Below are 57671 nucleotides of genomic sequence, written 5' to 3'. Positions count from 1 at the left end.
GAGTGGGTCGATGTCCGCATCGAAGGGATCGACAACAAAGTCCTCGACTCGCATGCCCCACAATGCCAAGCACGCAAAGGGCGCGTCAGGCACGGCTGCATCAAGTGCGCAGTGAGTGCCAAACTCCCCTGAAGCAGGTGATGGAGTGACGCTGCTTCAGCGCGATCCATAAGGGACCTTATATGGCGCCCTGCGCGATAGCAGGGCCGCCCAGGCGCAATGCAGTATTCACCACCGCCAGATGAGTCAACGCCTGCGGAAAATTGCCCGATAGATGGCGGCCGGGAACGTTGTATTCCTCCGCCAGCAGGCCCAGGTCATTCGCCGTAGACAACACGCGTTCGAACTGGGCGCGAGCCTCCGCGTGGCGCCCCTGCAGGTGCAGACAATCGGCAAGCCAGCAGGCACATGCAAGGAAAGCGCCCTCGTGAGGCCCGCCATGCGTCGATTGAGTTCGACGAACCAAGCCGCCCTCGGACAACTCCCGTTCGATGCGCCCGGTCGTGCTCGCCATTTTCGGATCGCTGGCGGAAATGAATCCGACGGCCGGCAGCAACAGAAGGCTGGCATCGATGGTCTGGCCGCCATAGTACTGAACAAAGGAATTCAGCCCGTCGTTCCAGGCCTCGCGGAACACTTCTTCGCGAATACGGTCGCGAAGCGCCGACAATCGGGCACAGGTCGCGTGCCCGACGCTGCGGGATCGCTCATGGTTTGCCACGAAGCGATCGAGTGCGACCCACGCCATGACCTTCGAATACGTGTAATGACGCGGGCGCTGACCGGCGCGGAGCAAACATCCAGGTTGGCGATGCGATCTTTCATTTGCGGCCGCCTTATTTGTCGTGATGCCCAGGCAGCACGGCACCGAGCACCTGCTTCGCCGTTTCGACGACTACGTTGCCCTCGTCGGGATCGCCTTTCATCAGTGTCTGCGCGAAAGCCTTCGCCTGCGCGAGCGTGATGTGCGGCGGCAGCGGCGGCACGTTCGGATCGGCCTTCACCTCGATCACGACAGGACGATTCGACGCGAGCGCGTCGTCCCAGGCGGTGGCCATCTGCTCGGGATTGTCGACGTAGATGCCCTTTAAACCGATCAGCTCCGCGAAGCGGTGATACGGAATGGACGGAATGTTCTGCGAGACCTCGAACTTCGGATCGCCTTCCATCACACGCTGTTCCCACGTGACCTGATTCAGGTCGCCATTGTTGAGGACCATGCAGATCCAGCGCGGATCGCTCCAGCCTTGCCAGTACTTCGCGACGGTGATCAGCTCGGCCATGTTGTTCATCTGCATGGCGCCGTCGCCGACCAGCGCGATCACGGGCCGCTCGGGGTAGGCGAACTTCGCGGCGATCGCATACGGCACGGCCGCGCCCATCGACGCGAGGCCGCCCGACAGCGAGCACATCATGCCGCGCTGCACCTGCAGATCGCGCGCGTACCAGTTCGCGACCGAGCCCGAGTCGCTGGTGACGATCGCGTTCGATGGAATGCGCTTCGACAGTTCCCATACGGTGCGCTGCGGATTGAGGCCGTCCTTGGCGGGTTCATGCGCGCGCTTCTCGAGCGTCTTCCACCAGTCGGAGACCCAGCCTTCGATGCGCTCGCGCCACGAGCGGTCCTTCTTCTCCTCGAGCAGCGGCAGCAGTGCGCGCAAGGTCTCGGCGCTATCGCCAACGAGGTTGACTTCCATCGGATAGCGCAGGCTCAGCATGTCGGCCTTGATGTCGATCTGCACGCCGCGCGCGTCGCCTTCCTTCGGCAGGAACTCCGAGTAGGGAAAGCCCGAGCCGATCATCAGCAACGTGTCGCAGTGGGTCATCATGTCGTAGCTCGGCTTCGTGCCGAGCAGGCCGATCGGGCCCGTCACCCATGGCAAATCGTCGGGCAGCGCGGCCTTGCCGAGCAGCGCCTTCGCGACGCCGGCGCCGAGCTTCTCCGCGATGGCGAGCACTTCGTCGGTTGCGTTGAGCGCGCCCGCGCCGACCAGGATCGCGACCTTGCGTCCCGCGTTCAGCACGTCGGCGGCCTCGCGCAACTGTTCGTCGTTCGGTACGATGCGCGGGCGCGCGTAACCGATGCCCGAATGCAGGGTGCCATGCTTGCGACCCGGTGCTTCGTAGGGGAGGTCTTGCAGATCGTTCGGCAAGATCAGCGCCGTGACCGCACGCTCGGCGAGCGCGATGCGCACCGCGCGATCGACCAGGTGACGCACCTGCGCGGGCATCGTCGCAAAGCCGACGAACGAGCCGGCGACGTCCTTGAACATCGCCGGCAGATCGAGTTCCTGCTGATAATGTCCGCCGATCGCGGCGCGTGCCTGCTGCCCGGTAATCGCGAGCACCGGCATGTGGTCCATGCGCGCGTCGTACAGTCCCGTCAGCAGGTGCGATGCGCCAGGCCCGGATGTGGCGATGCACACCCCCAGCTCGCCGGTGAACTTCGCATGCGCGGCGGCCATGAAGGCTGCCATTTCTTCATGGCGGACCTGGATGAATTCGATCGGGCCGGGCTGATCCGTGCCCTTGTTGCGTTTCTTCGTTTCGCTTTGCGCTCGGCTCAATGCGCCGAACACGCCGTTGATGCCGTCGCCGGGATAGCCGTAGATACGCCGCACGCCCCATGCATGAAGACGCTCGATGATGAAATCGCCAACTGTTTGTGTCATTGAAGTCTCCAGTTGCTGAGGATGCCTACCGTGCAACCGCGCAAGTATCATTCCGTGACATTTCAATCCGTAATGTCGGTTCGAGCCTGCGGTCTTTCGCACCAGTGAATCCCGATTTGCACGAGAGCTGCGTCGCGGGCCTGACGATTGCTCGGAAGCAGGCTCATGGGTGGGTTGGCTCGGATGACGAACCGATTCGCATGCGCACCGGGGCCGTCCCGCGTCACACAGGATGATTCGAATTCAGGAGATGTCATGAGCGACAAGCAGAGTGAAGCTCGACGGCCAACGCCGCCGTTTCCCGCACAGCAGCAGCACCACACACCCGGCATCACGGCGGAGATGAACCCGCAGCCGGACCATGGCGAGAAGACCTACAAAGGTTCGGGACGACTTGCGGGTAAAGGGGCGATCATCACCGGCGCTGACAGCGGGATAGGCCGCGCCGTGGCGATTGCGTTCGCGCGCGAAGGCGCCGACGTGTTGATCGCTTACCTCGACGAACACGACGATGCACGCGAGACGGCGCGCTGGGTCGAGCAGGCGGGCCGCAAGGCAGTGCTGATGCCGGGGGATATCAGGCAGCACGCGCATTGCGACGCGATCGTCGCGCGTGCCGTCGAGGCCTTCGGGCGGCTCGATGTGCTGGTCAACAATGCGGCGTATCAGATGAGCTATCCATCGCTGGAAGCGATCAGCGACGAAGAGTGGGACAAGACATTCGATACCAACATCGGTGCGATGTTCAGGATCACACGGGCGGCCGTCCGGCACATGAAGCGAGGCGCGGCGATCGTCAATTCGTCGTCGATCAATGCCGATCATCCGAACCCGGGGCTGATTGCATACGCGACCACCAAGGGCGCGATCCAGAATTTCACAGGTGGCCTTGCGCAACTGCTCGCGGAAAGAGGCATTCGCGCGAACTGCGTGGCACCGGGACCGATCTGGACGCCCTTGATTCCTTCAACCATGCCAGCAGAGAAAGTCGAGAAATTCGGCCAGCAGGTTCCGATGAAGCGTCCCGGACAGCCCGCCGAACTGGCGGCCGCCTACGTGATGCTCGCATCGGATGAAGCCAGTTATATCTCCGGGGCAACCATCGCGGTGACCGGCGGCGCGCCGATTATTTGAGGCGGTGCGGCCGACGGTGGCCACGCAGCTTACGCGACAGCGTGGGACGCCTCTTCCAGTCGCGGTCATGACTGTGCGGCTCAGAACCACTCAAGCGCAGTGTGGGCGATCGGCGCGGTGTCGGTCGCGAGCCAGTACAGGGTACGCGTCAGCCGACGCACTTTCATGTCGCCTACCGCCTTGCGATGTCCGGAGAGCAGCACGAGAAGGATCAGCACACGGGCGAAGAAGGGTCGACTCGCGTTGGACTTCGGGCAGTTGTGGATGAGAGGCCAGCACATCGCGACAGGCCAGGCTAACGTGAAGGCGTACAACCGAAATTGCGCGACCTGATTGCGGCGGCCAAGGCCAGACCGTCGCAGATCATTTCGCACGAGTTACCGCTCAATCATGCGCCGGAAGGTTACAGGCATTTCGACGTGCGAGACGAGGGATGGACCAGGGTCGTGCTCAAGCCTGCCGCGTGAGTGTGGGACGCCGCCGCATCTGATGTGCGGCGGGGTCGAACGCACGGACCGGTCGCACGTTTTGACGGAGTGGAGGCAAAAATGAAGATGCTGAAAATCGACCGGTTGCGCCCGACCCAGATAACGCATGGCATGCGCGAAATTCGCGAGAAGACGCGGGCATACCGATCATTGACCGGTCATGACCTTGAGATGGCGATTGCGGAAAAGCCGATCCCTGTGGTCTATGGTCCAGCTGATGAGTTCTACGTGATTGATCACCATCACGTGGCAACCGCTCTCTGGCGAGCGGATGTCAAGCGCGTCCCCATCGTTTTCATCAGAGATTTATCGTCGCTGTCGAAAGCGGAATTCTGGCTGACGATGGAAAACAATCGCTGGACTTATCCATACGACGCTCACGGGCAGCGTGTGGCTTTCTCGGAGATGTGCGAACACGTCTGGGAACTGACAGACGATGAGTTCAGGAGTCTGTCGGCATCGGTGCGCGACGCAGGCGGTTACGAAAAGACGGCGGTCCCGCTCGAGGAATTCCGATGGGCTGATTTCTTCCGGCGCAATCTACCTTTGCCCACAAGCAACGCGGAATATGAGTCTCTGGTCAAGCGCGCGGTGAAACTCGCAAAAAGCATGACAGCGCTCGGACTTCCTGGGTACTTGGGGCCCACGGACTGACAGCATTGACACGCTCGCGGAAGCTGGACCTGAGCGAGGGGGGCGGGCCGACGCCGAATCCTTTACGATGCGGGCGCGAAGTGCTTCCCCAGCCTTGAGATAGTAGTAACGCATGCTGTCGGACGTGCGGCGTCGCTCACCGGTTTGATACCAGTCGACGAAAAACCCGATCTCGACGTGCTTGATGTCGTTGGCTTCACGGATTCGGCGCATTGCTGAAGATTTGTTCCGGCCGAAGGACGAGTCTGGATGCAAAAAGCAGGGCGGATATCGTTGTGCCTGTATTGTGGCCGGCGGTCTCGGGTGGTCACTTTCGTCCCCCGTGCGCGCGGGCACACGTGTTGCGACAGTCGTCCGTACGGCGGTGAGTACGCCGCACTGCAATTGCGTCGGGAGGCAATCATGAGACAAACCGTGTTAGGCGTGTACGACAGCTACGCCGATGGATGTTCCGCGCAGCGGGCGCTTGGGGATGCGGGCATTGCCCAAGCCGATATCACCATCTATTCGATGTCGGCAGGCGCTCCGCTGGAAAAGGGGCCACGTGTCTATGCACCCGGAAGCGGTAGTGTGCGCCATACAAAGCCGGTGTTTGATCAGCTTGAGCAATTATTTGCGCGCCTTTTCCCGCCTGGCGAGTACCCGCCGGATGCCGAGGACTATCGGGAGTTCATCCGCCGCGGAGGAACGATTGTCAGCGCCGACGTTTCAGAAATGCAAGTCGAGATGGCACGCGACGTCATGCGGCGCGCGGGCGCAGCCGATATCGAAGAGCAGACTAATGCGTGGCGGAATCGGTTGGGAGAAGCAGATATCTCTGAACATCGGACACATCAAGGCAGCTCTTCAGTTCGTGAGACATCCTCCCTGTATGGTGCGTCAACCGGATTGCAATACGACACAGTAGGCGTGGAACGAAAACCCGTGCCAGGTAACGACGGCGTTCCAATGGGAGCAGGTCAGGCGCCTTCGTTGCCGAAGACCGATGAGCCTGCTATTTCGCGAGATACGATGCAGGTTTCTCGTATGTCACCAGCAACCGGCGATGTTCAATTCAAACAGGGGACTGAAGCGCAAGACGCTGCGTTTTCATCAGATCAGCAAAAATTGACCGGTGGAATGCAACAGGTCAGGACACGCACGGAGGAGCCTGTTTCCAATCCGTCCGCAGAGTACAGGCAGCATCAGACATTGGGGGTGGCTGACGTTGGAGTCGCACATACATCAGCGGATGCGGCTGCAGGTGTCAAATACCATGCAACCTATCCGTCTGATGACGGTACAGGTCCGGCACAAGCACAACCGAACTCCTGGTCAGGAAGCGTTAGCAATCCTGTCATCGGTAGCCCGCTGGATGACGACCCTTATGACGATGAATTTCGCAGGGACTACGACGACCACTATGCGCACACAGGCGGGTCGTATGACGAATATCGCCGCGCATACACGCACGGAGCGACGCTAGGACAAGACGAGCGATATCGAGCGCAAGACTGGACATCAATCGAGTCGAGTGCGCGTGATGATTGGGAGTCGCGTTATCCGGAAAGTGGGTGGGAGCGATTCAAGGCTGCAGTGCGACATGGGTGGGAACGAGTTACGGGACACTGACGTTACTTGCAGTCGTGTTCGATGATCGAGCGTTGCCGGGCAGTGTGCTAATGCGCGGGCTCCTGCGTAAATTTTCCACCTTCCCGGCTCCCCGGGACCGGTGGCGCACCCATTGAGCATCCAGCCAGCACATGGGGGCGGTCCGGCGCTGTAGCGGAGCCGGACGGCTCGTGGCATTGCACGCGCGGGCGCACGACACTTGTACACGCTCACGATCGTTTCGGTAGAGAGTTCGGTCGCACGATCAGCGAATCAATCGGGGCGAGCCCGCGCTCACCCCGAGCGTGATTTACGCTTACCCGACGCAAAACCTGACGGACGAGCTACGCACACAATTCAGCCTTATGTGAAGCTTCACATAAGGCCGAACTCTGCTCCTTCAGACGTGAGGTTGGATGTCCGCACTGCTTTGTCAGCTGCCTCGGAAGGCCGGACGGGGCACCTGGCGGCAGTGGGGCGCAATTGGTCCCCCGGCGGGCGCCAGGATAAAGCCTTCGGGGGTGACGATGTCTATACGAAACTGCACCATACAATGTGCGCGCGCACATGGTCGAGTGGCGTCGAGGGACTGGCGTCGTCGCCGTCGGCTGTCTTACCGACCCACAGCGCACGACCCGCGACCGTTTGATCCGACCACAGCCGGCAGTGAAAGCACGCCCGCGCGTCCTTCCGATAACCGTCCTCTTCGAGATACATGATATCCGAGCCCGCGTCATGCAGACCCACAGCCTGGATGAAGTCGCAGTGCATCAGGGAATGGATTTCCTGCAGGACACTGGGGGCATCGACTGCGGTACGCTCTACCGCTTCCACGGTGCGCGTCCAGGGATCGATGAGATAGGCGAACCTGGTCATGGCTGGACGCGACTAACCCCATCTATCTCGTCGGTGGCAGCAAGGTCGGCGTGGGCAAGAGCTTTGTTGCGCTCGCGCTGGCCGATTATCTGCTCCGGCGGGATATTCATTCGGCGCTGGTGGAAACGGATATCGCCAACCCGGACGTGATGAAAGCAGTCCAGTACGGGACGCCGATAGCGACGTAGCACTTGCAGCGGATGAAGGAGACGCTCAGAGCGGGACATTGTGCATCCTGTTGTCAGCACTGGTGTAAGTCGACCACGACGCTATCGGTCACTCAAAGTCGAATGCGATAGGTCGCGTCCAGACAGACATTGCATTGTTGACGATCTGCGCGGCGGTCGAACGTCTCATTCTGGCCGACAGTAGCCGTTCGACACCGTGGCTCGTAAGCAGGCGGCCAGAAGCATTCGCGCGGATCAGTGGCCGCTTGGCGGCGTGATGGTTTAGTGAGTGCAATCGGCCGACACTGTTGAAAGAAGTCGTTGCGTGGTTTTATCAGTCCCGCCGCGAGAAATTCGACCTCTCAGATCAGCCCGCAAACCGTTCGCGCACACCGGTCAAGGGTAAGAAGACCCCTAAAAACCTTGCGCGAAGTACGGACAGTGAGTTCTTCAACAGTATCGGCCGACAGCGGTCAATCGTGAATTGCTTCAGAATGCTCCCGATGAAGCAACGCCACGTTCTGTCCAACCACAATTCACTGAGGCTATAAATGGTTGATTCGTCTGCTATCGTGACAGTCTTTTCTGTCTATGCGGCCGGTGTCGTCATACCCGGGCCGAACTTCGTCGCAATCACTCACAAGGCGGTAGCCGGCAGACGCTCCGATGCGCTCGCGCTTGTCGCCGGAATCGTGACGGTGAATCTGTTCTGGGCGACTTGCGCCATCCTTGGTATCGGAATGGTGTTCGCTATTTTCCCGTGGCTCGCTGTCGGCGTTAGGCTTGCCGGCGCGGCCTATCTGATCTGGTTCGGGCTGCGACTCGTTGTGTCGGCACGGGCAACCCCCTCCGTAGCAAGTCACCCAACGAAGGCGCCTCTGTTTCGTGCCGCGTTCCTGCAAGGCATCGCGACAAATATCGCGAACCCGAAGTCCATCGCCTTCTATGCGGCGGTGTTTTCCTCAGCGGTGCCCACCCACGTTTCCACGCCGACGTTCTTCGCGATGCTTGCTACTGTCGGTGCATCAGCGACGTGCTGGTACGGAGCAGTCGCGCTCGTTCTATCGCACGCGGCGATTGCGACGGCGTATCGTCGCGCGAAGGCATGGATCGACCTCACATGTGGAGGGCTCATGATTGCGCTGGGGGTCCGGCAGGCATTTCGTTAGCAAAGCGCCCGACGGAGCCTGTCTGACCGGCCGCTTTGCGTGTAGGCGACCGTCCCTTGCGGGTCGCGAGTACGCGTTCGCTGCAGTGGCGCATGACATTCCCCGTTGCCGTAGGGCGAATGTCGGGAACTCGATGGGTAGCTGCCGCACAATCGCCGAGACCGGGCCATCAGCTCTTTGCGTCAGGCGCGCGTCGCACCGAGGCCTGCGTCCGTCACGCCCGCCGTATTCTGGTCGCGCAAGCTGGCGTGCGCACTCTGCGAGTGCCGATGCTCGCGCTCAAGGCTCAGACGGAACTGGCGGCAGCCAAATCCCAACAGCACAGTCGCGAGCAGCGCCGCGACGAGACTGACCACCGACATCGATTGGCCGACCGCGAGCGGCGAGCCGAACACCTTGTCTGTCAGTAGCGCGACGAGCGTCGTGCCGATGCCGAGACCGATCAGGTTCGAGATCAGCAGAAACACCGCCGAAATCTGCGCGCGCATCTGGTTGGGCGCGAGCGTCTGCATCGCAGCGGTTGAAGTCGGCATCGGAAACGACGCGAAGAACATCGCAATCACCAGCAGCGTCAGCGACAAGCCAAGGCTATCCACCAGCGTGAACGCGGCGGCCGGCAGCGCCATCGCCGCCGCGCCGATGCAGCCCGCGAGCATCGGGCCGTCGCTGCGTCCGCGGCGTAGCAGCCAGTCGTTGAGCCAGCCGCCGCAGAACACGCCTGCCGTGTTGGCGACCAGCAGAATCGTACCGAGCGTATAGCCCGCTTGCACTGGCGACATGCCGAAGCGGCGCATATAGAACGCGGGCGTCCAGCTCATCAGGCAGAACAGCGTCATCGCATAGAACGAGAAGCCGATGTAGTGGCAGAAGAACGTCTTGCCATGCGAACGGATAAAGCGCGCCGAATCGGCGAGCGACACGCGCCGTGCTTTGCCGTTGGCGTCTTGCACGAGCCCTTTGCGTTGCGGGTCGCGCACCGTCAGGATAAACACGAGCGCGACGATCAGACCGGGCAAACCGACGATGAAGAACGTAACCTGCCACGCGTGCACGGCGCCCACGATCGGCAGCGTCACCATCGACGCCTGCTTCAGCAGCGCGATCACATAGCCGCCAATCAGAAACGCGATGCCGCCGCCGATGAACGAGCCGAGCGAGTAGACGCCTGCCGCGCGGCCGAGCTTCTCCTTCGGGAAGGAATCAGCGAGCATCGAATAGGTACCCGGCGACAGCGACGCTTCACCGACGCCGACGCTCATGCGCGCAATGAACATGTGCAGGAAGTTCTGACTGATGCCGCAGGCGGCGGTGGCGACGCTCCACAACGCGATGCCCGTCGCGATGATACGGGGCCGCGCGAAGCGGTCGGCGAGGTACGCGAGCGGGATGCCCATCACCGCGTAGAACAGCGAAAACGCAAAGCCGTGCACGAGACTGAACTGCGTATCGGTCAGATGCAGGTCGCGCTTGATTGGCTCGATCATCAGCGCGAGCACCTGCCGGTCGACGAACGAGAAGACATAAGCAAGCATGCAGATCAGCACGACGTACCACTCGTACGTGTAGCGTTTGGCACCTGATTCACTGGCTGGTGGGCTGACAGTGGTGCGGGTCATTGAATTCTCCGATGTGTCGATCGTGTTGTGGGCGCGAAACCGGTGGTTCTCCGATGCATTGGCTCGGAGGAGACGGACCAGCGTACGCAACCAAATCTCGGCGACCAAGGTGCATGTGCCATAGGACATACAGGGGCAATTACTGATCCGACTAAAAGTCTTACCAGGCGCATCCGCTGCAAGCCACGCCAGACGGGCGCTTGCGGCGTTATCCGCGGTGCGCTGCTGCGCGCATGAACCGGATCTATAAGTGATATGCGCCCGGTTTGATCGACGGCCGATATTGGCCTTCCTAGACTCCCCCCGATTCTGCTTGGCAAACCCCGCGCACAGCGGAGCTTTGCCAGTTCTTCAACTAGAACACGCGCTTCGCGGATTGGCGTGCGACGCGACGATCGACATTTCTCGCCGGGACGACAGGATGACCAACTGGAAGTGGTTTGTTTCACTCGTGGGGATGACGGCAATGCCAGCCCTCGCGCAATCGAGCATCACCCTGTACGGTCGTATCGATACAGCGCTCGAGTACGCGAACTTCGGGCCGAATCATGTCGCGCGGATGGGAGGAGGCAATCTGTTCGCGAACCAATGGGGCTTGAAAGGCGTCGAGGATCTGGGCGGCGGCTACGCGACGATCTTCAAGCTCGAAAACGGCTTCAATTCCGCCAACGGCGCGATAAGCGGCAACGGCGCGCTGTTCGGCCGCGAGGCGTGGGTCGGACTGACCGGTCCTTTTGGTGGCCTCCAGGCCGGCGAAACCTATACGGTCCTGCATACGTCGTTCGTTACCTACAGCCTGCCCGGCTACGGCGCTGGCCTCGCATGGGGCAACGCATCGAACAACTTCGTGCTGCCCATGTTTCTGCGCACGAGCAACACGCTGCGCTATACGTCACCGCGCATCGGCGGCTTCCTGCTGCGCGCGACGGCCTCGCGCGGCGCCAATGGCGCGACCAACGTGCCGTCGACGCTCGGCGATACGTACGGCGCCTCCCTCAACTATGGGAACGGGCCGCTGTCGATCGACGTCGACTACATGCAGCAGAAGTTCAGCACGTCGACTGCCGCAGCGCTGTCGCCGACCAGTCCCACCGGCACCGGCAATTACGCGCTCGGTGCGATTTCGTACGACTTCGGATTCGTGAAGCCCGCGTTCATTTATATGCGGCATCGTGGCGGCCCCGACGTGACGACTGCCGTGGCGAGCGCGTTCTCGAACCCGCACAACGACTTCTTCGAACTCAACGCGACGGTGCCGATCGGCAACGCGTCGCTGCTGGTGAGCTACGGTCACTACCGCAAGATCGCTGACAGCGAAGGCAACGCCGATTCATACGGGCTGCGTCTGGACTACCCGTTGTCGAAGCGCACGGTTCTCTATACGGGCGCGGCGATGGTCCGCAACGGCGAGCACGCGGCGTTCACGATCAACGGCGCGGGCGGTGCCGGCGTGGCAGTCTCCAAGCCGGGTGCAACCGCAAGCTCGGTGGTGGCCGGTATTCTGGCGTCGTTCTAATCGAGGTGAGCCCGCGCTCACGTTCTGAACGCGGGCGAGCGCAAATTAGGCGGGATCGCGAGCCAGCTGTCGTGGGGTTCGCGCGCACCGATCCGGAACAGTTCCATCAGCAACGCGCGTAGCCAGCGGTGGCCCGGCTCCGCGTCGAAGCGTCGATGCCAGTACGCGCTGACCGGCCAGGTCGACGCATTGGCAATTTCGAACGCGGCCATTTCGCCGAGCGGCGCAAATGCGCGTGCTACGGTTCGCGGCAAGATCAGTGCGTAGTCGCAGCGATAAAGTATGGCGGGCACCACCATGAAGTTTGGTACGGCCACCCGCACCCGCGACGTGAGTCCGTGCTGCTCGAGCAGCGCCGTCGCTTGCGGGTGCGAGCTGACCGAGATGAACTGCAATCCGGGCGGCGCCGTCGCGTCGAGCACGAATTGATCGGTCAGTGCGTAATGCTCTGCGACGCGGCGCGGCATCATCAGCACGTAGCGCTCCTGCAGCAGTTCGCAGCGATGAAAGTGGCTGAACGCCTGCGAAAAATTACCGAGTGCGAAGTCGATACGCCCCGATTCGATCGCACCGTTGAACTGACTTTCGTCGATCTGCAGCGTTTCGATCACGACGCTGGGCGCGCGCTCGTCGAGCTCGCGCAACAGCGTCGGCAAAAACGCGCTCTCCGCGAAATCGCTCATGTATAGGCGGAAGGTGCGGCGCGAAGTGGCCGGAAGAAACTGCGCGCCTTCGTCGAGCACCGCTTGCAGGATAGACAGCGAGCGGTCGATCGACGCCGCGAGACGCTGCGCACGCGGTGTCGGTTCGACGCCGCCGCCGGTGCGCACGAACAGCGCGTCGCGAAACAGCAGACGCAGACGGCCCAGCGCATGACTGACCGACGGCTGGGTAATGCCGAGCCGCAGCGCGGCACGCCCCACATGCTTCTCGACGTACACCGCGTTGAAGGTCTTCAGCAGATTGAGGTCGAGGTCCTGTACGCGCAACGCGCCGTCGGGTTCGTCACCCGGCCGCGCCAGGAAGTCGTTGGTGCCGTTCATGAAAACGCCCGTAACGTGCCGTGCTTCGCGGTCGCCGAGGGCGGATGGCCATAGCGACGCGCGTACGCTTTTGCAAAGTGGCCGAAGCTATGCACGCCATGCTCGAGCAACACGTCGGTGACGCTACGCTGCGGGTCTTGCTTCAGCGCGCGATGCACGGCTTCAATGCGCCGCTCGCGGATGTATTCCGCGGGCGATACATCGAGAAACTGGCTGAAGCCGTTTTGCAACGTGCGCGGCGATACGCCCGCCGCCTGCGCGAGCGTCGCGACGGACAGCGTTTCGCCGAGATGCGCATCGATATATTCGCGCGCCCGTTTGACGTGCGCCGGCAGAGGCGGCTTCGCGCCGCGCGCGAGCGTGTTGCTATAGGAGTGCGGCAATTGCAGCAGCAGCAGCGTGACGAGCCACTGCGTGAGTTCGGGACCAAGCAGGCTGTCACGCGCACTCACGTCGATCTGCTCGCACAGGTTGCACAGATAGCGCAACGTCGAATGAAACGCGGCGGCGCCGCTGTGCGCGCGGCCGACTTCGAGATCGAATACGAGCGGGCGACGCAGCGAGCTATCCAGCATTTCGGCGAGCCTGATTTCGAGCGCGGCCCGGTCGATGCGCAGCAGCAGGCTGCGGCAGGCCGTGTCGGTGCTGATGCGGCTCGCGCGCGACGGCGACGACACGCTGAGGCTGCCCGCCGACAACGACACGCGCTGATGGCCCGATTGCAGCTCGCAGTGACCGGCGAGGGTCGAGCGAAACAGAAAGTGATCGTCGAGTTCGCCGGCGTCGATGTGGGTCGCGCGCCCGTAGCATAGTTCGAGCAGGCTCGCGCGATGCATCGCGACGCCATACAGCTCGGCATTCAACGGTTCCTGGCCCGACACCTCCATGCGGTGCTCGCAGAGCAGCTTCGCCACTTCGCGTTGTACGTCCTCACGCGCGCGCGATGCGACGAGCCGATTGCTGTGTTTGCGCGGAATCGAAATTTCCATTGTTCTATCGCCTCGGGAAAAGCGGCAGCGAAGCCTCGCGTATATGATCCGACGGCCAAAATATCCGCGCAAGGAAGGATTGACCCTCATACACGGCGCAACGGACACATGTCGCAAACATGCCTGTTGCGATTGCTTTGCCGGAGTTGAACAGCGCTTGCGCGTGTTGAAGTGCGGTGCCCGGCTATCCCCCTTAATCTCGAAGCTATTGCACAAGGAGGCGGACAATGAAGGTAAGCGTACTGGGCGGCGGGCACGGCTGTTTCGCAGCGGCCATCGACATGCTGGAAAAAGGCCATGACGTCACATGGTGGCGGCGCGATGCGGTCGCATCTGCGCGTCTGCGCGAACTCGGCGAGCTTAACGTGAAGGACTGGCGCGGCACGCGGCGCGTGCCGGTGGGCGACGCGCGTGGTGCGATCCGCCTCGTCGACGAGCTTGGCATCGCAGTGCGCGACGCCCGACTGATCGTGATTCCGTTACCGTCGACGACACACGAATCGCTCGCGCAGCAGCTCGCACCGCTGCTCATGGATGGACAGGTGGTCTATCTGCCACCCGGCACATTCGGCAGCTACGTGTTCGCGAAGGCGATGGCCGACGCGGGCAACCGTGCGCGAGTGGCGTTCGCGGAAACCGGCACGTTGCCGTATCTGGTGCGTCGCCATGGCGAAAACGACGTGGTGATCAGCGCTTATGCGACGCGCCTGCCCACCGGTGTGCTGCCCGCCGCTGCGGCAGACTGGGCGTTTCCGGTACTGAGGGAAGGCTATCCGAGCGTCGAGCCGATCGAAGATGCGCTAAGCGGCGCGTTGATGAATGCGGGTCCGGTGATCCATCCGCCGCTCATCATGATGAACGCGGGACCGCTCGAACATTTCGAAGCTTGGGACATTCACAACGAAGGTACGCAAGCGTCGATTCGTCGAGTGACGAATGCACTCGACGCGGAGCGCATCGCCGTGCGTGAAGCGCTTGGATACGGCGCGCCGCATTTTCCGCTGGCCGACCACTACGCGAGCGATGGCGATGAATGGATGTATGGGCGCGGCGCGCACGGCAAGCTGACGGACAGCGGCGACTGGCGCGAGAAGATCGACCTGAAGTCACATCGCTACATGCTCGAGGACACCCGGCTCGGTCTGTCGTTGATCGTGTCGGTTGGACGCTGGGCCGGCGTGCCGACGCCGGTCGCTCAAGGCCTGCTGAGCATTGCGAGCGCGGTGTCGGATCGCGATCTGTATCGCGAGGGCCGCACGCTCGAAAACCTCGGGCTCGCTTCTCTTTCGCGCGAGGCCATGCGTGAATTGCTGACCCGGGGACTCGCATGATGAGTGCCCCTCAGGTAAGGCACGTACATGTGCTCGGCGCCGGACGCATGGGGCAGGGCATCGCGCTCGCCTTCGCGTTCGCCGGCTTGCGGGTGACGCTGATCGACTTCAAGGAACGCGACGCTGCCGCGCGCGCCGCATTCGCGACGGCCGCGCTCGGCGAGATCGACCGGCAGTTGCAGGCCCTCGTCGATTTCGGGCGTATCGATGCCGGACAGGCCGCCGACACGCTGGCGCGTATCGAAGTGCTCGATCGCAGAGGCGCCGAAGCAGTGCTGACCAGCTGCGAGGTCGTCTTCGAGGCAGTGCCCGAGGTGATGGAAGCGAAGCAGGAGGCGTTCGCCTGGCTTTGCGCGCGAATCGGCAGCGCGGCGACGATCGCGTCGACGACCTCTACGTTTCTCGTCACCGATTTGCAGCGGGCCGTTACGCATCCGCGGCGTTTCATCAACGCGCACTGGCTGAATCCCGCGCATCTGATGCCGCTCGTCGAGATCAGCCGCAGCGAAATGACGGACGACGAGGTCGTCGCGCGGCTCAAGGATCTGTTGCGTCGCGCCGGCAAGGCACCCGTCGAGTGCTCGCCGTCGGCCGGATACATCGTGCCGCGCATTCAGGCGCTCGTGATGAACGAGGCAGCGCGCATGGTGGAGGAAGGCGTGGCGAGCGCGCAAGACATCGACACGGCAGTGCGCACGGGGTTCGGGCTGCGCTTCTCGGTCCTCGGGTTGCTCGAGTTCATCGACTGGGGAGGCTGCGACATTCTTTACTACGCGTCGCGCTATCTCGCCAATGCGATCGGGCCGCGCTTCGAGCCGGCCGGGATCGTCACCCGGAATATGGAACAGGGACTCGACGGCATTCGCAACGGCAACGGCTTCTACGATTACGCGGATATCGAGGTGCCTGCCTACGTGAAGCGCCGGCTCGGCGAGTTCGGGCGCTTGCTCGATCATCTCGGGCTTGCGCCGCGTTACAACTCGGCAATCGACGCGAAGGAGGGACCCCGCTCTGATGACGCCGCCACGCTCCACGGGCGTGCGCTCGGCTGATACTGAACGACAAGTAGACGGCGGGCTTTTCGGCGAGGAGGCAGAACCGCGCCTTGTGATAGTGAAGCTCGCGCAAGAGTATCAGCCGGCGCTCAAGGTGCCGCTGCGCCCGTAGTTGGCGGCCAGCGCGAAACTATTCCTGCCCCGCGACAATTTCTGTGAGCTCGTGGGGCAGCCTATTCTGGAAGAAGCGAAGCTCAAGCGGAAGATCGAGCCCAAGCTGCAGACAACCTGGAAACTCTATAACGACCAACCCGGGATCGGATTCAGGGCTACGCTCGGGGAACGCCGTGCCTGCTCCCTAAGTGGAATGGGGTTTGATCGGGCAACTACCGCGAATCCTGCTGCGCTGGCTGCTTCCATGAGCTGGCAGTTTGTCGGGATTGGCTTCGATGAGGGGATGAACGTGCTTCCGAACCAGGCTAACCCGGATGAGCCCCGATCCCGTCACTCCGCCTATCACGTCGTCGTCTCGTGGCTCGACCTGACCGTCTCCGTCAGCATCCTGGTGATTGTTGGCGCCGTGCTGATCTGGGTGGCCATCCGCGTGATCCAGCCCGCACCACCCAGTACCCTGACAATTTCCTCGGGGCCTCCTTGTGTTGGTCGTGCCGATCGTCGTCGTGCTGATACCGGCCGTGCGCTTTGTGCCGCCGCTGTACGCGTGGCGCGTCAAGTCGCACTTCTACCGGCGCTACGGCGAACTGACCGCACTCGAGCGCAGCGTGCTCGACGATCCGTCTGAACAGAACTATGCCAGCTGCGCCGAGAAGCTCGATGCGATCGAAAAAGATCTCAACAAGCTTCAGATGCCGCTCGCCTACGCCGAGCACTTCTACGCGCTGCGCGAACACCTCAGTTATGTGCGTTCGCAGATCGCGGCGCTGCGCCGCGATTGCGAATCCCGAGCATGACCCGGCACCGGCGGGGGCATCGCTTGGAGTTGCGAGCGTGGTTAGTCGATATGGTTCCTCGGGCACCTGGAACCTCTGAACCCGTTGACCATTGATGGCGCGCGCCTACGAAAGCTGATACTTCTCGCGCACCAGGTGGCCGATCCCGATCCGGTCGAGAATCGCCAGCGGGCACAGGATGGTGACACGCACCGTGCCCGGCAGGCGGCTGATTTCAATCGACCCGGTGATGGTTGCGCGGTTGAGCACTTCTTCGTACGACAACCCTGTTACGGACGCCGCGCGGCGCAAGCCGTTTTCGGTGGCTTCGTTGAGATTGACGCCACTGCCGATGAAGGTGACCGGCCCGCTTTGCTCGACCTCGTGCTGCCCCCAACGCGCGCCTAGTTCCGCGACGTGACGGCGTTGCGCGGCGCTCATGGGGCGCGCCATGGGCGGGAGGTCTTCGACGTTTTGCAGCAGGATCGGCCCGTCGAGCGTCAGTCGCTTGATCACCTCGACGCTCAACTGCGTCTCGCCCGAGACATCAGTGGCATGCCCCGCGATTTCGCCGTTGCCCTGCTGCGCATGCATGTCGCCGAGATAGACGCCGGCGCCCGGAATCTTGACCGGGCAGATCACGATACATCCCTCGCGCACCGAATTGGTGTCCATGTGGCCGTCGGTTTTCGCGGCGTGGAGCACCTCTTCGCTCATCGCGTAACGGTGCGGTGCGCCAACCAGATACTGACCGAAATCGGCGCAGTTGTGCGAATCGGGTAGGTCGTGGGATGGCGTCGTGCCGATGTTGCCAAGGAAGGGGCGCATGTGGGCCGCCACGCCCGGCATGTCGGCGCGCGCGAGCGAGAGGATGGAGTGCTGGGCCGCAAGCTCGGGGAGTGCCGACATTTGCGAGGCATTGGCTGCCAGGCGATCCGCCACGCTCTGGTTGACGGTGAGGCTGACCTGGTTTTCGTGATCGAACACGATCACATAGCCGTGCCTGAAGCGAAACGCGTTGGCCTCCGCACCGCAGTGATCGCAGCGAACCGCGTCCGCACCAATGCCTTCGAGGTGACTCGCGGGATGTTCCGTGCCGCACGTCGGGCAGAACTTGGCGACGAACGGATCGCCGTGGTAGCGGCCCTCCACGAACTGCATGACGCCGGAAGACGTCGCCAGCGATGTGACGCGCATGCGCTCGATTTTCAGCGCGACGGCGTCGCCCACTTCCGCGCCGGCAATGGCGACCGGCTGGGTCACTTCATGACCGCCCTGAAATGCCGGCGTGATCATCGGTCCCCAGCAGCCCGGCGGCGTGCCGGCGATCAGCGTGCCACCGTCGGCGAGCGGGCCCAGCATGGGTTGGCTGGGGCCGAGCAGGCCGTCGGTGTACGACGCGACGTGCAGACGCTGCACAGGGGTACGGTTTGAAACGGGATTGGGCAGAGTGGTGGTCATGATCATCTCCATGCGCCGCAATGATTCCAGCGCGTAAAAGTTAGATAGCCTGAACAAAATCAAACATCGAGTTGGTTCTGTTCGACGCCGGTAATGAGTTCGCTCGCGAACCAGGTGGCGAGCAGCGCACCGGCCCGTTCGATGCCGTCTACCTCGCCGAGGCGTGCAGCGAGCTTGTCGCAAAGCGACGCGAAGCTGCGATTGCGCAGCGCGTGCAGCAAGGCCTCGTATTCGACGCCATCCACGCGCTTGAGGCTGCACGTCAAGCCGCGGCGCCAGACGAGCAAGCCGCCGGGATCGGCAAGCATCTCACCCTCGGGCGGCGATGCTCCCTCGCACAGCGCGGTCCAGATATCGTCCGCGTTGGTCGTGGCGGCGTGGACCCTGAGCGATGGCGTGAAATGCAGGCTGGCGGATTCCCAGTCGATTGCCGCGAGCGTCGAGGCGGGAACGCAGGCGGCGTCCTGCTCGACGAACGCTTCGTCGAGCGCGCGCTCGAGCCACGCGAGTTCATGCAGATCGGGGTTGTCCGGGTAGAGCAAAGCGAGCGTTTCGCCAAACGCGTGCGGGTAAGCATCGAGCGTCCACGCATGCGGAGGATGACGATTGATGTGCGTGAGCGCTGCGTGCAGGAAGGCTTCGTCGCCCATCCATTTGCGCACCTGTGCGAACGACTGCTGCAGGCAGTCGACAAGCTGACTGCGGTAATTGTTTTGATACACCGCGAGCCCCCGCGCAGCCGGGTCGCCAAGGCGGCGCGCCGCGTCGTCCGAGCCGTCCGCGAGCCAGGCCTGAAAATTCTGCTGCCACTCGGCGAGTCTCATGCGGCCTCCGCGACGTGCAATGGCGCGTGCGTCGAGCCGAGCGCCCGCGCACGCGACAGTTCGGCGAGCAGGTCGGCGAGCGGCGGAATCTCGGCATCGCGTTCGATCATCGTCGCGACCGGTCCCAGCCGCGAGATCGCATTCGCATAGAGCGACCACACATCGGCACACACGGCACTGTCGTGCGTATCGATGAGCAGTCCGTCACCCTGCGAATGTCCCGCTAGATGAATCTGGCGCACGCGCCCGGCCGGCATGCCTTCCAGAAATTCGATGGGATCGAAGCCGTGATTCGTGGCGCTCACGAAAACGTTGTTCACGTCGAGCAGCAACTCGCAGCCGGTGCGCTTCGTCATGCGCGCGATGAACTCCCATTCGGTCATGGGTGCATCGTCGAAGGCGAGATAGCTCGATGGATTCTCGATCAGCATGGTGCGACCCAATGCGTCCTGTGCTGTCGAGATGTGCGCGCAGACCACGTCGAGCGCTTCCTCGGTGTAGGGAACAGGCAGCAGATCGTGTGAGTTGAAGCGCCCGATGCGCGACCAGCTCAAATGGTCGGAGACGAACAGCGGATCGATCTCGTCGACGAGTGCCTTCAGGCGCCGCAGATAGTCGCGGTCGAGGCCGTCCGCCGAGCCAATCGACATCGACACGCCGTGCAAGGCGACGGGATGCCGCTCGCGCACCCGGCGCAGGATGTCACGTGGCTGACCGCCTGCGACCATGAAGTTCTCGGAAATGACCTCGACGAAATCGACCGGCACAGCCGTTTCCAGGAAGTCGCCATAGTGTTCCCTGCGCAGGCCGAGGCCGTAGCCGAAGAAGGGTGAGTTGGATGCAGGCATCGTGTGGACTCCGCCAATGAGTTCGGGTTGCGGCTGGACCCGCCCGTTGAGGGCGGGCCCTCCCGCAGGATTACTTCGGTTCCGTCAACGTGCCGCCCAGCGCACGGCACTCGGTAGCCGCCTTGACGATCACGCCCTTGCCCTTGCACGTGTTGAGGCCCTTGCAATCGTTCTTCGCGGTCGCGCAGAGGCCTTGGCCCTTGCACGAATTGACGCCATAACAGCGTCCGGGCTGCTCGGCGCCCGCCGCGTTGGCGACACTCGCGGCCGATGCGGTGGCCACGGCGATGAGGGCTGCTGCTGCGGCGAGGCTGGCGCGGGATTTGAGGTTGAGGTTCATGAGTTCTCCAGGGTGACAGGAAAGAAAAAAAACAAACAAACGGGACAAACAAAGGGACACGGCTCAATGCAAGCCGCGGGTACAGCGTTTCAGTGACGCGCAGCTCAGTTGGCGTGGAGCGCGGCGTCTTCGATCACCTGTGCGACCGCCTCGGGTTGAGAGATGACGATGGCGTGGCTTGCGCCGACCTCGGTGATCCTGGATCCAGCGCGTTGGTACATCCAGCGCTGCAGGTCCGGGCTCAGCACGCGGTCCTGGGTCGCGACGATGCCGTAGCTTGGTTTGTCGTGCCACGCCGCATCGGGCGTCTGTGCGCCGAAAGCGGCCGCGGTCGCGGGCATTTGCGAGGCCGCCATGAAGTTGGTGCGATTGGCGATCAGGTCGCCCGCATAGTCGGCGGAAAACTTCGCGGAATCGAAGAACAGATGCCCGTCGCGGCTGGCATGAATGTCGTTGGTCGGCTCAGGGACGGACGCAGCGAGTTGCGTGGCGCTCTCCCCAACGTCGGGCTGGTACGCGGCGACATACACGAGCGCCTTCACTTTGGGTCGCGTACCCGCTACGGTAATGACCGAGCCGCCGTAGCCGTCGCCAACCAGGACCACCGGGCCGTTGGCCGACACGATCGCGCTGCGGGTGGCGGCCACGTCCTCGTCGAGCGTGGTGAGTGGTTCCTGAACCACGGTGACGTTGTAGCCCTTGTGGCTCAGGATGTCGAAAACGACGCGCCAGCCGGAGCCGTCGGTAAAGGCGTCATGGACGATGACGATATTTTTGACGCCCTCCGGCGCTTGCGGCGTGGCGGCGGACGCGAGCATAGGGGCGGCCAGTGCCGCTGCGGCGAGTGTCAAGGTCGGCAGGATTCGCATTGCGTATCTCCAGAGGCCGGAGCGGCCTCGATGTAATGAGTGGTGAGTCAATAAAGGCAGGATCGCTGATCAAATGCCGAGTGAGGCGTCACACGCGATGAGGCTCAAATCACCGCGTAAGCGTTGCGCCCCGGCGCAGCAGTGCGTCGAGCGACCATGCGCCGCCGCCCTGGACGATCAGCGGAAGAAGCAGGCCGGCCCAGCTCAGGTGGGTTGGCCATGCATCCGGATAGACGAATATTTCGATCACCGCGGTCATGCCGAGCAACGTTGCCGCGGCAGACCGCGTGAAGAGTCCGAGCACGAGCAGAATCGGACAGATGTGCTCCGTATATGTCGCAAGATGCGCGGCGATCTCGGGCGGAATCAGCGGCAATGCGTACTCGCTGCGAAACAGCTCGTAGGTCGACGCCTTGATCGTCAATAGCCCCTGGACCTTCGTTCGCCCAGAAAGAAAGAAGATCGCGGCAATGCCGAGGCGCGCAACCAGCAGCTGCAGTGCGGGTGGCAGGAACCGACGCAACGTGTCGGCGGGTGTGCCGTGCCAGACCTCGGCGCGAGCCGCATGTTGTCGGGACGTGGACATCATGATGTCGCCTTCAGGGAGCCGAAACCCTTGGGGGTCTTGATATGTGTGCAGGTCCCCTTGTCGACGAGGACGAACGCGTTGCCCTGATAGTCGACTTTCGACGTGGCCGCGCAAGATGTACCGGCGCCCGCTGCGCAATCGTTTTTGCCGGCGAGTGCGACGCCGAAGCATTTTTCCTGTGGCGTGTGCGCGGGGTTGGTGTCGGCATGTGCACCAGTGGCAAGCGCAGTCAGCGAAAGTGCGAAAGTGGCCGCAAGAGCCGCGCGGGTGTTCTTCATAACGATCTCCTTGAAATATGAAGATGAAGAGGAATGCGAGGGTGAAGCCGGTTCGGCGCAACGGGTATTTCCGTTGGGTCGAGTAAATATCGATACCGATGAAATCGTATGCGATATTAAAAGGAGAGTGATGGCGCATCGGACCGCTTATCTGCTGCTCGTATGCATCACTCGTTGGGTTGTATTTCAACAGCGCCATGTATCGCGTTTGTGTTGGCGACCGCGTGTTTCTGCAACGGTTTGTATCGCTGCAGCGCTTCGATACATTGCAATACAAACCAAGTCCCGTTGGGCGGGCCGCAGTGGCTTCGATCTCAAACGGCAGACATACGACCCTTGAGCAGCGGCGCGACTTTCGACCGAACCACATGTTCGACCGTTGAACTGCGCGGCAGCCTCCCGCCCGCCGTATTGCCTGGGCGGTCACCTCGCCGCGCCAAATCGCTTCAGGCGAGTTTTCGATTCTTTCGAATCGCCTGAAGGTCTATCAAGTTTTAGGGCAGTTATCCCGCAGGGAAAGACGGTTATCTTGCAGTCAATGCAAGCGGGACGCCACCGACACAACACCATCGAATTCGGGTCTGAAAGAAGGAAGGCGAGGTCGCGTGGACCCAGGTGACACATTTGGCGCTCTATTTGAGCGTGGAGAAAAAGCCGATATGCCTTTTGAAACAGCGTTGACGAAAGCACTTGATTTGCGCGTTCCAGTCGTGGCCGCCCCGCTCGGGCGAGGCACGAGCGCGGAATTTCTCGGAGCAATGGCCAGTAGCGGCAGCTTTGGCTTTTCTGCACTGGCGCACATGCCGGAAGACACGGTAAGCGATGAACTTGCAAAAATGCATCGGGCCACGAACGGCCGGTTCGGCGCGAACCTGACGCTGGTGGTTGACCAGCGCAAGCGGCTGGCTTCTGCATTGGATGCGGGGGTGCGGGTATTTTCCGTGTGGCAGGGTGACATCGAACCCTATGTTCGCATCATCAAGGACGCGGGCGGCTTGGTGTTCTGGACCGTGGGTAGCCCGGAAGACGCGGCGCGAGCCAAGGATATCGGCGTCGACTTCATTGTTTCCCAAGGGCGGGAGGCAGGCGGTCATTTCGTCGGAAGCGCGCCGACGATGTCGCTCTTGCCGTCTATCGTCGACGCCGCTAGAGGGGTGCCCGTGGTGGCGGCGGGCGGTATTGCAGACGGCCGTGGCCTCGTCGCCGCGCTGGCTCTAGGTGCGTGCGGGGTCTGGATGGGAACGCGGTTTGTCGCGAGCAAGGAATCGGCGAACCATCGCGGTTACAAGGAGCGGGTTGCTACCGCTCGCGCGACCGACCTTGTGGAGACCGAAATCTTCGATCCGGTTGGGCAGGAGTGCCCTCATTGGGTCATCCGCAATTCGACGTTCAACAAATGGGAGGAGGCCGGTCGTCCGCCGAACGGTCAACGACCCGGGGAAGGCGACCGCATATCGAGCTTTCCAAATGGAAAGCCGCTCTATCGCTATAACGCGGCGGCGGCCTGGGACACCATGGAGGGTGATTGGGAAGCCAGTCCACTCTACGCGAGTGCGGCCGTCGAACTCATACACGATGTGAAGTCGGTGGCCGAAATCGTTGCAGAGATCGAGGCGACGGCGGAAGCGGCGCTCGTCAAGACCTCCCATTTGCGGACCAGTCGCTAGCGTGATCCAAAGACGAAGAGTCGTCAGCGGATCCGCCTTATCTATCTCCTACACACCAAGGAGTTTCAATGTTCTTCGCCATCGTCGCAATCGATCGACCTGGAGTCACTGAAGTTAGAGCCAGCACGCGTCCGGCTCACCGCGAATACTTGAAAGCGCCTCCTCAAGGCGTGACTTACAGGCTGGGCGGACCGCTCCTGGCGCCCGACGGCGCGACCCCGATTGGCTCGTTGCTCGTGATCGATGCGCCAGACCTCGCGACCGCCGAGCGGTTTTCTGCCAACGACCCCTATAGCAAGGCCGACATTTTTGCGGAGGTCTCGGTCACGCACTGGGACTGGGGGACCGGCAATCCGGACAAGCGATGAGGGCGACAGTACCGCAACGTTGACTCCTGATCGCCACGTACGGTCGCACGGCCTTCGTTGCAGCACAGCCCAATAGCGCGTGACTCCCCAGCGAACGGCTCACGCCGGTCGTCGCGGTGCTCGCGCGCCTGAACTCGCGGCCGCACAAGAAGTTCGACGGAGCCTGGCGGGGCTGAATACCACCTTCACTCAAGCCCCTGTCAGCGGCTCCTTGCGGCGGTATCCGCGAAGACCGTAGAGCCTTCCTTTTTTACTGCGTCCTGGAACCCTCCATGAATGCATACGATTTTGACCTCTTCGTGATAGGCGGCGGATCCGGCGGCGTCCGGGCAAGTCGAATAGCGGCAGGATATGGCGCGAAGGTCGCTGTCGCGGAGGAGTACAGGCTCGGTGGCACATGCGTGATTCGTGGGTGCGTGCCAAAAAAGCTGTTGATGTACGCGTCGCAATTTGGCATGGCGCTCGAGGACAGCAAGGGGTTCGGCTGGCAAGTGCCGGAAGCCTCACACGAGTGGCAAAGCCTGGCCCGTGCGAAAGACTCGGAGGTAGGCCGCCTGGAGCAGGTATACGAGGGCTTGCTCGGCAGCGCCGGCGTCAAGGTGATAAAGGGGAAAGCAACGATTGCCGGCACACACGAGGTGTGCGTGAACGGCGTGACTTTCACCGCGGATCACATCTTGATCGCGACTGGAGCGACGCCAGAAGTGCCACAGATTCCCGGCGCCGAGTTGATGGTGACGTCCAACGAGGTGTTGGCTCTGGAACGGCCGCCTGAGCGGATCGCAATCGTTGGCGGTGGATATATCGCGTGCGAATTCGCCGGCATTTTCAAGGGACTGGGATCAAGCGTGTGGATGGTCCATCGTGGATCGCGGCTGCTACGCGGATTCGACGAACAGGTCCGGGAGCATATTGGCAACGAGCTGGCCGCGAACGAAATACAGATGCGGCTCGGCACCACAGTTGCCGCAGTCGAACGAAAGCGCAATGCATATCAGCTCTACCTCGGATCCGGAGAGATTCTGGACGTGGACCTGGTGATGGCCGCCACGGGGCGACGACCGAACACCGACGGTCTTGGCCTGGAACGGGTTGGCGTTCATGTCGACGCGCGCGGCGCGATTCCCGTCGATAGCTATTCGCGCACGTCGTGCAATCACGTCTACGCAGTAGGAGACGTCACGGACCGTCTTAACCTGACGCCTGTCGCGATCCACGAAGGCCATGCTTTTGCCGACACCGTCTTCGGTAACAGGCCCCGTCGAACAGACCACGAAGGTGTTCCGTTCGCCGTATTCAGTCAGCCGCAGGTCGCCGCGGTGGGTCTCACCGAAGAGGAAGCTTGTGCGAGACACGGCGCCGTTCGAGTGTACAGCAGTGCTTTTCGGCCAATGCGCGCCGCACTTTCCGGCCGAAAGGAGCGAGTGCTGGTGAAGCTGATCGCGGACGCGGCGACTGATCGCATTTTGGGTGCACACATCGTGGCCGCAGATGCCGCCGAGATCATTCAAGGCATTGCTATCGCACTCAAGGCGGGGGCAACGAAGACTGACTTCGACGCCACCATCGGTGTACACCCGAGCGTGGCGGAAGAGTTCGTCACGCTAAAAAACGCGAGATATTCGACCCGCCTGCAGTCTTGAGTGAAGGCAGAAAATACATCGCAGGAGAGCAAAGAGATGATCGATTTATATACGTGGGGGACACCCAATGGAAGGAAAGTCTCCATTGCGTTGGAAGAGCTATGGATTCCCTTCAAAGTGCACATGGTGGATATCACCAAAGGCGAGCAATTCGAGAATAGCTTTCTCGCCATGAATCCGAACAACAAGATCCCGGTCATTGTTGATCCGAAAGGGCCGCAGGGCAACAAGATCACGCTGTTCGAATCCGGGGCGATCCTGATTTACCTGGCCGACAAGACGGGGAAATTATTGCCGTCGTCCGGCATCGAGCGCCACGAGACGATCCAGTGGTTAATGTTTCAGATGGGTGGTATCGGCCCGATGTTCGGGCAGACTCATCATTTCCGCCGCTACGCGCCCCACGAAACATATGGCCTCGAGCGCTATACGGCGGAGACTCACCGACTATACAAGGTATTGGATGGGCGTCTCAGCAAGTCGGAATACGTCGCGGGTAATGAATACTCCATTGCGGACATAGCAATCTACCCGTGGATCGCGCGTTTTGAATTGCATCAGATCGCATGGGAAGAGATTCCGAACGTCAAGCGTTGGTACGATTTGATCGGATCGAGACCCGCTGTGCAGCGAGGCATGGAGATTTTGTCATGACGAATAGTCTTGCACTGACGGTTCTTGGGAGGAGCAACTCCTCCAACGTACAGAAGGTCATGTGGTTGCTCGATGAAATCGAGCAACCGTGCGTGCGCGTAGACATGGGCGGCGAGTTCGGCGGCAACAAAGCCGCCGACTATCTGGCAAAGAATCCCAATGGCGTCGTTCCCACGTTGATTCATGGAGACGTCGTGGTATGGGAATCCAATTCGATACTACGTTATCTCGCCAATCGCTTTCACGCGGCCGGGCTGTATCCAACGGACCCGGTTGGCCGTTCCTGGGTCGATCGCTGGATGGACTGGCAGTTGTCCTCCCTGGGGCCGGCGAACAGAACGCTCTTTCAGAGAATAGTCCGAACACCGCCTGAACAGCGTCGTCAGGATGGCATTGACGAAGCTCGCGACCAGAATGCCGAACTGTTCCGCTTGCTCGACAGCTATCTCGAGCGATCGGAATATCTCGGCGGCGCATCCTTTTCGATTGCGGATATTGCGGTGGGGCCGTTGGCGTACCGCTGGGCAACGCTTCCCGTGGAACGTCCACGCCTGGGCAATCTGGAGCGCTGGTACGCGTCGCTTTGCAAGCGTGAGGCATTCCGGAAGCACGTAATCGAGATCGGGTTGAGCTAGTCCCCGGTGCAACACCGGATTGCCGGGACGCGCCCATGGAATCGGCGCGTCCCGCACTCCATACGAAACAAGTGTGATTATCCCGCAGCGCCTTAGAGTCTTTCCAGCCGCGACATATTTATTCAGGCGCGCAGCGAGCGTATCTTCATGTCCACTTCTACGAAGCCTGATAGTCCTAACTACCTGAAGGAGACACAGATGCCCTATGCCATCCGAGTTCGTGAGACCGGCGGACCCGAAACGCTAGTCTGGGAGGAGATTGCCGTCGGCGATCCCGGCCCGGGGCAAGTACGCCTTCGCCAGACGGCCATCGGCGTCAATTTCATCGACATCTATTTTCGCGCCGGCCTTTACGAGCAGCCGCTGCCGTTCATCCCGGGGCGCGAGGCGGTTGGCGTGGTCGATGCGGTCGGACCTGACGTCACTTCGCTCAAGCCAGGTGACCGCGTCGTCTATAGCGGCGTGCAAGGCGCCTATGCCCAGGTCCGGCTCGTGCCGGCAGCTCGGCTGGTCAAAGTACCGGACGGCATCAGCGACGACGTGGGCGCCGCGGTGATGCAGAAGGGCATGACGGCCCAGTTCCTGTGCCGCCAGACCTACCGGGTCAGCAAGGGCGACACGATCCTCGTGCACGCCGCCGCGGGCGGCGTCGGCCTCGTGCTCAGCCAGTGGGCAAAGCATCTTGGCGCGACCGTCATCGGCACCGTGTCGACCGAGGAGAAGGCGGAGCTCGTGAAAGCCCACGGCTGCGACCACGCGCTGGTGCACGGCAAGGACGACTTCGTGAAGGTAGTGAGGGAGGTCACCGGCGGCGTCGGCGTCCCGGTTGTCTACGACTCGATTGGTAAGGATACCTTTATGAAGTCGCTCGACTGCCTCAGACCGCGCGGTCTGATGGTGCTGTTCGGGCAATCGTCCGGCCCGGTGCCGCCGTTCGACATCAGCATCCTTGACAAGAAGGGCTCGTTGTACCTGACCCGTCCCACGCAGAATGCGTATTTGCCGACGCGCGCCAAGGTCGAAGAGGGCGCGCAGGAGGTGTTCGATGTCGTGCAGTCGGGTGCAGTGAAGGTCCACATCAACCAGCGCTTTGCGCTCAAGGACGCGGCTGACGCGCATCGCAGCCTGGAGTCCCGGAAGACGACTGGCTCGCTGGTTTTGATGGCCTGAGGCGAGGCGCCGCCGGCGTCCGGAAGTTGTATTCGAATGCCGGCGGACACGGTCATTGAAAAACGACGGATAACGAAGTCATAAACGAAAGGAATATGCCGATGTCACACATCAGCCTGGACATGGATGCGGTTAGAAGCGAAATCGGCGAGTACGCGGACACACAAACGGCTCTCTCTGAACGCGAACAGGCTTACAAGGACCTGGTCGGCTTCGTGCCGCCACGTATCGCGGCCCGGCTGGCCGTGACGGGCGCGATCGATCCCAAACTCCTGCGCTTGCAGGAGGAAGTGCGCAATCACGCTTTGTACCCGGCGTGCTTCGATACGAAGACCGCGCAGCTCATAGTGTTTGGCATGCTCCTCGCCAGGCTGCTCGACGCGGCCACGTTGCATGCGCGCGCTGCTCGACGAGCCGGCGCTACGTGGGAAGAGATGCAGGCTGTCGTTAGTCTGGCTTACCTCTATGGCGGGATTCCGAGCGCAAACCGCGGCGCGGAAATCATCGCTCAACTGGCCGAGGCAGAGAGCAAGGACCGACTCGACACCACCGTCAAGGCTTAGTGCTTTTGCCGTGGCGGGCACTCGTTGAGGTGAATTCAATGCGCAGACCACGGCGGCGCTTTAAAAAGAACTCTGGGGCAAGTCGGGCGAGACTTCGCAACATGTCCCTGCTGAAGGTATAGAGGAAACCATGCCTGCAATTTATCCCAATCTCATCGGCGGAGATTTGGTTTCAGGATCGAATGCTTCTCGGAACATCAACCCGTCCGATACGAATGACCTTGTCGGCGAATATGCGCAGGGGTCCGTGGCGGACGTGAACAATGCGGTAGACGCGGCGAAGAGCGCCTTCCCGGCCTGGAGCCGTTCAACGCCACAGCAGCGCTTCGATATTCTGAAGAAAGCCTCCGATGAGATTTTGGCCCGCAAAGATGAGCTGGGCCGCCTTCTCGCGCGCGAGGAGGGCAAGACGCTCGCCGAAGGGATCGGCGAGGTGGTGCGCGCCGGGCAGATCTTCGCCTTCTTCGCGGGCGAATGCCTGCGCACCGGGGGTGAGGCGATTCCATCCGTGCGCGCTGGTGTCGGTGTCGAGATCACCCGCGAGCCGGTAGGGATCGTTGGGATGATCACGCCGTGGAACTTCCCGATCGCCATCCCGGCATGGAAGATCGCGCCGGCGCTCGCTTGGGGCAACTGCGTGGTCATCAAACCGGCCGACCTCGTGCCGGGCTCAGCGTGGGCGCTCGTGGACATCATCCTGCGTGCCGGCCTGCCGCGAGGCGTGCTGAATCTCGTCATGGGCCGTGGTTCAGTGGTTGGAGAGGCGCTGTTGAAGCACAAGGACGTGCACGCGATCTCCTTCACGGGCTCGGTCTCGACCGGTCGCAAGGTTGCAGCCGCCTGCATCGCGTCGAACCCGATGAAGAAGGTCCAGCTCGAGATGGGCGGCAAGAACCCGCTCGTCGTGCTCGACGACGCCGACCTCGACACGGCGGTCGAAGTCGCCGTCAACGGCGCGTTCTTTTCCACAGGCCAGCGCTGCACCGCGTCTTCGCGCCTGATCGTCCAGTCCGGCATCCATGACCGTTTCGTCGAAGCCTGCATCGAGCGGCTGAAGGGAATCGTGGTGGACGATGCGCTAAAGCAGGGCACCCACGTAGGCCCGGTGGTCGATCAGAGCCAACTGGAACAGAACCTCAAATACATCCAGATCGCCAGGGACGAGGGAGGCAAGCTTGTATTCGGCGGCGAACTCCTCGAGCGTGAGACGCCCGGTTTCTATCTCCGGCCTGCGCTTTTCGCCGAAACGACCAATAGCATGCGGATCTCGCGCGAGGAGGTCTTCGGCCCGGTGGCCAATATCGTGCGAGTGAGGAGTTACGACGAGGCGCTCGAACTGGCCAACGACACTGAATTCGGCTTGTCCGCCGGTATCTGCACGACTTCGCTGAAATATGCGACGCATTTCAAACGCAACAGCGAGGCGGGCATGGTGATGGTCAACCTGCCGACAGCGGGTGTCGATTACCACGTTCCGTTCGGCGGCCGCAAGGGCTCGAGCTATGGGTCTCGCGAGCAAGGGACCTACGCCAGGGAGCATTACACCACGGTCAAGACGGCTTACACGATGGCTTGACAGCGAATGCGAAAAATTCGGCGTCGATGTGGCCAGCAGCGCGTCGCCTACCGTCGAGTAACGGGTCGTATGGCTGGCGAACAGAGTAAGACTCGCCATGTAATCATTGAATGCTACTGGAGTTTGTGATGGCGGATTCCTTCGATGTAGTTATCGTGGGCGGTGGGCCAGTGGGTCTTTGGCTGGCCTGCGAAGTGAGGCTGGCCGGACCGAGCGTGGCGGTGGTCGAGCGCCGTCAGGATAGGGTCCTTCAATCTCGTGCGGGGACGATGCACAGCCGCACGCTGGAAATGTTCGACCTGCGCGGTCTGGCCGACAGGTTTCTCGCGGCCGGGAAGCATCAGCCGGAATGGCACTACGGGATGCTCGACACGCAACTCGACTATTCGCGTCTCGACAGCCGCTTTCCCCAAACGCTCAGGATTTCTCAGGCGACTACCGAGAAACTGATCCGCGAGCGCGCAACAGAGCTTGGTGTCGTGTATCTCGCCGGACACCAGGCCGAAACCATTCGACAGGATCACTCGGGCGTTGCGGTCGAAGGAGTAAGCGACAAAGGCCGGTTTGAGCTGCACGGACGCTACCTGGTCGGCTGCGACGGTGCACGCAGTCTCACGCGCCAACAGGCGGGCATCGCGTTCCTCGGCCACGAGGGCACACACTCGTGGCTTCTCGGTGATGTCAGGCTCGATCTGCCGGAAGGTAAATCGCCGATGACGAAGTACAACGAGCACGGTGGCCTCCTTATTGCGCCACCCGGTGAAGACGGCCGGAGCCGCATCGTGGTGACGACGCCCGACGAAACCGATCCGGCGCTGTTCAGGCAGGAGCCCACGTTGGAGGAACTGTCACGCATAACTCGACAGATCCTCGGCACCGACTACAACATGCGCGATCCATTCTGGCTTTCGCGCTTTTCCAACGAGACCCGACTCGCGGAGCGCTATCGAAGCGGCCGGATCTTTCTCGCTGGCGATGCCTCGCACATCCACGCTCCATTTGGCGGACAGGGTTTGAATGTCGGTTTGCAGGACGCATTCAATCTGGGTTGGAAGCTCGCCGCTGTCATCAAGGGCGAGGCCCATGAGGCGCTGCTCGATAGCTACGAGGAGGAGCGTCGGCCTGTCGGCAAGCAACTCAATGACAGTACCTTGACGCAAAACGTGCTCATGACGGCGTTCAGCCAGGGCGGTCTTGGCTTGCGAAAAATGGTCTCCGATTGCCTGGCTTTTCCGGAGGTCAACGAGAAGATCGCCGGACAGATCTCTGGTTTCAGCGTCGGCTACGAAGACGTGGGGCCGTTGCGTGGCTTCTCCGATACACGTTGCCCCCCGGGGGCCGGCATCCGCGCGCCCGATTGCAGAGTTCGTCGGGAGGATGGGTCGGAAATCACCGTGTACCAACTTCTGTCTTCCGGCCGCTGGCTCCATCTGTCGTTCGGAAAGGGGGCGAGCGTCTCGCTAGTAGATGCACTGCGCAAAGAGTCGGTCATTCGGGTACGCAGCGCTGAGCGGCCGACGAAATTTTTCGACGGTGCCGCGGCGGTGCTGATTCGCCCGGACGGCTATTCCGCGGGGGTTCTTTAGTGCCAATCACTCTTCTCCAGCCAAGCGTCGAATAGTAAAGGACTGAATTGGCTGCGAGTAGATCACGAGCGCCATATTGCCCGTTCGTCGCTCATCGTTTTCACGAAAAACCTATTCAACTTCGTTGCCGTGGATGTAAATCATGCCAAAAGTCGTCAAGATTAAAAGCTTCGGTAATGCCGAGGTCATGCAGATCACCGAAGAAGAAAGCAGCCCTGTCAAGGCCGGAGAGGCTCGGATCGAGCACCTCGCGGTCGGTCTGAACTACCTCGATATCATGCATCGGCAGGGGCACTATCCATTACCGTTGCCGACCGGCCTTGGGGTTGCGGGTTGCGGCATTATTCGAGAGATACGATCGGAACTCTCGGAGTTGGCGGTGGGCGATCTGGTAGCTTACGCGGGAATTCCACCGGGCAGCTATGCGCAAGAGCGGATCGTCCCAGCGGATCGACTCGTCAAACTTCCAGCCGACATCGATCCGGCGGTTGCCGCCGCCGCTCTCCAGCACGGAATTACAGCCGCACTCCTGATTAAAGATGTTTTCGCGGTCGCACCCGGCCATTTCGTGCTTGTTCACGCTGCCGCCGGCGGAGTGGGCACCGTTCTTTGCCAGTGGGCAAAGGCGATTGGAGCCACCGTCATTGGTACGGTAGGTAACCAGGAAAAAGTGTCCCACGCGCTTGAACATGGCTGCGACCACGTGCTTGTTTCGACAGTCGAGAATGTCGCGGAGCGTGTGCGCGCATTAACCGCCGGCCGGGGCGTGAATGTGGCATACGATTCGGTCGGTGCGGATAGCTTTGAATCTTCGCTAAACAGTCTCGCATTTCGAGGCATGCTCGTGAGCTTCGGTTCCGCATCCGGAGATCCGTCTCCCGTTCCCGTTGGCGACCTGGCCGAAGTCGGCTCAGTCTATCTCACGCGGCCGAGGTTCATTCACTATACGCGCACCAGATCAGATCTGTTGCGCTATTCGGAGGCCTTCTTCGAAGCAATACGCAATGGCCTGAAAGTGCCAATTGGGCAAACCTACAATATCGACGAAATCGTTCGGGCTCACAAAGATGTCGAAAGCAGGAAAACCAAAGGATCGAGTGTGATTGCATTTTAGGAAACCACTGGTTCATTCGGGCGGGCATTCGGTCTCACGGGCAGTTCACGGAGCGAGCGCTTGAAGAATAAACGGCGGATCACGTTCGCTGAAGCGGAATGTGTAACCAGGCGTTGCATAACGATGCGTCAGCGCTTCCTTGGTGAAGTGCAGGAGTCACTCGCATGACAATCGACATTGAAGTGCTCTTCGTGGACGCCGTAGATGGCGCCGAGCGCGTGGCGACGTCCATCACGCACAAGGACATCGTAACGGGGCTGTCCGCGGCACTGGCCCCCCAGGCCGTTGCCGTGCTGCATATGTTGTATCCGCGCACCGACGCGCGCACGCACGCGAGCCTCGACGCACTGGTGGAGGCGCTGAACCGCCATAGCATGCATCAGGTCGCCCGTCTTATCGACGAAAAGGCCCACTATCTGTTGTTTCGTAATCCCGCAAAGGCGTTGCGAGTGCTTCACGAGATCCGCAACGATTCGCTCGCCATCGGCGTGCATGTCTACTACAAGGGGCTCGCTGGCGGCGCAGCTGAGTGCATGCTCGATGCCGACGCCCAAGAGGTGCGCCGGCGCTAGCGCTCACGTATTGCGCCAGGATGAGCTTCCACACGCTGAATGGAACCGTGAAGGATGCGGCCCGCATCGGCAGCGTGGAAAGGGTCGCGAGGAGCGCCCCACGGGTCTTCGCCGTGAACAACAAGCCAACGGTACGGCGATCGTTTTAAGAGCAGGTGGACCGGCTGCGGCGTGCGTCGTTGGCCCTCCGTCTGCGGTGATTATCCAGCGGCGCCTGAGGGTCTTTCCACTCGCGACATGTTTATCCGGGCGCCCGCCGAGGTTACTTTCATCCTACTTCGATAGCGGCAAGCGAGACCGCGTCGATCCGATCCGGACGCTCGCAGGATGGCGGCCAAACAACAGGAGGAGACAACATGGCAGGAGAGACGAAAAATTTCGGGCTGCGAAACTGGCCGCCGGCGCCGGCGACCCGTCCATTCGAACTGACGGCGCGCCAGCAGAAACTGGTCGATATGGCGCGGGCTGGCCTGGCCGAGCCGTTCCGCGGAATAAACTTCCCCGGCTCGTCTGAAGGCCTCGTCCTGCCCGCGGCCACAGGCGCTTCACTGGCCCCCGTTTTGAAAGCAGCGCGCGCCTTTGTCGCGAGTCTGGATCCCACGCAGCGGCGCACCGCCTGCCTGGCAATCGAAGATGAAGCGTGGCGGCAGTGGTCCAACTTCCATCCGTGGCTAATGCCTCGCAATGGGATTTGCCTTGCCGATCTCGACCATAGCCAGCGCGAGGCGGCGCTGGCGTTGATGCGCGAGACGATGAGCGAAGGGGGCTATCGGACCGTGCGCGACGTCATGCGACTCAACGAGCACGCGCTCGAAATAACGGGGAAGCCGGATGAATACAGCGAGTGGTACTACTGGATCAGCATTTTCGGGACGCCGTCGCGGGATGAACCCTGGGGCTGGCAGATCGATGGCCACCACCTCAACATCAATTGCTTCGTGCTCGGCGATCAGCTCGTCATGACGCCGATTCTAATGGGATCGGAACCGGTGCTGGCGCGGTTCGGCAAGTATCGCGGTCTGCGCGTGTTCGCCGCCGAAGAGGAACAAGGCCACGCGCTGATGCGCGCACTCTCGGCCGAAGCACGGCAACAGGCAACGATCGGCACTGACTTGCCGTGGGAAGTATTCGCCGGCGCCTACAACGATAACCGGCATATCGAGCCGGGCGGCATCCGTTATGAGGACCTCCCACAGGAAGGCCGCGAGCGCCTCGATGCGCTGCTGGCAACCTATATCGGGTACATCCGCCGCGGACATTCCGAACTGCGCTGGGCCGAGGCCAAACGTCACCTCGTCGATACGCAGTTCGCGTGGATCGGACCGTTTGACGATACGAGCCCGTTCTACTACCGCATCTTGAGTCCGGTGATCCTGGTGGAGTTCGACCACCAACCCGGCATCGTGTTCGACAACGACAAGCCGTCCCGCGATCACATCCACACGCTCGTGCGGACGCCGAATGGCAAAGACTATGGCAAGGACCTGCTGCGCCAGCATTACCTCCAATGGCATGCAAATGACCATGGGAGCCCTACGAACACGAACCACAAGTCTTGATCGCCTGAAGGAAGCGTCGATGCCCGATGCGGCCCGCGTTCGTGAGGCCGGCGGACCCGCTGCGCTCGTCTGGGAGGAGATCGCAGGTGGCGTCGGTGTCGTGGTCGCATCGGTCATCAAGACACCGGGTGAGTGCGAGGATAGGCGTCGTCTGGATTCGCACTCGTTTCGTTAACCTAATGACTAACGGAATATATTCGAACATGCATATCGGAATACCCGCCGAAACACAGGCAAACGAAACCCGTGTGGCCGCGACCCCGGAGACGGTCAAGAAGTATGTCTCGCAGGGACATCGCGTCACGGTTCAGCGAGGCGCAGGCGCGGCCGCGAGCTTTCCCGACGACGCGTATGAGGCGGTTGGCGCGGAGCTTGCCGACGCCCAGGCGGCCTTCGGCGCCGCCCTTGTGCTCAAGGTGCATTCGCCCGCGCCAGGCGAACTGGCGCTGATGAAACGCGGCGCAGTGCTGGTGGGCATGCTCGATCCATTCAACGCGGAAAACACGCGCAAGCTCGCCGAAGCGAGTGTGACCGCGTTCGCGCTGGAGGCCGCGCCGCGCACCACGCGCGCGCAGAGCCTCGACGTGCTCTCCTCGCAGGCCAACATCGCGGGTTACAAGGCGGTGCTGGTGGCCTCGAGCTTCTATCCGCGCTTCATGCCGATGCTCATGACGGCTGCCGGCACCGTGAAGGCGGCGCGCGTGCTGATTCTCGGCGCGGGCGTGGCAGGTCTGCAGGCAATCGCAACGGCTAAACGTCTCGGTGCCGTGATCGAGGCTTCAGACGTGCGTCCGGCGGTAAAGGAGCAGATCGAGTCGCTGGGCGCGAAGTTTATCGACGTGCCTTTCGAAACGCAGGAGGAACGCGAAGCGGCGATGGGCGTGGGCGGCTACGCGCGGCCCATGCCGCCTTCGTGGCTCGCCCGGCAGTCCGCGCTCGTGCACGAGCGGGCGAAGCAGGCCGACATCGTCATTTCGACCGCGCTGATTCCGGGCCGCGACGCGCCCACTCTGCTGCCCGCCGAAACGGTACAGGCGATGAAGCCCGGCTCGGTGGTGGTCGACCTCGCGGCAGGGCGCGGACCCGTCGCCGATTCAGCCACCGGGCGGCGCGGCGGCAACTGCCCGCTGACCGAGCCCGACAAGGTGGCCGTCAGGCATGGCGTGACTATCGTCGGCTACACGAACCTGGCGTCGATGGTGCCCGCCGACGCCTCGGCGCTCTACGCGCGCAACCTGCTGGACTTCCTGAAGCTGATCCTCACGAAGGAAGGCACGTTGAACATCGACACCGCCGACGACATCGTCGCGGCGACTCTCCTTACGCGCCACGTCGAAGTGGCGTGCGAGGCGGAACGATAAAGGAGAACGGCGATGGAAATCGTCAACCATACAGTCATCAATCTGATCATCTTCGTTCTAGCGGTGTACGTCGGTTATCACGTGGTCTGGAATGTCACGCCGGCGCTGCATACGCCTTTGATGGCCGTGACCAACGCAATCTCGGCGATCGTGATCGTCGGCGCGATGCTCGCCACGGGGCTCACCGTTGGGGTCCCGGGCAAGGTCTTCGGCACGATCGCCGTGCTGCTCGCGGCCATCAATGTGGTGGGCGGATTCCGCGTCACGCGGCGCATGCTCGAGATGTTCCGCAAGAAGGGACCGAAGAAGCCTGCCTTGAAGGAGGGCGCATAAATGGGCATGAATGTGGTTACGCTGCTTTATCTGCTGGCGTCGGTCTGCTTCATTCAGGCGCTCAAAGGCCTGTCGAATCCGAAAAGCGCACGCGCGGGCACCGTGTTCGGCATAGCCGGTATGGTCATTTCGATCCTGACTACGCTGGGGCTGATCGTGACGCAGTCCGCGCAGATCGGCTCGAACCTCGGGCTTGGGCTCGCGTTGCTCTGTGCCGCGTTCGTAGTGGGCGGCGCTTTGGGCGCCTATGCCGCGAGGCGCGTCGAGATGACGAAGATGCCCGAGCTCGTCGCGGCCATGCACTCGCTGATCGGACTTGCGGCCGTGTGCATCGCCTATGCGGTCGTCGCAGAGCCCGCCGCATTCGGGCTCGTGGCCCAAGGCTCGCCATCTCCCGGCTTCCTTCCCTATGGCAACCGCATCGAGCTTTTCATCGGCACGTTCGTGGGCGCAATCACCTTCAGCGGTTCGGTGATCGCCTTCGGCAAGCTCTCCGGCAAGTACAGGTTCAGGCTATTTCAGGGCGCGCCCGTGGTCTACCCCGGACAGCACCTGATCAACCTGTTGCTCGCGCTCGGCATGATCGGCTGCGGCGTGCTGTTTTACGTCACGCAGTCGTGGCTCCCGTTCATCGTCATGACGGCGATCGCGTTCGCGCTCGGCGTGCTGATCATCATCCCGATCGGCGGCGCGGACATGCCCGTGGTCGTGTCGATGCTGAACTCTTACTCGGGCTGGGCGGCGGCGGGCATCGGCTTCTCGCTGAACAACGCGATGCTGATCATCGCGGGTTCGCTCGTGGGTTCTTCCGGCGCGATTCTCTCGTACATTATGTGCCACGCGATGAACCGCTCGTTCTTCAACGTGCTGCTGGGCGGCTTTGGCGGCGAAGCGAGTGCGGCCGCGGCGGGTGGTGCGCAGGAGCAGCGTCCGGTGAAGTCGGGTTCGGCCGATGACGCCGCATTCATGCTCGGCAATGCCGAGAGCGTCGTGATCGTGCCGGGCTACGGTCTTGCGGTGGCTCGCGCGCAGCATGCGCTCAAGGAACTCACCGACAAGCTGGTCGAAAAGGGCGTGGACGTGCGTTACGCGATCCACCCGGTGGCCGGCCGCATGCCGGGCCACATGAACGTTCTGCTTGCGGAAGCCGAAGTGCCCTACGACCGCGTGTTCGAAATGGAGGACATCAACAACGAGTTCGGCCAGACCGACGTGGTGCTGGTGCTCGGCGCGAACGACGTGGTGAATCCGGCGGCGAAGAACGATCCGAAGTCGCCGATCGCGGGCATGCCGATCATCGAGGCATACAAGGCGCGCACGGTCATCGTCAACAAGCGGTCGATGGCGGCTGGCTATGCGGGCCTCGACAACGACCTGTTTTACATGGACAAGACGATGATGGTGTTCGGCGACGCAAAGAAAGTCATCGAAGATATGGCGAAGGCAGCCGCGTGATGAGCGGCGGCGCTGACAGTGAACTGCGCAGCGCCGCCGCAGCGGCACCCGCCGGGTGCAGGCGACGAGGCAAACTATTCCGGTCTTACCATTCAGCCATCGCGCCAAGCCAGTGCTCTTCGTCGGCAAAACGCTCGACCAGCATGTCGAGGAGCAGCCGAACCTTGGTGCTCAACTGGCGCCGATGAGGGTAGAGCGCGACGATCTCCAGCTGCTGGGTTTGGTAGTCGGGCAGCAGTGGCATCAGCAAGCCGGAATCAAGTAGATCGGAAACGACGAACGGCGGACACAGGCACAACCCAAGTCCCGCCACCGCAGCGGCGCGCAGCACCGTAATGCTGGCGGTGAGAAGGTTGCCCGACACCCGGGTGCTGGTTGGATTGCCGGCGGGATCGACGAAATGAAACTCGTCGCGGTAGATCGAATGAGCGTAAAGCAGGCAGTTATGGTCAGCCAGGTCCGCCGGATGTTGAGGCGTGGAGTGCGCCTCGAGATAAGCCGGTGCGCAGCACAAAACATAGCGCCATCTCGCGAGGGTCCGTCTGATGAGACTGGAATCGGCCGGTGAGGCGGGCATGATCGAAAGGTCGAACGCCTCTCGCGCGGGATCGACGGGGCCGGTCATCGCATCGGTCTGGAAGTCCAGCGAGACCTCCGGGTAATCGCCCGCGAAACGGGTGGCGATCGGCGCGATGGACCGCTCCAGCGCCTGGTGGCAACGAAGCCTTAGCCGGCCGCGCGGAGTGATCTGCAGCGCGCTGGTAATTTCGTCGGCTTCCGCCAGTTCCTGCAAGATCTGTGAGCAGCGCTCGTAATACTCGCGGCCTATTTCGGTTAGACCCACACGGCGTGTGGTGCGGTTCAAAAGACGCACGCCGAGGCTCTCTTCGAGCGCCTGGACGTGATTGCTGACCGTCGTCGTCGACAGGTCGAGGCGGCGCGCCGCCGCGGTAAAGCCGCCGCTCTCGACGACGCGGACGAAGGAGGTAACACTGGCCATCCGATCCATGCGTTCCCCAAAATTATCAAGCCACGGTTGAAAGTCACTGGAGTGCATGAATCATAGAATCGGCCAATATATACTTCCAATACAAATATCAGCCATGTTCTATAGTTACGCGGCTATGATTCGGAGACCCGTGGGATGCGCATGTTCGACCCGTATTTCACGTTGCAAAAGCTGGAAGTGTTCTGCCTCGTCGCGGAACTGCAGAGTGTGACGCGTGCGGCCGACCGGCTGTGCGTTGCGCAGCCGGTCGTCACCGCACATCTGCGCGGGCTGGAAACGAAACTCGGGGTCTCGCTCGTCAGGCGCGTCGGCCGCAATATCGGTCTCACGGAAGCGGGCGACCGGGTGTACAAGTGGGCGAGTGACGTCCTCACGCGCACGCGCGAGATGGAGCGCGAGTTGTCGGGGCTCGAAGAGGGGAGCGCGGGTAGCGCAGTCATTGCCGCGTCAATGACGCCTGGCTCCTATCTGCTGCCTGCGCTCGTCTCCGACTTCTATGCAGTTCATCCCGAGGGCCTGGTCAGCATCGAGAGCTCAAACCCTCAGGTGGCGCTGGATGCGGTACGCACCGGCGAGTGCGACTTCGCGGTGCTCGTCATGCATCCTTCCGAGAATCGGGACGGTCTCACCGTTCATACGCTGTGGGAAGAAGCGTTGCTGCTGGCAAGTGCGCCAGACAGCAAGCTGGTCGGCGCCGTCGCGCTGCCGCGGGAACTGGCCGCACTGCCTTTTATCAGCGCGCCACGCCGTATCGTGCGTCGCGAACTCGAGGACGAGCAGTTACGCGCACATGGAATCGATACGCGCAACGTGGTCCTCGAATTCGGCCATCCGGAATCACAGAAGCACGCTGTCAAACGCGACCTGGCCTTGTGTTTCTTTCTCGAGTCCGCAATCCGCACGGACGTCGAGCGCGGCGAACTGTCTGTCGTTCGAACGCCTGGGCTCGAGATGTCGGTGCCCCTTTTCCTTGTGCACCGTCGTGACAAAGTGCTGTCGCAATTCCAGAAGGCATTGATGGACCATATCATCGCGTCCCGGCAGGCTTCCTGAGTGCCGCATCGTGTCCATCGTCGCAAGATCTTCTCAATAAATGATAAATAGATTCTTGATATCGACGGATTCTCTCGTGATTCGTGAGTCTGTAGCATCTGCTGCGATGCAACTGAATCTCAACGGGAGAACTCATGACCCGCCTGAATCTGGCTTCGATTCGCAAAGACGCCTTTGCGATGCCTGTCCACAACCCCGCCTATCCCCGGCCGCCGTACCGCTTTATCAACCGGGAATATTTCATCATTACCTACGAGACCGATTTCGAATCGCTAAAAGCCATCGTGCCGGAGCCCTTGCGTCCGGAAAACAATCTTGTGCATTACGAATTTATTCGCATGCCGGATTCGTCGGGCTTCGGTGACTACACGGAAACCGGTCAGGTCATCACGGTGCGCGACCAGCAAGGGCGCCTTGGCAACTACACGCATTCGATGTACCTCGACGACGAAGGCCCGATCGCCGGCGGCCGGGAAATCTGGGGTTTTCCGAAGAAGCTGGCGAGACCGACTCTGAGCATCGACGGCAACGACACGTTGCTCGGCACACTCGACTACGGCACCCAACGCGTCGCAACCGGCACGATGGGCTACAAGCATCTGCCGCTCGATATCGAAGCCGAACGCAAGAAGCTGGCGGAAACACCCAATTATCTGCTGAAGGTCATCCCGCACGTCGACGGTACGCCGCGTGTCTGCGAACTCGTGCGTTTCTATCTGCGCGACGTGAGCGTGCTCGGAGCGTGGACAGGTCCGGCGGCGCTCGATCTGCATCCGCATGCGTTGGCACCCGTGGCCGATTTGCCGGTGAAACGGGTGGTCGGCGCGCGGCATCTGATTGCCAATCTCACGCTGGATATCGGCGAGGTTGCGCTCGACTATCTGGCTCAAAACGAAACCGTGAAGCTCGCGGTCAACGAATAAGTTTGCGTGGATCTACGCGTAGGAAAGCAACATGTCTTTACACAACAAAGTCGCGCTCGTAACCGGGGCGGCAAGCGGTATCGGTGAGCAATGCGCACGGAAACTCGCGAGTCTCGGCGCAGCGGTGGTCATCGCCGACCTCAATCTCGAGAACGCGCAAAAGGTCGCGAGCAGCATCGTCGCAGCGGGCGGCAACGCGTTGGCTATCGCCATGGACGTCACTAGCGAAGATGCGGTCAATAGCGGTATCGAGCGCGCGGTCGAGGCGTTCGGCGGCATTGACGTGCTCGTGTCGAACGCGGGCATCCAGATCGTCGCGCCTGTGGAGGAGTATTCGTTTGCCGACTGGAAGAAGATGCTGGCGATCCATCTGGACGGCGCCTTCCTCACGACCAAAGCCGCGCTCAAACAGATGTACGCAAGCGGCAAGGGCGGCTCGATCGTTTATATGGGTTCGGTCCATTCGCATGAGGCGTCGAAATTGAAGTCGGCCTATGTGACGGCCAAGCATGGTCTGCTGGGACTGGCCCGGGTAGTCGCGAAAGAGGGCGGACCGCGCGGCGTGCGTGCGAATGTTGTTTGTCCGGGCTATGTCCGCACGCCGCTCGTCGACAAACAGATTCCCGAGCAGGCGAAGGCGCTGGGCATTTCCGAATCTGAAGTGGTGAAGAACGTCATGCTCAAGGAAACCGTCGACGGCGAATTCACCACGCTCGATGACGTTGCCAATACGGTGGCGTTCCTGGCGGGTTTCGAATCGTCGGCACTCACCGGGCAGTCGCTGATCGTCAGCCACGGCTGGGCCATGCAGTAAGGAGCCGTGATGCGCAGCAGAACAACTCAATCCAACGGGCAGCCGGATGCGTTCGTGCTGCCGCACTATGACGAAGTCGCTCTCGTGCTTCAAGGCGGTGGCGCGCTGGGCTCGTACCAGGCCGGCGTGTACGAAGGCCTGGCCGAGATGGGCGTGCATCCGGGCACGATCTCCGGCATTTCGATTGGCGCGCTCAATACCGCCATCATCGCTGGCAATGCGCCGGAAAACCGCGTGGCGGCCTTACGTGGATTCTGGAACGGGATCTGCCAGCCGCGCGACTGGGTCGGTGGTCTGGGTGCGTGGATGCCACCTATGTCCGGCATGCCGGAGTTCTCGCGCAAGTGGGCCAGTATGTGGGCGGCCGGGCGCGCTTTGACCGAGGGCCAACCGGGGTTTTTCTCGCCGCGCGTGCCGTTGCCGGTAGCAGGGTTCGGCAAGCAGGACCCCACCGCGGTCAGCTACTACGACACGGCCGCATTGAAAGAGTCGCTGCTCAAGTTCGCCGACTTCGATCGGATCAACGACGGCGACGTCCGTGTTTCGGTGGGGGCGGTGAACGTGCAAACCGGCAACCTGGTGTACTTCGACAACACGAAAATGCGTTTGAAGCCCGAGCATTTCATGGCGTCGGGGGCGTTGCCGCCCGGTTTCCCGGCGGTCGAGATCGACGGCGAGTACTACTGGGATGGCGGCCTCGTGTCGAACACGCCGTTGACCGAGGTGCTGCGCGATGCAGATCATAAGGACGCGCTGGTGTTTCAGGTCGATCTCTGGAGCGCGCGCGGCAATGCGCCTGGAGACTTCTTCGACATCTCCGCGCGTGCCAAGGACATCCAGTTTTCGAGCCGCACGCGCGCGGTGACCAGTATGCTCGCGGATCGTCAGAAGCACGCCCGCTTCATCAGGGAGCTGCTCGCGCACATTCCCGCCGGTCTGCGCAGGACCGATCCGCTGTTCCGTCTCGCCGAAGAGGCGGCCGACGGCAGCGCGATCAATGTGGTGCACCTCATCTACAGGAACAAGCCCTATGAAGGGCACTACAAGGATTACGAATTTAGCGTCGACACGATGCGGGAGCATTGGGACAGTGGTCTCGAGGATATTCGCGATTCGTTTTCCCATCGCGAGTGGTTCGATGTGCCCAGCCGCGAGCAGGGATTCGTGACCCACGACGTGCATCGCTTGCCCGGTTCCGAGTCGCAGGGTATTCGTGACGCGCGCATCTTGCCGCTCGCCGAAGAACGAAAAATCGCCGATGACCAGCTGTCGATCGAAGCCCGCGAACCGGCAGGAGAGGGCGTGTCGTGAGTACGGAGCCCTATAGCGGCGCTGCGGACTCCCTGTGCGAGGAAGCCTTGCGGACGCCGTGGGGCTATATTTTTCGCAGCGTCGCAATGATCGCGCTGGCGGTTTCTCCAGCGGTCCTGTGCGCCTATCTGGCGCAGGCTTCAGGACGTTGGGATCTGTTCGAGCGGTCTGGATCGGTCATCACGATCACGGGCCTTTTGCTGGCGTCGCGCCGGTATCTCGAGCGCACCGTGACGGATCTGGTGGTTGCCCATGCAAACGGAGACGCCGGATTCAAGCCTCATCATGCGTTGAGCGAGGTACTCGCGGTCAGGCGCGGACTGACCCTTTCGGCGTTCGGTACGCTCATTTGGGGATGGGGAATATTTCTGCGGTGGTGGAGCTTCGGCGTCCTCGCCTTGTGGATGGTATTGGTCATCTACCGTGCATTTCGCGACCCGGTACTGCGACGCTCCGGCGATGACGTTTTGCCGCGATGAGTTTGGGGGCGGCGCCCACGCCGGGCAGCCGCCGCTTTCCGGCGCAAGGGCTGAGTCTCAGTGACGCTTGCTCAATTTCTCTAGCAATGCCTTTGCGGCCGGCCCCGACGATGCGGGATTCTGCCCGGTGAGCAGCAGCCCGTCTTCGAGTACATACGCTTGCCAGTCGGGCCCCTTCGAAAAGTTTCCGCCCTTCGCCTTGAGCTCGTCTTCAACCAGGAACGGGACCACCTTGGTCAGCCCGACCGCTTCCTCTTCGCTATTGGTAAAGCCCGTGACCGACTTGCCATTGACGAGCGGCTTGCCATCGGGACCCTTCACGTGTCGCAGAACCCCGGGCGCGTGGCAGACGAGATCGACCGGCTTCCCGGCTGCGATCGTGCGCTCGATCAGGCCAATGGAGTCGGGGTCTTCGGCGAGATCCCACATCGGACCGTGGCCGCCGGGGTAGAAGACGGCGTCGAATTCGCCGTGGGCCACATCCTTGAGCTTCGCCGTGTTGCCCAGATCGGCCACCGCAGCCGGGTCGGCTTCGAAACGACGTGTCAGGTCGGTCTGAAAGTCCGGCTCGTTGCTCTTGGGGTCTAGCGGAGGTTTGCCGCCCTTGGGCGACGCGAGCACGATCTGCACGCCGGCGTCCTTGAACACGTAATACGGCGCGGCGAGTTCCTCGAGCCAGAACCCGGTCTTGCGTCCCGTATTGCCCAGTTCGTCGTGCGAAGTCAAAACCATCAGAATCTTCATAACGATCTCCTTGAATGGGTTGTCACAACTTCCGGTTGCAGAGAATTTCGGTCGACGCCCCTGGCGTGCCGAATCAGACTACCGAACTTCCATCAGGCAAAGCAGCGAGATGAATCATGGCGTTCACATTGACGGGAAGGACAGGTGTGCGGGTATTGGGCCGGTAGATGATATCGCCGCGACGGATCGCTCTGCCGCTCACTGCGCACACGCCGGCCCGGCGCGCCTTTGAGCAGACCCAGATCTGATAGCCGTAGTGGCATGAGGCGGAGCACCAGCGCAGCGCAACGGTTCGTGGGGAGAGGTGCTCGAGGAGCGTGACGACGGCCGCGCAGGGTGCGTCAGCTGTCGCATCTCGCCCTTCGCGGAGGTTGCGGCTTTTGCGGCACCTTCCGTCGTCGCAGCGGGCCTCGGCGATGCGCGGACCGGGCGCGAGTTCGGCGGGTCTGAGGCCCTGTGCGTGTGGTTCCGTCGCGCAAAGCCCGGCGAGTAGCAGGAGTGTCTGCTCCCATGGGTCCCGGCGCGAGGCGTGTTTGTCGCCCGCCTCTGCGCCCGCGTTCGCGCCGCGATTGCGCGACTGTGTTCGAAGTCCTTCGTCCGTGTTCATGCGAGGCCTCAGATGAAGATTGATAGCGCCACGATGCGACCGGTGCATTCACGCGCGAATGCCCGCTCTCGAGCGGGCCGCACGCGCTTACTTGATGAGTCCCTTCTGTCTTCGATAGACATCGGTAGGCAGGCCGCCCCATCCCCAGTTTTCCGTTGGCACTTCCTCGATGACGACGAAAGTCGCCTCCAACGGTTTGTTCAGCACGTCGAGCAGGAGTTGGCTCACGCCCTTGATCAGCTGGGCCTTTTCTTCCGCCGTGACGGAATCCGTGCCGGGCCGTGTGCCCTCGCGTGTAACCTGAATTGTGACGATCGGCATTTCGCTTTCCTCAATGGTGATCGTTAAAAGGAGCGCCGGCGAGCGGCGCTCCTCGTCGGCCCGGTGGAGCCCGGTGGAGCGCAGTGCGCCTTAGTGGCCGGCGATCTGGCCGCCGTCGACGTGGAGGATTTCGCCCGTCACGAACGGCGCCGAGTCGAGATAGAGGATCGCATTGACGATGTCGCTCATCTCGCCCATATGCCCCATCGGATGCAACGCGCCAAGTGCCGCGTGGGTTTCAGGCGCGTGCATCGGTGATTTGATGATGCCGGGCGAAACCGCGTTGGCGCGAATGCCGCGCTTCGCATACTCGATCGCGAGCGAGCGCGTTGCGGCGGCAAGACCGCCCTTGGTCAGCGAGGCCAGCACGGACGGCACGCCGTCGATCGCGTGATCCACGAGGGTCGTCGTGATGTTGACCACGTGTCCGCGCTCATGCTTCTCCATCTCGGCAATCGCAAGCTGCGTGATGTAGAAAAATCCCGCGAGATTGATGCCGGTGACCGTCGCGTAATCTTCGGCGGTGTATTGGGTGAACGGCTTCGCCACGAAAATGCCGGCATTGTTGATGAGCGTATCGACGCGGCCAAAGCGCGAGACGGCCGTTTCGATCACACGGCGAGCCGTGGCCGGATCGGCGATGTCGCCGGCCACTGCGACGAGATTGCTATCGTCAGTCTGTTTGATGCTGCGCGATGTCGCGACCACGTTGTGGCCAAGTGCGCGGAATGCTTTGGCCGTTTCGGCGCCGATACCTTGCGAGGCGCCAGTGATCACGATGACTTTCGGGGAGTGACTCATATAGACCTTGAAGTAAGTTGGAGCTTCTTTCTGATCGGGCTTGCTGCTCCGATGAGCGTGAATTTACGCATCCATGCCCCCGGTTGGAATACAGGACGCGGACAAACAGTTGTGAGTCACAGGAACAAATGAGAGCAGGCAGGGCGCGATGACGCGCGGCGGAAAGTCATGCGCATGACGCTTATCTAGATTGGGATCAGCGCGGGGGGCGTGGTCGAATTCGAACCTGCCCGGTTCGCACACCATGCTGTGGCGTTTGGGCCCCGGGCCAAGGTGGACAGTGACGTTTGCGTTGACGCAGCGCACACGCGCTGGAGAGTCATGACCGGACGGCCTGGCAAAAATCGCGTACTAGATGGCCCAAAATAAGACCAGGCGGGACTTTAAGAAATTGGCTTCATCTCTGACAATGAAATGACCGGTGAACTGCATCGATGCGCGGCGAGGCCGTTGGTGTGGTCATCGCATCGCATGAGGACGCAGGGCACCGAATTGCCTCACAACGAATTAGCCACATCAAACAGTACAGCTTACGAAACTCGAGAAGTTGCTGATCTCCATGACATCTGCGAACCCTTTGACGACTGGAACGGAACTGGTAACGGCGCCGCAGACGCTGGAGTCAAGCCCTGTGCGCGAAGCCGCGGCGCCGGCGCAGCCTGCCCCTGCGCAAGCGGAGTTTACGGGGCGCATTATCGTGGGCCTGCTCGGCATGTTGTTCGCTTCGTTGCTGGCGATCCTCAACGAACAGGTTACCGCTGCGGCGATGGCCGATATCCAGGGCGCGTTCCTGATCGGGCATGACGACGGGACGTGGCTGACCTCGCTGTTCGAGGCAGCCAATGTCGCGACGATGGTATTCGCACCCTGGTTCGGCATCACCTTTACGCTCAAGCGCTTCACGATCGGCGCAGTACTTGCCACGATGTTCTTCGGATTGCTGTGCCCGTTTGCGCCGAATCTGGCGACGCTCTATGTCTTGCGTATCGTCCAGGGAATCGCGGGCGGATGTCTGCCCCCCATGCTGATCATCGTGGCGCTGCGTTATCTGCCACCCCAATTCAAGCTGTACGGGCTCGCCGGCTATGCGCTCACGGCGACCTTCGGGCCGGCGCTCGGCACACCGCTCGCCGCGTTGTGGACGGAGTTCGTGAGCTGGCGCATGGCGTTCTGGCAGATCATTCCGCTCGGCGTGCTGTGTTGTATCGCGATTCAGCAGGGACTCCCCGTCGATCCGGTCAAGCTCGAACGCTTTCGTACGTTCAACTGGATCGGCTTGATTACGGGCTTCCCGGCGTTTGCCATGCTCGTGACCGGGCTTTTGCAGGGAGATCGCCTCGACTGGTTCGAATCGGAGTTCATCCGCGTGATGTTCTACGGGGGTGGGGTGTTGCTGGTGGCCTTCCTCGTCAACGAGTGGTTTCAGCCCGTGCCGTTTTTCAAGCTCCAGTTGCTCGAGCGCAGAAATTTCACGCATGGGCTCTCGACCCTGGTCGGCACCGTGATCCTGCTGGTGGGCGTCGCGGCAATACCCGGACAATTTCTCGTCAAAGTTCACGCGTACCGGCCGCTGCAGACGGCGCCGCTCTCGCTGTTGCTGGCGATTCCGCTGCTGATTACGCTCCCTTTGACCGCCGCTTTATTGAATACGCGGCGCGCCGATCATCGCTGGGTGATCGCGACAGGTCTGTCGCTGATGTTCATCACGTGCGCACTCGGCAGCTTCATGACGTCCGAGTGGATTCGGGACAACTTCTACGTGCTGCAGGCGCTGCAGATCATCGCGCAGCCACTGGTGATCATGTCGATCCTCATGGGCGTAACAACGGGCTTGCCCCCAACGGAGGGCCCATTCGCTTCGGCAATGTTCAATACGGTCAAGACGTTCTCCGCCGCGATGGCGACGGGTCTGATCGAGGGTGTTGGCACCGCGCGCGAACATTTCCATTCGAGCATGCTCGTCGACCAGTTGGGAAGCCGCGCGCTGACGGCAGGCCCGGGCCTCGACACACCCTACGCGCTGGGGCAACTCGCGCACCGTGTTCACGAACAGGCCGTCGTGCTGACTTCCGCCGACCTTTATCTGGTGATGGCGTGCGTCGCGCTCGCTTCGCTTCTTCTTGTTCCAGTGCTGCCGGTACGTATCTATCCGCCGTGGAGCACTACGCCGCCCGCTTCGAAGTGAGGTACGCCTTCATGTCATCGACCAAATCCATCTCCACACCGGCAAGATTGAAATGGCTTCGTATTGCGGCGGTCGTCGTCGTCATCGGCGTCGCTGTGTGGGCCGGCACGAAGCTCCTCTCACATTCCAGTTCGGAATCCACGAACGACGCCTACGTTACCGCGGATTTCACGCTCGTCGCGCCGCGAGTCGCCGGACAGATCACGGACGTACTGGTGAACGACAACGAGGACGTGAAGGCGGGTCAGCTGCTGGTGCGAATCGACGACCGCGACTATCGCGCCGCATTGATGAGCGCCCAGGCGGAGGTGGCGGGCGCGCATGCGTCGGTGGCGAACTTCGACGCGGAGATCGCGCGCCAGCCCTCGCTCGTCGCTCAGGCGCGCGCCACGCTGCGCTCCGACGACGCGGCGATCGGCTTCGCCCGGGCCAACGCTTCGCGCTACCAGAATCTTTCCGCAGCGGGTGCAGGGACCGCGCAGGAGCAACAACAGGCTTCGAGCACGCTCGCCGAGCAGCTTGCGCAGCAGTCGCACGACCAGGCGGTGCTGACGGCGACCGTGCAGAATCTCGACGTCCTGCGCACCGAGCGCGACAAGGCCGCTGGCGCGCTTCAACACGCCGAAGCGATGCTCGAACAGGCGAAGCTCAACCTCTCCTATACGGAAATCCACGCGCCGGTCGACGGCAAGGTGGGACGTCGGTCGGCGCGGGTCGGTGCGTTCGTGACACCCGGCGCCCCCATGCTGGCAATCGTCCCGCTTTCGGATGCGTACGTCGTCGCGAATTTCCAGGAGAGCCAGATCACCCATATGCGGCCCGGCGAGAGCGTGCGCGTGACGGTCGACAGCCTTCCCGGCGTGGTGATTCGTGGCCGGGTCGACAGCCTGGCGCCGGCAACCGGCGTGAGCTTCGCGCCGATCGCACCCGACAACGCAACGGGCAACTTTACGAAGGTGGTGCAGCGCGTGCCGGTCAAGATCACGATCGATCGCGGGCAGCCCGCCGCAGCGGCATTGAGCGTTGGGCTTTCGGTGGAAGCCGAAGTGGCCGTGGGCCGGGGCGCGGAAGCGACGGCCGAAGGAGCGGAAAGAAAATGAACCCGAGCAGATATTCTTTCCGCGCGATCCTGCTTACGCTTCTCGCCTGCGTGGCAATCGCGGGTTGCACGGTGGGTCCCAACTTCGAACCGCCAAAGTCGCCTACGCCAGAGGTCTTCAACCGCACGCAGACGGCGCAGGCGCCGAGCAAAGCCGTGGAAGGCCAGTTTGGTCCGGAATGGTGGACGATGTTCAACGATCCGGTGTTGAACGGTTTGGAAAAGCAGCTCGCCGATGCCAACCTGGACGTGGCGGCCGCCTCTGCGCGCCTGCTGCAGAGCCGGGCCGAGCGCCGCGTGGCGGGTGCAGCCGAATATCCGACCCTCGACGGCGCCGCATCGTACTACCGGGAGCGCGGCAGTGAAAACGGCATTCTCTCGCTGCTTGGCGTGACGCCGACGCAAAGTCAGCCGCAGTCCGCCTCCGGCAGCGCGCCTCTCGGCGTGGCGGCCATGCCGGGCTCCAAGGGTTCGCCTGCCTATAACCTGTATCAAGCCGGCTTCGACGCTTCCTGGGAGGTCGATATCTGGGGCCACGTGCGACGCACCGTGGAAGCGGCGACGGCGCTTTCCGAAGCCTCGTATGAGGACCGGAATGCGGTCTTGCTGAGCGCTCGCGCGGAGCTTGCGCGAGACTATATCGAGCTGCGCAGCACGCAGGAACTCCTGCAGATCGCGCATCAAAACCTGGACATCGCCAACGACGCGCTGAAGCTCACGCGGGTGCGCGCGCATGAAGGCGTCACCACGGATCTCGATGTCTCGAACGCTTCGGCGCTGGTGGAGAATATCGAAAGCCTGATTCCCACGCTCGAATCGCGCACCGAAACGACGATCAATGCAATCGGCCTGCTGCTCGGCGAGGAGCCCGGCGCGCTGCGTCAGACGCTCGCAGCAACCCAGGAGGTGCCCGCGCTACCCGCGCAGGTCCCGATAGGCTTTCCTTCCGAACTCGTGCAGCGCCGGCCGGATATCCGCAAGGCGGAAGCCGAACTGCACGCGGCGACGGCGTCGATCGGCGTGGCGAAGGCCGATTTTTATCCGCGCATCATGCTGAACGGAAGCGCGGGCTTTCAGAGTCTTCAACTCTCGAGTCTGGCCAGTTGGGCGTCCGGGCAGTTTGTCGTCGGCCCTTCCATTACGTTTCCCATCTTCGAAGGCGGTCGCCTGAAAGGGACGCTCCAGCTGCGTGAGGCGCAACAGCAGGAAGCTGCGATTGCCTACAAGGAGACGGTGCTGCGCGCGTGGCAGGAGGTGGACGATGCGCTGGTCACCTACGACGCCGAACAGCGCCGCCGCGACCGGCTGGTCCAGGCCGTGACCATGAACCAGCGCGCGCTCGCGGTCTCGCAGCAGCGGTACAAGGCCGGGGCGCTCGATTATCTCGACGTATTGAACGTGCAGAGGCAGTTGCTCGAGGCACAAAGCAATCTCGAGCAAAGCAGAGCCACGGCGGCTACGAATCTCATTACGCTTTGTAAAGCGCTGGGAGGGGGATGGGAGTCGACATATGGCGGGTAATTCATAGCCCGAATGCCATTTCGTCGTCGATGCTTCGCAGGCGCAGTGCATCCAGTCATCATTGTTCAGGACAATCGATAACTTTGCAGCGCCGGCAATGGCGCAAAGTCAGGCGCGCGCGCAAAATCATGTGCAAATGAAAATCGCATCATGACAGGAGCGTCCGCGTGGATCTCGCTGGATATGAGCTGGAGCCGCTGCGCGACGACGGCGATTTTTCACTGTTTCGCGCCCACCAACGCAGCGGTCCGGTCTCGGTGCTCGCGCTGGTCGCCACGCGTGCGGACCTGGTGGGCGTGAAGCGCCTCGAGCGCGAATACGGACTCGCTGCGTTGCTCGATTCCAGCTGGGCGGCGCGGCCTCTTGCGTTCTACCGGCACCGAGAGCCGCCGATGCTCGTGCTCGACGACGACGGCGGCGAACCGCTCGATCGCTCGCTTGCGGGCCCGTTCGAACTCACGCGCCTGTTGCGCATTGCGGTCAATCTGGCGAACGTGGTGGGCCATGTGCATCGATGCGGCCTCGTTCACAAAGACATCAAGCCGGCGAACGTGCTCGTCGACAGCGGCGGCAACGTGCGGCTCACCGGCTTCGGTATTGCTTCGCAACTGCCGCACGAACATCAGCCGCCCGCGCCACCGGAGATCGTTGCCGGCAGCTTCGCGTATATGGCGCCTGAGCAGACCGGCCGCATGAACCGTTCGATCGACACGCGCAGCGATCTCTATTCGTTCGGTGTCACGCTGTACGAAATGCTCACCGGGTCGCTGCCGTTCAAGGCCTCGGACGCGATGGAGTGGATTCATTGCCATATCGCGCGCAAGCCCACGCCGCCCCGGGCGCGCCGCGACTCGATCCCGCAGGCGCTCGAGGGTATCGTGCTGAAGCTGCTCGCGAAGGCCGCCGAGGATCGGTATCAGACTGCGGCGGGACTGGAGGCCGATCTGCGCTCATGCCTCACGGCATGGGAAATGCACCAGCGCATCGACCCATTTCCGCTCGGGGAACACGACGCGTCCGACCAGTTGCTGATTTCCGAGAAGCTGTACGGGCGCGAGGCGCAAATCGACGCACTGACTACCGCGTTCGATCGCGTGGTGGGCAGCGGGTCGGTCGAACTGGTGCTGATCTCGGGCTACCCTGGCATCGGCAAGTCGTCGGTCGTGAACGAGCTGCACAGGGTATTGGTCCCGCCGCGCGGTCTCTTCGCTTCCGGCAAGTTCGACCAGTACCGGCGTGGCATTCCGTATGTGCCATTCGCGCAAGCCTTCCAGACACTCGTGCGCAACCTGCTGAGCAAGCGGGAAGCTGAGGTCGAGCCGTGGCGGTGCGCGCTGATGGAAGCACTCGGGGCCAATGGACAGCTGATCGTGAATCTGATCCCTGAGCTTGCGCTCATCATCGGGGAACAGCCGGCCGCACCGACGCTGCCACCTCAAGACGCGCAAAATCGCTTCCAGATCGTATTTCGACGCTTTCTCGGTGTATTTGCGCGGCCGGAGCATCCACTCGCGTTGTTTATCGACGATCTGCAATGGGTGGATACGGCGACGCTCGATCTGCTTGCGCATCTCGTCACCCATCCGGACGTGCGGCACGTTCTGCTGGTCGGCGCCTATCGTGACAATGAGGTCGACGCTTCGCACCCATTTGCGCGCACGCTCGAGTCGATTGCGCGCGCCGAAAGCAAAGTGCAGCACATCGAGCTTGCACCGCTGACAAGGGACAGCGTCACGCAACTCGTGGCGGACGCACTTCACTGTGACCGCGCGAGCGCCGCACCGCTGGCGCGACTCGCGCATGAGAAAAGCGGCGGCAATCCGTTCTTCACGATCCAGTTTCTGACCGCACTCGCCGATGAAGACCTGCTCGCATTCGACCCACGCACCGCGAAGTGGGGTTGGGAACTGCCGCGCATTCGCGCGAAGGGCTACACCGAGAACGTCGCCGATTTAATGGCGACAAGGTTGGGCCGGCTACCGCCCGCCGCGCGCGACGCACTAGGCCAGCTAGCGTGCCTCGGCAACGTTGCCGAAGTCGCCGCGCTGACCTGGGTTCAGGGCGGCTCCGAAGAGAAGATGCACGCTGACCTGTGGGAAGCCGTGCGAACGGGCCTGGTCTTTCGCGAGGCCAATGTCTATGTATTCGCGCACGATCGCGTGCAGGAGGCAGCGTACGCGCTCATTCCTGCCGACCAGCGTGCCGCCGCGCAGCTGCGGATAGCCCGGGCGCTGGTGTCGCGCACGCCGCCAGACGCGCTCGAAGAAACGGTTTTCGACATCGTCAATCACCTCAATTGCGGCGCGGCGCTGATCGCGGACGAAACGGAGCGTGAGCAGGCGGTTGCCTTGAACCTCGTCGCGGGCAGGCGGGCCATGCGTTCGACGGCATACGTGGCGGCGCGCGGCTATCTGGCGCAAGGCGTGGCGTTGCTGTCGCCCGATGCGTGGACGCTGCGCTACGAGAGCACGTTCGAACTCTATCTTGCGTTTTCGGAGTGCGAATATCTGGTGGGCGATTTTGCAAAAGCGGATGCGCTGGCGGACATGATGCTCGCTACGGCGCGCTCCAGTCTTGACCGCGCAAAGGTCTACAGCTTGCGCATCGAGTTGTATCAACTCGCCGGAAGATATGACGAAAGCTTCGCAGTCGCGCTGGTCGCGCTTCGCGGCTTCGATATCTGCTTTCCTGAAAGCGACGAGGGTATTCAGGCGGCGTTCCATGCCGCCCTGCACGACGTTCAAGTCAATCAGGCCGGCCGCTCCATCGGCGAACTCGTTGACGCGCCGGTGGCGACGGACCCTGCGATCCACGCGATCGTCAATCTTCTCCTACAGGCAATGAACTGCGCTTTTGCCGCGCGGCCCGCGTTTTATCCGCTCATCACGCTCAAGGCGGTCAATCTATCCTTGCAGCACGGCAATACCGATAACTCCAGCTTTGCGTTCGGCAATTACGCGCTCATGCTGGTTTCGCTGATCGGCGATATTCCCACAGCGGTTCAGGTTTCGGAGATGTCGCTGAAGCTCAACGAGAAGTTCGGCAATCGACACCTGAATGGGAAACTGCTGCACCTGTATGGCTCTCACGTCAACTTCTGGCGCCGCCACATCGCCGCGAATCTCCCGGTGCTGGAACGGGCGACAGCCGAATGTATGGAAGCGGGCGATTTCGTTTTTGCCGGCAACGTGGCGTTCAACGCAGTCTGGCAGGCGCTGGAGAGCGGGGCCGCGCTCGAAGACGTGCAGACGATAGCCGAAAAGTACGCGGCGCTCATTCGGCAAAGCCACAACGACGCGGTCTACGAGCTGATTCGGGTTGAACGGCAATGCGTGATGAGTCTGCGGGGCAGCACGGCCAAACCGTTCGATCTGAATGACGAGACGTTCGACGAAACCGCCTGTTTTGAGGCGATCGTCAAGTCGAATTTCGGCTGTGCCATTGGCGTTTATCGAATCGTCAAAGTCATTCTCGCGTTTCTCGAAGGCCGCTACGTCGATGCACTTGGGGCCGCGCAGCGGGCACAGGCAGTACTGAGTTCGGTGATGGCGCTGGCGATCGAGCCGACCTTTCACTTTTTTCATATGCTGACGTTGACGGCGCTTTATCCCGAGTCCTCTGCCGAGCAGCAGAGCATCTACAAACGCACGCTTGCCGAGGCACTCGAGAAGTTTGAAATCTGGGCCGAATCTTGTCCGGAGAACTATCAGAACCGCCATGCTTTGCTCGGCGCGGAACTCGCGCGTCTCGAGGGGCGCGATCTCGACGCAATGCGCCTGTACGAGCAGGCCATTCGCTCCGCTCGCGAGAATGGCTTTGCGCATCACGAAGGCGTGGCCAGCGAACTTGCTGGCCGTTTCTATTTGCGCATGGGCCTCGCGACGAGCGCCGAAGGCCATTTGCGCAATGCGCGCCGGTGCTTCGTCGCCTGGGGCGCGCAAAGCAAGGTCGTGCAACTCGACAGCGAATTCCCGCGCCTGGCCGATCTGGAAGCGAGCACGCTGACATCGACGCTCAGCTTCGATTGGCGCCAGTTCGACGCAGCAACGCTGCTCAAGGCTTCCCACGCGCTCTCCAGCGAGATCGAACTGAAAAGCCTGGTCGAGCGCCTGATGACGATCGCGCTGGAAACCGCGGGCGCCGACCGTGGTCTGCTGATCGTGCCCGAGCAGCCAGACGGCTACCGTATCGAGGCGGAAGCGCGTATCGAGGGCAGCGGGATCGAGGTGAAGCGTTTGCCGGATAGCGGCTGCGCCACACCCGCCGCGCTGCTGCGTTACGTCATGCACACGGGCAAGCGCGTCATCATTGGCGACGCCGTGACATCCGATCTCTTTCCCGAAGACCGGTATCTGGCGAGCGGAGCCACGCGGTCCGTATTCTGTCTGCCGCTCGTCAGACAGGGAAAACTCAGCGGGCTACTGTATCTGGAGAACACCGAGACCTCCCACGTGTTCACCGCCCGCCGCTCCGCACTGCTCGATCTGCTCGCGTCGCAGGCCGCTATTTCTCTGGAGAACACTCGCCTGTATGCCGATCTTCAGGAACGCGAAGCGAAGGTGCGCCGTCTGGTGGATTCCAATATCATCGGCATCCACATCTGGGACTTCGAAGGCAATGTCGTCGACGCCAACGATGCGTTTCTGCGCATTGTGGGCTACACCGCCGAAGAGCTCCGATCCGGACAGATTCGCTGGCCCGATCTCACTCCGCCGGAATGGCATGAACGCGATGAACATCTGAAAGCTGAATTGAAGACCACGGGCAGTGCCAGACCCTTCGAGAAGGAATATTTTCGCAAGGACGGCAGCCGGGTATCCGTCATGGTCGGCGCAGCGGCGTTTGGTGACCGCGAGGGGCAGGGCGTGGCGTTCATACTCGACCTGACCGAGCAGAAGCGCGCGCAACAGGATGTGCGCGACAGCGAACGACGCTACCGCGAACTCCAGACGGTGCTGGCTCACTCGAACCGCGTGGCGACGATGGGTCAGCTATCGGCGTCGATCGCGCATGAAGTGAAGCAGCCGATCACCGCGATTGCGGCGTATGCGAGCGCGGCCCTGCGCTGGCTTGGGGCCCGGCCGCCGAATTTCGACGAAGCGTGTCTCGCGCTCACCCGGATCGTCGCGGACAGCGACCGCGCCAATGGCATTGTCGACAGGACCCGCGCGTACTTCAAGAAAGAGCCGCTGCGCACAGGTGGGCTCGATGTCAACGAGATGATTCGGGAACTGATCGCGCTCGTGCGCGGCGAAGCCAGCAAGTCCAGGGTTGAGCTGACGGTGGAGCTGGCTGACGGGTTGCCGCGCGTTCAGGGCGACCGGGTGCAACTGCAGCAGGTCATGCTCAATCTGATGATCAACGCCCTCGAAGCGATGAACGAAATGAAAGCCGGCGAGCGCGCGCTACTGATCCGGACGGGCAGGACCGATGAAAACGAACTTTGCATTACCGTGCAGGATTCCGGGCCGGGACTTGCCGCCGGCAATCCGGAGGGCATATTCGAGGCCTTTTTCACAACTAAGCCCGACGGTCTGGGCATGGGGTTGCCCATTTGCCGCTCCATCGTGCAAAGCCACGGCGGGCGGTTATGGGTGACACCGAACGATCCCGTTGGCGCCCGCTTTCATTTCACGCTTCCCGCACAAGGCAACGCCTCGCTGCCAGCGCGTGTTTAGCGTCGCATCGCCAAGCCATTCGACCCTTCGGATGGCGGAGATTTCCGCTTGGCCGCCATGGCCGGAAACGAGCCGGGAATGTCCCGAAACCGTCGCAGCTAGTCCCTCGGCCGGGAGCCGTAAAACGTAGACTGTTCTCGTCGACGGTCAATGACTGCCGATCCTGGCGGGGAGTCATGGAGATGCCCGGCCACTCGACTTGATGCGCGCTGCACCGCGGACTCTCTTTCGATCCGTGCGCGGCGCCGGACCAGTAAAGGAAGGATGTATGAGCGAAGCAAACCAGGGCGCGGTGCGCCAACTGAAACATTTCATCGACGGTCGATACATGGCTGGCGTGAGCGACCGGTTCAACGACGTCTACGATCCCGCCCAAGGCCGAGTTACGGCGCGCGTGCCGGTTGCGAATACCACTGAGGTTGCCGCCGCCGTCGCGGCCGCAAAGGCCGCGTTCGCGACCTGGAGCGAAAC

52 protein-coding genes and 2 pseudogenes are annotated in these 57671 nt (G+C 62.0%); 35 read left to right on the top strand and 19 right to left on the bottom strand.

The annotated features are described in order from the left end of the window. Positions 1 to 178: 178 nt before the first annotated feature. Together EVC45_RS31600 and EVC45_RS31595 are read right to left on the bottom strand one after the other, a co-directional pair. Entirely contained in the window at positions 179 to 868 is a 690-nt protein-coding gene (locus EVC45_RS31600; protein WP_373683097.1) for a glycoside hydrolase family 15 protein, read from the bottom strand. Further along, the gene (locus EVC45_RS31595; protein ID WP_129962099.1) at positions 837 to 2672 is read right to left on the bottom strand and encodes a thiamine pyrophosphate-requiring protein; all 1836 of its coding nucleotides are present in this window, start codon (positions 2670 to 2672) and stop codon (positions 837 to 839) included. Before EVC45_RS31595 ends, EVC45_RS31600 begins: the two co-directional genes overlap by 32 nt. Before the next feature lie 255 nt (positions 2673 to 2927). On the opposite strand from EVC45_RS31595, the gene EVC45_RS31590 reads away from it, so the two are divergent. Further along, positions 2928 to 3806 (top strand): glucose 1-dehydrogenase, encoded by an 879-nt coding sequence (locus EVC45_RS31590; RefSeq protein WP_129962098.1) that lies wholly within the window; start codon positions 2928 to 2930, stop codon positions 3804 to 3806. A gap of 80 nt (positions 3807 to 3886) precedes the next feature. On the opposite strand, the gene EVC45_RS45820 is transcribed toward EVC45_RS31590, so the two are convergent. Further along, positions 3887 to 4087 (bottom strand): hypothetical protein, encoded by a 201-nt coding sequence (locus EVC45_RS45820; RefSeq protein ID WP_168991569.1) that lies wholly within the window; start codon positions 4085 to 4087, stop codon positions 3887 to 3889. On the opposite strand from EVC45_RS45820, the pseudogene EVC45_RS47040 reads away from it, so the two are divergent. The 3 genes and pseudogenes from EVC45_RS47040 to EVC45_RS31570 all read left to right on the top strand — a co-directional run. Then, positions 4029 to 4273, top strand: a pseudogene (locus tag EVC45_RS47040) (aldehyde dehydrogenase); the annotation flags it as partial. The gene EVC45_RS45820 and the pseudogene EVC45_RS47040 overlap by 59 nt on opposite strands. Before the next feature lie 81 nt (positions 4274 to 4354). Beyond that, positions 4355 to 4948, top strand: coding sequence for a ParB-like protein (locus tag EVC45_RS31580; RefSeq protein WP_129962097.1), 594 nt, complete (start codon positions 4355 to 4357; stop codon positions 4946 to 4948). Positions 4949 to 5350: 402 nt separating this feature from the next. Next, positions 5351 to 6559 (top strand): hypothetical protein, encoded by a 1209-nt coding sequence (locus tag EVC45_RS31570; RefSeq protein ID WP_129962096.1) that lies wholly within the window; start codon positions 5351 to 5353, stop codon positions 6557 to 6559. 510 nt (positions 6560 to 7069) lie between these two features. Here EVC45_RS31570 and EVC45_RS31565 read toward each other — a convergent pair. Beyond that, the gene (locus tag EVC45_RS31565) at positions 7070 to 7414 is read right to left on the bottom strand and encodes a hypothetical protein (protein ID WP_129962095.1); all 345 of its coding nucleotides are present in this window, start codon (positions 7412 to 7414) and stop codon (positions 7070 to 7072) included. A 2-nt stretch (positions 7415 to 7416) separates the two neighbouring features. Here EVC45_RS31565 and EVC45_RS31560 point away from each other — a divergent pair. Next, a pseudogene (locus EVC45_RS31560) lies at positions 7417 to 7578 on the top strand (protein mobD); the annotation flags it as partial. Between the two features lie 554 nt (positions 7579 to 8132). Next, positions 8133 to 8750 carry a LysE family translocator gene (locus tag EVC45_RS31555; protein ID WP_129962094.1) on the top strand — a complete coding sequence of 206 codons (618 nt, stop codon included), beginning with the start codon at positions 8133 to 8135 and terminating at the stop codon, positions 8748 to 8750. A gap of 182 nt (positions 8751 to 8932) precedes the next feature. Here the strand turns inward: EVC45_RS31555 and EVC45_RS31550 are convergent, their stop codons facing one another. After that, positions 8933 to 10366, bottom strand: coding sequence for an MFS transporter (locus tag EVC45_RS31550; RefSeq protein ID WP_129962093.1), 1434 nt, complete (start codon positions 10364 to 10366; stop codon positions 8933 to 8935). A gap of 421 nt (positions 10367 to 10787) precedes the next feature. Here EVC45_RS31550 and EVC45_RS31545 point away from each other — a divergent pair, with 421 nt between their 5' ends. After that, the gene (locus EVC45_RS31545) at positions 10788 to 11882 is read left to right on the top strand and encodes a porin (protein WP_129962092.1); all 1095 of its coding nucleotides are present in this window, start codon (positions 10788 to 10790) and stop codon (positions 11880 to 11882) included. Between the two features lie 17 nt (positions 11883 to 11899). Here the strand turns inward: EVC45_RS31545 and EVC45_RS31540 are convergent, their stop codons facing one another. After that, the gene (locus EVC45_RS31540) at positions 11900 to 12925 is read right to left on the bottom strand and encodes a LysR family transcriptional regulator (protein ID WP_129962091.1); all 1026 of its coding nucleotides are present in this window, start codon (positions 12923 to 12925) and stop codon (positions 11900 to 11902) included. Beyond that, entirely contained in the window at positions 12922 to 13914 is a 993-nt protein-coding gene (locus tag EVC45_RS31535; RefSeq protein ID WP_129962090.1) for an AraC family transcriptional regulator, read from the bottom strand. The genes EVC45_RS31540 and EVC45_RS31535 overlap by 4 nt, the downstream gene beginning before the upstream one ends. A 227-nt stretch (positions 13915 to 14141) precedes the next feature. Here EVC45_RS31535 and EVC45_RS31530 point away from each other — a divergent pair, with 227 nt between their 5' ends. The 3 genes from EVC45_RS31530 (at position 14142) to EVC45_RS31520 (ending at position 17211) form a co-directional block, all read left to right on the top strand. Further along, positions 14142 to 15245: an NAD/NADP-dependent octopine/nopaline dehydrogenase family protein gene (locus EVC45_RS31530; protein ID WP_129962089.1), complete on the top strand. Its 1104-nt coding sequence runs from the start codon at positions 14142 to 14144 to the stop codon at positions 15243 to 15245. Beyond that, positions 15242 to 16297: a 3-hydroxybutyryl-CoA dehydrogenase gene (locus tag EVC45_RS31525; protein ID WP_129962088.1), complete on the top strand. Its 1056-nt coding sequence runs from the start codon at positions 15242 to 15244 to the stop codon at positions 16295 to 16297. Before EVC45_RS31530 ends, EVC45_RS31525 begins: the two co-directional genes overlap by 4 nt. A 599-nt stretch (positions 16298 to 16896) precedes the next feature. Beyond that, on the top strand, positions 16897 to 17211 hold the full coding sequence (locus tag EVC45_RS31520; protein WP_129962087.1) for a hypothetical protein: 315 nt from the start codon (positions 16897 to 16899) through the stop codon (positions 17209 to 17211). 105 nt (positions 17212 to 17316) lie between these two features. On the opposite strand, the gene EVC45_RS31515 is transcribed toward EVC45_RS31520, so the two are convergent. The 7 genes from EVC45_RS31515 to EVC45_RS31485 form a co-directional block, all read right to left on the bottom strand. After that, the gene (locus EVC45_RS31515; protein WP_129962086.1) at positions 17317 to 18651 is read right to left on the bottom strand and encodes an acetamidase/formamidase family protein; all 1335 of its coding nucleotides are present in this window, start codon (positions 18649 to 18651) and stop codon (positions 17317 to 17319) included. 59 nt (positions 18652 to 18710) lie between these two features. Continuing rightward, positions 18711 to 19475, bottom strand: coding sequence for a DNA-binding domain-containing protein (locus tag EVC45_RS31510; RefSeq protein ID WP_129962085.1), 765 nt, complete (start codon positions 19473 to 19475; stop codon positions 18711 to 18713). After that, positions 19472 to 20323: a DUF692 domain-containing protein gene (locus EVC45_RS31505; RefSeq protein ID WP_129962084.1), complete on the bottom strand. Its 852-nt coding sequence runs from the start codon at positions 20321 to 20323 to the stop codon at positions 19472 to 19474. The genes EVC45_RS31510 and EVC45_RS31505 overlap by 4 nt, the downstream gene beginning before the upstream one ends. Positions 20324 to 20393: 70 nt before the next feature. Beyond that, positions 20394 to 20663: a hypothetical protein gene (locus tag EVC45_RS31500; protein ID WP_129962083.1), complete on the bottom strand. Its 270-nt coding sequence runs from the start codon at positions 20661 to 20663 to the stop codon at positions 20394 to 20396. A 104-nt stretch (positions 20664 to 20767) separates the two neighbouring features. Continuing rightward, positions 20768 to 21532, bottom strand: coding sequence for an alpha/beta fold hydrolase (locus EVC45_RS31495; protein WP_129962082.1), 765 nt, complete (start codon positions 21530 to 21532; stop codon positions 20768 to 20770). Between the two features lie 109 nt (positions 21533 to 21641). Next, a complete protein-coding gene (locus EVC45_RS31490) occupies positions 21642 to 22121 on the bottom strand; it encodes a DoxX family protein (RefSeq protein ID WP_129962081.1) in 480 nt (159 codons plus the stop codon). Next, positions 22118 to 22399, bottom strand: coding sequence for a DUF2282 domain-containing protein (locus EVC45_RS31485; RefSeq protein ID WP_129962080.1), 282 nt, complete (start codon positions 22397 to 22399; stop codon positions 22118 to 22120). Before EVC45_RS31485 ends, EVC45_RS31490 begins: the two co-directional genes overlap by 4 nt. Positions 22400 to 23004: 605 nt before the next feature. Here EVC45_RS31485 and EVC45_RS31480 point away from each other — a divergent pair. From EVC45_RS31480 to EVC45_RS31410, 15 genes are all read left to right on the top strand, one after another. Then, positions 23005 to 24066 (top strand): nitronate monooxygenase family protein, encoded by a 1062-nt coding sequence (locus EVC45_RS31480; protein ID WP_129962079.1) that lies wholly within the window; start codon positions 23005 to 23007, stop codon positions 24064 to 24066. Between the two features lie 68 nt (positions 24067 to 24134). Then, on the top strand, positions 24135 to 24434 hold the full coding sequence (locus tag EVC45_RS31475; RefSeq protein WP_129962078.1) for a YciI family protein: 300 nt from the start codon (positions 24135 to 24137) through the stop codon (positions 24432 to 24434). Between the two features lie 272 nt (positions 24435 to 24706). After that, positions 24707 to 26077, top strand: coding sequence for a glutathione-disulfide reductase (gene gor, locus EVC45_RS31470; protein WP_129962077.1), 1371 nt, complete (start codon positions 24707 to 24709; stop codon positions 26075 to 26077). Then, positions 26078 to 26731 carry a glutathione S-transferase family protein gene (locus EVC45_RS31465; protein WP_248295326.1) on the top strand — a complete coding sequence of 218 codons (654 nt, stop codon included), beginning with the start codon at positions 26078 to 26080 and terminating at the stop codon, positions 26729 to 26731. It begins immediately after the preceding gene. Continuing rightward, a complete protein-coding gene (locus tag EVC45_RS31460) occupies positions 26728 to 27366 on the top strand; it encodes a glutathione S-transferase family protein (RefSeq protein WP_129962076.1) in 639 nt (212 codons plus the stop codon). Before EVC45_RS31465 ends, EVC45_RS31460 begins: the two co-directional genes overlap by 4 nt. A gap of 198 nt (positions 27367 to 27564) precedes the next feature. Beyond that, entirely contained in the window at positions 27565 to 28536 is a 972-nt protein-coding gene (locus EVC45_RS31455; RefSeq protein WP_129962075.1) for a quinone oxidoreductase, read from the top strand. A 101-nt stretch (positions 28537 to 28637) separates the two neighbouring features. Further along, positions 28638 to 29099: a carboxymuconolactone decarboxylase family protein gene (locus EVC45_RS31450; protein ID WP_129962074.1), complete on the top strand. Its 462-nt coding sequence runs from the start codon at positions 28638 to 28640 to the stop codon at positions 29097 to 29099. Positions 29100 to 29229: 130 nt separating this feature from the next. Further along, a complete protein-coding gene (locus tag EVC45_RS31445; protein WP_129962073.1) occupies positions 29230 to 30675 on the top strand; it encodes an aldehyde dehydrogenase family protein in 1446 nt (481 codons plus the stop codon). A gap of 128 nt (positions 30676 to 30803) precedes the next feature. Next, a complete protein-coding gene (locus EVC45_RS31440; protein WP_129962072.1) occupies positions 30804 to 32261 on the top strand; it encodes an FAD-dependent monooxygenase in 1458 nt (485 codons plus the stop codon). A 142-nt stretch (positions 32262 to 32403) separates the two neighbouring features. Next, complete coding sequence (locus EVC45_RS31435; protein WP_129962071.1) at positions 32404 to 33375, top strand: quinone oxidoreductase; 972 nt, start codon at positions 32404 to 32406, stop codon at positions 33373 to 33375. Positions 33376 to 33539: 164 nt separating this feature from the next. After that, positions 33540 to 33947, top strand: coding sequence for a hypothetical protein (locus EVC45_RS31430; RefSeq protein ID WP_129962070.1), 408 nt, complete (start codon positions 33540 to 33542; stop codon positions 33945 to 33947). A gap of 356 nt (positions 33948 to 34303) precedes the next feature. After that, positions 34304 to 35506: a DUF3500 domain-containing protein gene (locus EVC45_RS31425; RefSeq protein WP_129962069.1), complete on the top strand. Its 1203-nt coding sequence runs from the start codon at positions 34304 to 34306 to the stop codon at positions 35504 to 35506. 203 nt (positions 35507 to 35709) lie between these two features. Then, the gene (locus tag EVC45_RS31420) at positions 35710 to 36867 is read left to right on the top strand and encodes a Re/Si-specific NAD(P)(+) transhydrogenase subunit alpha (protein ID WP_129962068.1); all 1158 of its coding nucleotides are present in this window, start codon (positions 35710 to 35712) and stop codon (positions 36865 to 36867) included. 12 nt (positions 36868 to 36879) lie between these two features. After that, positions 36880 to 37200, top strand: a complete 321-nt coding sequence (locus EVC45_RS31415; RefSeq protein WP_129962067.1) for an NAD(P) transhydrogenase subunit alpha — start codon at positions 36880 to 36882, stop codon at positions 37198 to 37200. Then, entirely contained in the window at positions 37201 to 38655 is a 1455-nt protein-coding gene (locus tag EVC45_RS31410) for an NAD(P)(+) transhydrogenase (Re/Si-specific) subunit beta (protein ID WP_129962066.1), read from the top strand. It begins immediately after the preceding gene. 85 nt (positions 38656 to 38740) lie between these two features. On the opposite strand, the gene EVC45_RS31405 is transcribed toward EVC45_RS31410, so the two are convergent. Beyond that, on the bottom strand, positions 38741 to 39664 hold the full coding sequence (locus EVC45_RS31405; RefSeq protein WP_129962065.1) for a LysR family transcriptional regulator: 924 nt from the start codon (positions 39662 to 39664) through the stop codon (positions 38741 to 38743). A 135-nt stretch (positions 39665 to 39799) separates the two neighbouring features. Here EVC45_RS31405 and EVC45_RS31400 point away from each other — a divergent pair, with 135 nt between their 5' ends. The 5 genes from EVC45_RS31400 to EVC45_RS31380 all read left to right on the top strand — a co-directional run bounded on the left by EVC45_RS31400 (position 39800) and on the right by EVC45_RS31380 (position 44244). Next, positions 39800 to 40717, top strand: a complete 918-nt coding sequence (locus EVC45_RS31400; RefSeq protein WP_129962064.1) for a LysR family transcriptional regulator — start codon at positions 39800 to 39802, stop codon at positions 40715 to 40717. A 134-nt stretch (positions 40718 to 40851) separates the two neighbouring features. Beyond that, positions 40852 to 41640 (top strand): acetoacetate decarboxylase, encoded by a 789-nt coding sequence (locus EVC45_RS31395; RefSeq protein WP_373683096.1) that lies wholly within the window; start codon positions 40852 to 40854, stop codon positions 41638 to 41640. A gap of 31 nt (positions 41641 to 41671) precedes the next feature. Next, complete coding sequence (locus EVC45_RS31390; RefSeq protein WP_129962063.1) at positions 41672 to 42454, top strand: 3-hydroxybutyrate dehydrogenase; 783 nt, start codon at positions 41672 to 41674, stop codon at positions 42452 to 42454. A 9-nt stretch (positions 42455 to 42463) separates the two neighbouring features. Further along, the gene (locus EVC45_RS31385; protein WP_129962062.1) at positions 42464 to 43765 is read left to right on the top strand and encodes a patatin-like phospholipase family protein; all 1302 of its coding nucleotides are present in this window, start codon (positions 42464 to 42466) and stop codon (positions 43763 to 43765) included. Then, a complete protein-coding gene (locus tag EVC45_RS31380) occupies positions 43762 to 44244 on the top strand; it encodes a hypothetical protein (RefSeq protein WP_129962061.1) in 483 nt (160 codons plus the stop codon). The genes EVC45_RS31385 and EVC45_RS31380 overlap by 4 nt, the downstream gene beginning before the upstream one ends. Positions 44245 to 44301: 57 nt before the next feature. Here the strand turns inward: EVC45_RS31380 and EVC45_RS31375 are convergent, their stop codons facing one another. From EVC45_RS31375 to EVC45_RS31360, 4 genes are all read right to left on the bottom strand, one after another. Then, a complete protein-coding gene (locus EVC45_RS31375; RefSeq protein ID WP_129962060.1) occupies positions 44302 to 44988 on the bottom strand; it encodes a type 1 glutamine amidotransferase domain-containing protein in 687 nt (228 codons plus the stop codon). A gap of 73 nt (positions 44989 to 45061) precedes the next feature. After that, positions 45062 to 45595 carry a DUF3331 domain-containing protein gene (locus tag EVC45_RS31370; RefSeq protein ID WP_129962059.1) on the bottom strand — a complete coding sequence of 178 codons (534 nt, stop codon included), beginning with the start codon at positions 45593 to 45595 and terminating at the stop codon, positions 45062 to 45064. Positions 45596 to 45682: 87 nt separating this feature from the next. Then, positions 45683 to 45916: a 4-oxalocrotonate tautomerase family protein gene (locus EVC45_RS31365; protein WP_018442101.1), complete on the bottom strand. Its 234-nt coding sequence runs from the start codon at positions 45914 to 45916 to the stop codon at positions 45683 to 45685. Between the two features lie 90 nt (positions 45917 to 46006). Then, on the bottom strand, positions 46007 to 46717 hold the full coding sequence (locus tag EVC45_RS31360; protein WP_129962058.1) for an SDR family NAD(P)-dependent oxidoreductase: 711 nt from the start codon (positions 46715 to 46717) through the stop codon (positions 46007 to 46009). A gap of 559 nt (positions 46718 to 47276) precedes the next feature. On the opposite strand from EVC45_RS31360, the gene EVC45_RS31350 reads away from it, so the two are divergent. The 5 genes from EVC45_RS31350 to EVC45_RS31330 all read left to right on the top strand — a co-directional run. Next, positions 47277 to 48902 (top strand): MFS transporter, encoded by a 1626-nt coding sequence (locus EVC45_RS31350; protein ID WP_129962056.1) that lies wholly within the window; start codon positions 47277 to 47279, stop codon positions 48900 to 48902. 11 nt (positions 48903 to 48913) lie between these two features. Continuing rightward, positions 48914 to 50002 (top strand): HlyD family secretion protein, encoded by a 1089-nt coding sequence (locus tag EVC45_RS31345; protein ID WP_129962055.1) that lies wholly within the window; start codon positions 48914 to 48916, stop codon positions 50000 to 50002. Continuing rightward, positions 49999 to 51522 carry an efflux transporter outer membrane subunit gene (locus tag EVC45_RS31340; protein WP_129962054.1) on the top strand — a complete coding sequence of 508 codons (1524 nt, stop codon included), beginning with the start codon at positions 49999 to 50001 and terminating at the stop codon, positions 51520 to 51522. The genes EVC45_RS31345 and EVC45_RS31340 overlap by 4 nt, the downstream gene beginning before the upstream one ends. Positions 51523 to 51689: 167 nt before the next feature. Continuing rightward, the gene (locus EVC45_RS31335; protein ID WP_129962053.1) at positions 51690 to 57200 is read left to right on the top strand and encodes an ATP-binding sensor histidine kinase; all 5511 of its coding nucleotides are present in this window, start codon (positions 51690 to 51692) and stop codon (positions 57198 to 57200) included. A gap of 268 nt (positions 57201 to 57468) precedes the next feature. Then, positions 57469 to 57671 (top strand): aldehyde dehydrogenase family protein (locus EVC45_RS31330; protein ID WP_129962052.1); only part of this gene is annotated, 203 nt, incomplete at its 3' end.

Source organism: Paraburkholderia sp. UYCP14C, assembly GCF_004197395.1.
Classification (GTDB): domain Bacteria; phylum Pseudomonadota; class Gammaproteobacteria; order Burkholderiales; family Burkholderiaceae; genus Paraburkholderia.
The sequence above is the reverse complement of the archived record's forward strand: the minus strand, read 5'-3'. Positions and strand labels throughout refer to the sequence as shown.

Coding starts and splice junctions, on each gene's coding strand:
- EVC45_RS31595 (WP_129962099.1), bottom strand. CDS start 2,672: ATGACACAAACAGTTGGCGATTTCATCATCGAGCGTCTTCATGCATGG.
- EVC45_RS31590 (WP_129962098.1), top strand. CDS start 2,928: ATGAGCGACAAGCAGAGTGAAGCTCGACGGCCAACGCCGCCGTTTCCC.
- EVC45_RS45820 (WP_168991569.1), bottom strand. CDS start 4,087: ATGTGCTGGCCTCTCATCCACAACTGCCCGAAGTCCAACGCGAGTCGA.
- EVC45_RS31580 (WP_129962097.1), top strand. CDS start 4,355: ATGAAGATGCTGAAAATCGACCGGTTGCGCCCGACCCAGATAACGCAT.
- EVC45_RS31570 (WP_129962096.1), top strand. CDS start 5,351: ATGAGACAAACCGTGTTAGGCGTGTACGACAGCTACGCCGATGGATGT.
- EVC45_RS31565 (WP_129962095.1), bottom strand. CDS start 7,414: ATGACCAGGTTCGCCTATCTCATCGATCCCTGGACGCGCACCGTGGAA.
- EVC45_RS31555 (WP_129962094.1), top strand. CDS start 8,133: ATGGTTGATTCGTCTGCTATCGTGACAGTCTTTTCTGTCTATGCGGCC.
- EVC45_RS31550 (WP_129962093.1), bottom strand. CDS start 10,366: ATGACCCGCACCACTGTCAGCCCACCAGCCAGTGAATCAGGTGCCAAA.
- EVC45_RS31545 (WP_129962092.1), top strand. CDS start 10,788: ATGACCAACTGGAAGTGGTTTGTTTCACTCGTGGGGATGACGGCAATG.
- EVC45_RS31540 (WP_129962091.1), bottom strand. CDS start 12,925: ATGAACGGCACCAACGACTTCCTGGCGCGGCCGGGTGACGAACCCGAC.
- EVC45_RS31535 (WP_129962090.1), bottom strand. CDS start 13,914: ATGGAAATTTCGATTCCGCGCAAACACAGCAATCGGCTCGTCGCATCG.
- EVC45_RS31530 (WP_129962089.1), top strand. CDS start 14,142: ATGAAGGTAAGCGTACTGGGCGGCGGGCACGGCTGTTTCGCAGCGGCC.
- EVC45_RS31525 (WP_129962088.1), top strand. CDS start 15,242: ATGATGAGTGCCCCTCAGGTAAGGCACGTACATGTGCTCGGCGCCGGA.
- EVC45_RS31515 (WP_129962086.1), bottom strand. CDS start 18,651: ATGACCACCACTCTGCCCAATCCCGTTTCAAACCGTACCCCTGTGCAG.
- EVC45_RS31510 (WP_129962085.1), bottom strand. CDS start 19,475: ATGAGACTCGCCGAGTGGCAGCAGAATTTTCAGGCCTGGCTCGCGGAC.
- EVC45_RS31505 (WP_129962084.1), bottom strand. CDS start 20,323: ATGCCTGCATCCAACTCACCCTTCTTCGGCTACGGCCTCGGCCTGCGC.
- EVC45_RS31500 (WP_129962083.1), bottom strand. CDS start 20,663: ATGAACCTCAACCTCAAATCCCGCGCCAGCCTCGCCGCAGCAGCAGCC.
- EVC45_RS31495 (WP_129962082.1), bottom strand. CDS start 21,532: ATGCGAATCCTGCCGACCTTGACACTCGCCGCAGCGGCACTGGCCGCC.
- EVC45_RS31490 (WP_129962081.1), bottom strand. CDS start 22,121: ATGATGTCCACGTCCCGACAACATGCGGCTCGCGCCGAGGTCTGGCAC.
- EVC45_RS31485 (WP_129962080.1), bottom strand. CDS start 22,399: ATGAAGAACACCCGCGCGGCTCTTGCGGCCACTTTCGCACTTTCGCTG.
- EVC45_RS31475 (WP_129962078.1), top strand. CDS start 24,135: ATGTTCTTCGCCATCGTCGCAATCGATCGACCTGGAGTCACTGAAGTT.
- gor (WP_129962077.1), top strand. CDS start 24,707: ATGAATGCATACGATTTTGACCTCTTCGTGATAGGCGGCGGATCCGGC.
- EVC45_RS31460 (WP_129962076.1), top strand. CDS start 26,728: ATGACGAATAGTCTTGCACTGACGGTTCTTGGGAGGAGCAACTCCTCC.
- EVC45_RS31455 (WP_129962075.1), top strand. CDS start 27,565: ATGCCCTATGCCATCCGAGTTCGTGAGACCGGCGGACCCGAAACGCTA.
- EVC45_RS31450 (WP_129962074.1), top strand. CDS start 28,638: ATGTCACACATCAGCCTGGACATGGATGCGGTTAGAAGCGAAATCGGC.
- EVC45_RS31445 (WP_129962073.1), top strand. CDS start 29,230: ATGCCTGCAATTTATCCCAATCTCATCGGCGGAGATTTGGTTTCAGGA.
- EVC45_RS31440 (WP_129962072.1), top strand. CDS start 30,804: ATGGCGGATTCCTTCGATGTAGTTATCGTGGGCGGTGGGCCAGTGGGT.
- EVC45_RS31435 (WP_129962071.1), top strand. CDS start 32,404: ATGCCAAAAGTCGTCAAGATTAAAAGCTTCGGTAATGCCGAGGTCATG.
- EVC45_RS31430 (WP_129962070.1), top strand. CDS start 33,540: ATGACAATCGACATTGAAGTGCTCTTCGTGGACGCCGTAGATGGCGCC.
- EVC45_RS31425 (WP_129962069.1), top strand. CDS start 34,304: ATGGCAGGAGAGACGAAAAATTTCGGGCTGCGAAACTGGCCGCCGGCG.
- EVC45_RS31420 (WP_129962068.1), top strand. CDS start 35,710: ATGCATATCGGAATACCCGCCGAAACACAGGCAAACGAAACCCGTGTG.
- EVC45_RS31415 (WP_129962067.1), top strand. CDS start 36,880: ATGGAAATCGTCAACCATACAGTCATCAATCTGATCATCTTCGTTCTA.
- EVC45_RS31410 (WP_129962066.1), top strand. CDS start 37,201: ATGGGCATGAATGTGGTTACGCTGCTTTATCTGCTGGCGTCGGTCTGC.
- EVC45_RS31405 (WP_129962065.1), bottom strand. CDS start 39,664: ATGGATCGGATGGCCAGTGTTACCTCCTTCGTCCGCGTCGTCGAGAGC.
- EVC45_RS31400 (WP_129962064.1), top strand. CDS start 39,800: ATGCGCATGTTCGACCCGTATTTCACGTTGCAAAAGCTGGAAGTGTTC.
- EVC45_RS31395 (WP_373683096.1), top strand. CDS start 40,852: ATGACCCGCCTGAATCTGGCTTCGATTCGCAAAGACGCCTTTGCGATG.
- EVC45_RS31390 (WP_129962063.1), top strand. CDS start 41,672: ATGTCTTTACACAACAAAGTCGCGCTCGTAACCGGGGCGGCAAGCGGT.
- EVC45_RS31385 (WP_129962062.1), top strand. CDS start 42,464: ATGCGCAGCAGAACAACTCAATCCAACGGGCAGCCGGATGCGTTCGTG.
- EVC45_RS31375 (WP_129962060.1), bottom strand. CDS start 44,988: ATGAAGATTCTGATGGTTTTGACTTCGCACGACGAACTGGGCAATACG.
- EVC45_RS31370 (WP_129962059.1), bottom strand. CDS start 45,595: ATGAACACGGACGAAGGACTTCGAACACAGTCGCGCAATCGCGGCGCG.
- EVC45_RS31365 (WP_018442101.1), bottom strand. CDS start 45,916: ATGCCGATCGTCACAATTCAGGTTACACGCGAGGGCACACGGCCCGGC.
- EVC45_RS31360 (WP_129962058.1), bottom strand. CDS start 46,717: ATGAGTCACTCCCCGAAAGTCATCGTGATCACTGGCGCCTCGCAAGGT.
- EVC45_RS31350 (WP_129962056.1), top strand. CDS start 47,277: ATGACATCTGCGAACCCTTTGACGACTGGAACGGAACTGGTAACGGCG.
- EVC45_RS31345 (WP_129962055.1), top strand. CDS start 48,914: ATGTCATCGACCAAATCCATCTCCACACCGGCAAGATTGAAATGGCTT.
- EVC45_RS31340 (WP_129962054.1), top strand. CDS start 49,999: ATGAACCCGAGCAGATATTCTTTCCGCGCGATCCTGCTTACGCTTCTC.